Origin of the sequence: Ralstonia insidiosa (assembly GCF_008801405.1) — a bacterium.
Classification (GTDB): Bacteria; Pseudomonadota; Gammaproteobacteria; order Burkholderiales; family Burkholderiaceae; genus Ralstonia; species Ralstonia insidiosa.
This window is the reverse complement of sequence record NZ_VZPV01000001.1, coordinates 1,244,492-1,302,162: the sequence shown is the minus strand read 5'-3', so window position 1 is coordinate 1,302,162 and position 57,671 is coordinate 1,244,492. Positions and strand designations below refer to the sequence as shown.

Here is a 57,671-nt window from a genome sequence, read left to right as displayed (position 1 = left end):
TCAATGCAAACCGGCGAGGAACTCGTGCCGCCCGCGCCGCCAGCATCCCATAGATGACTGGTTTGATTGTGTAACCCATGACCGCGAAAGGACGAATGCGGCGGATCAGACCATACAGAGCCAAAAACGTGCGTAAATCGGCAACAGGATCCGTGCCGGTGCGATGCATCGGTACTTCGTGCACCTTAAGTCCTTGCGCCTCCATCTGGAGGCGCACTGGGGAATCCGGGGGTAGATCCGGCGCTGCGACGTGCACTTCCAAGTCCTTCGCCTGAAGCGCAGCAATCAATGGCGCACGGAAGCCGATCAGGGAATCCGCAAAGCTTGCGATCATCAAGAATTTCATGCAAGCCCCACAGGAGCCGAAGCGTTCTCTTCAAGCCATGCCTGGAACATCAGCACACACCACAAAGGATGCTGCCAGTTGCGGCGACCACTCAAATGCTCGGACCACTTCTGCCTAACCAGAACAGGATTCAGAAAGCCCTCTCGCTTGAGCCGGCCCTCATCCAGCAAATCTTCTGCCCACGCACGCAACGGCCCCCGTAGCCAACTGTCGATCGGCACGCCGAACCCCATCTTGGGTCGCTCTATCAGCGCCTTGGGCACATAGCGGTACAACACCTCCCGCAACGCCCATTTGGTCGTGTAACCATTCCCTTCACTATGCAATTTACTGATCAGCGGGAGCTGCCAGGCGAATTCGACAACTCGATGATCAAGGAACGGCACCCGCGTCTCAAGACTACACCCCATTGCCGCACGATCGACCTTTGTCAGGATATCGTTCGGAAGATAAGTCAGCATGTCGAGTGCCATCATTCGCTCGACATCAGATAAGCCATCTGTGATTGAATCCGGCAGGGTGAACAACGTCTGCTGTCCAACTGAACCAATGACGAGCGCCTCAGGATCTCGCCACTGCGAAACCATGCCCAGATACAGCTCCTCCGCCGACCCCGCGGCCATGACACCGGCGCCCTTGTGAATCTTCTCGCCGATATTTGCCCAACGCCTTGCGCCCGGCATCGAGGCCGCCAACGCATTCAAACGCTGGGGTGACAGATGCGTCAATAACCGCGCCATCAATGCACGAGCACCAACCGGAACCCGTGACAAACGCCCCCATAGGGCAGCGGTCAATTGGTAACGGTTGTAACCGCAAAACAGTTCATCCCCTGCGTCCCCAGACAGCGCCACCGTCACTGATTGCCGCGCCAACTCACTGACTAGGTAAGTAGGAATCTGCGAGGAGTCTGCAAACGGCTCGTCGTAAAGCGTTGGCAACTTCGGGATGACCGCCATCGCCTGCTCAGCCGTCACATACAACTCCGTGTGCTCCGTCCCGAGGTGGCTGGCCACCGCCTTGGCATGCTCGGCCTCGTTATAGATATCGTCGTGGAAACCTATCGAGAACGTCTTCACCGGGCGCATCGACTGTGCCTGCATCAACGCCACGATCGTGGACGAGTCGACGCCCCCGGACAAAAAGGCGCCAAGCGGCACGTCCGCCATCATCTGCTGGCGAATGGCACTCCGAAGCAGCTGGTCCAACGCATCTACCGCTTGCGTGAGACTGCCGGAGAACGGTTGATTAACGCCTTGCAGAGCTATCTCGGCACCCGACCAGTACGCCCGCTCCACCGGGTCGCGCGCATCGAGTGACACGGTGAGCAAATGGCCCGGCGATAGCTTCTGAATCCCCTCATAGATCGAGGCGGTGCCGGCAACATTGTTGTAGCGCATGAACAGGCACAGTGCGTCGCGATCGATTCGCCGCTCAAAGACCGGATGCGCTTGCAGTGCCTTCAACTCGGAACCAAACAGAAACGCGCGCGCCTCTCCACTACCTTGCCAGCCATAGTAAAGAGGCTTCTCCCCAAGGCGATCACGCCCTAGCGTCAGTGCTCGCGCTTGCCTGTCCCATAGAGCGAACGCGAACATGCCGACAGCCCGCGAGACGGTCGCATCGACCCCCCAGATATCGAAGCCCGCCAGCAACGTCTCCGTGTCCGAATGCCCTCGCCACTGGACCGCATGACCACTGCGCTGCAGTTCTGCCCGGATGTCCAAATGGTTGTATATCTCGCCATTGAAGACGATGACATAGCGACCTTCACCAGACATCATCGGTTGGTGGCCAGCTGCGGACAGATCCACAATGGCGAGCCGGCGATGGCCCAAGGCAAGCGGAATCCCTTCCTCGCACCACGCTCCGCTGTCATCAGGACCACGATGGCGAATCCTGTTGGCCATTGCCTCAACGAGGGCAGCGCGTTCGCCCGCGCCCTGTTGTCTTCCGCCCAGGAATCCCGTAATTCCGCACATATCAGCGAGCCCCCGCTTGCTTTAGCAGCGTGGCCAGCCGTGGCGCGACCCGCTGCACACAATATTCCTCCTCAACGCGTGAGCGACCAGCACGCCCCATGCACTCACGCGATGAAGCTTGGTGCAACAGTTGCCCCAGTGCGCGCTCCCACGCCTCGGGGGTATCGGCAAGAAAACCATTCTCGCCGTCCCGCACAATCTGCGAGTTCACGCCAACCGGGGACGCCACTACGGGCAAGCCACAAGCCATATATTGAATCAACTTATATCCGCACTTGCCACGTTCCCATGGCGAGTCAGTCAACGGCATGATGCCGATATCGCATTCGGTAATCGAAGCCACTTCGGAATTTTCACTCCAAGGCAAACATTCAATATCAACACCCGGCATCGATATCTCGGCGCCCACCACCCGCAATGTGAAGCGGACCTGCCGCCCCAGGGTCACGAGAGCTGTCTCGATTAAGCGCAAATACTGCACCGTCGAGGGGGAGCCGACCCAAACGATTCGCAGCAAGTCGGAACTCAGACTTGAGTTCCGTACGTAGTACCGATTCAAATCGATCACTGTCGGCACAATCTCGACCCAACGAGCACCGGCTTGTCGGGCCCGTTGCGCCAAATAGTCGTTACCAGCAATCACAAGCCGAGCTCCCCGCATGAGCGTATCGATTCGCCTGCCCAACATCGCCCTGACCACACGGGACGAATGAAGGTCGTAGTTATGAAACAAGGCATCGTCGTAGTCGAGCACGTATGGGACATGACCGAGTAGGATGCGCTCAATCCAAGCGGGAAACCACGGGAGTGCCTCCTTCTCGATCCACAATAGTCCCTTCCCGCGACCGCAAACCAAAGCACAAATCCGTTTCCAATATACGTCGATCAACGCACCATAACCGTATCGACCGTTCCGATACCTATTATTAAGCATCGCATCGGAAAAAAACTCCTGCGTCGAAACGCCAATATCCTCTCGCTCCAACCAAGGAATATATTGCACCATCCGCAGACGGGATGACGCACCCAATCTCCCATACCGCATCAAGACGAGAACTCTCAAAGCGCTCACCCGCCACCTCGACCAAATCTCATCGACCGAATGAATTGCCCAGCAAAATAAATAGAAACAAACAAATAAATTTGCGTGGCATTATATTTTGGGACAAAAAAACTAAACAAGGCAACCAAAACCATATTCGCCCAAATAAACAATCCCATGATTGACCGATCACGTAATGCACGCAAAGCCATCAAATCAATCGAAAAAACAAGCAGAGGGACGCCGACAATCACAAGCCATATCCCACCATCCGACAAGAGTGGCTCAAGAAACGTCCCGACATTGGTAAAAAATGGGACCTCCCTAAAATCCAATATCTGCGCGGGAACCGAGTCCAACAAACCAGCAGACTCCATCAACTTAGATAGAGGATAGAAAATTCTCACCAGGGAGTAGTCCGGAGTCACATCACCAAGCAAGGAGGAGAAGTAACCAAACCCACCAAGCACATATGCCAAGAAATTACCAAACAGACCGCCCTCAGAATCATATTTTCCAGTATACAGCGCTTGCACAAAAAAAATCAGAAGTGGCCCCGCAAAGACACTCACATAAAATCTCATTGGATTTTTCATGCGAGAGAACCTTATTATCCCAACAGAAAGCAAGCACACCAAGAAAAGTATCGTCGGCCGAGTTCTGTCAATAAACAAGAGATTCAAAAAGAACCCGATGCCGCCCACCAAAATCAGCAAAAAAATATTCGGGCGCAACCGAGCATCGCCAAGCACCAAATAGGCCACACAATAAAAGACGGAAATCCAACTAAAATACGACACCTGAAATCCGAGTGACACAACCTCTGTCGCGAGCGCCCGAATCTCCAACGGATTGGAAAAGAAAACCTCGAAAAATCCAGCCAATCCACCAAAATTACTTGAAAAATCAAGGATATAAAGATACAGCCCAAAAAATCCGATGACGGTAAAAACCCAGAAGAAAAACCTATCAAGGCCATCTGACTTTATACTCACCCCGAATTTTAAAATATTCACTGCAGCATAGTCACGAAAAAAAGCCGCAGATGAAACAAGAAAGCAAAGCACAACATAAAGGAAAACTGAAGTCGCTTCACTTGTAATATTGAGAGGCACCAAATCAAACGTCATCAACGACAGCAACCCCACCCACACAAGAGCGCCATACACCGACGGTATCAATAGCAAGTTCCACATCACGCGGCTCACCTACTCTTCATCGAGGCAAAAAGAAGAAATGCCGCATCGATCATGACGCGCAAAACCCATGCCCAGGCGGCGCCAATCAAGCCAAAATTCTTTATTGAATAAAAAATCAAGGCCAAAAACAGTGGGAACTCAACAATATTCAGCTTCGCTGTCCAGTCAGTCCTTCCCATCGAGTGCAACTGTGCAACACACATAGTACCCAGCGCGTATGGAACAAGGCCCAAACTCAATATACGAACAATATCTCTAGACTGCTCTGAAATTGAAGAACCCAGCCAAATATTGAGAACCATCCCTCCCAAGAACCAGATCCCAAGCGCAACAATGCCCATGGCGACAGCCGAACCCGTCAGCGCCCGGAAGAACATTTTCTTTGCCCGGACGGGATCACTCGCTCTTATCTGACTCAGAAAAGGAAAGATGACGGTTGTCACAGCCCCGACCAATATCAGGCTTTGCGCGACCATCTCATATGGAATAACGTAGGTCGCAACAACGGTGGCGGAAATCAGTGATGCGATATAGAAGCGATCAGCTGCGGCCACAATGGGATTCAATACACTACTTAAAGTGAACCACCCACCAAATTTAATAAGACGCTTTGCCACCGCTTTGGAGAATTTTGCCCGTCGACCATCAACAACCTGGTCCATGCACTGGTGAGCAAGATATCTGTAAACGAATAGGGCGATTCCTCGCGACACCACGAGACTCGTGACCAACCAATACATTTTCTGCGTAAACAGCGCGATCAAGAATGGAAAGCCGAAATTGGCCCCCCCTAACAAGATTCGCACAACACTAACCCCACGAAACTGAAGAAATGCTTCGTTGACACCTCGATACGCCGCACTGATAGCCTGCAATGGCAGAGCTACGGCAAGAAGAACAATAGATAATCTAATTTCTTGCGCAGAGACTTGATCTGCTTTAATGAAAGCGTCCACACCGAACAAGAGAGATCCAACGATGCACAACGCCGCGCCCCCTCCAGTGACCATTGTCACATTGACCGCGGTACTCAGGACAATCGCCATCTTGTCATGCTCTTCAGCGTCAGAGGTACCACGCAGCTCAGCAATCTGATGAGTTGCCGCCCGCCCCACGCCAAAATCAAGCGCGCTGGCATATCCAATCAACCCCCATGCCAGCGTCAGCAAGCCGAAGCGTTGACCGCCCAACGCTGACAGCAGATGCGGTACGGTAACCGCAGCAATCAGCAAAGGCACACCCAGCCCTACTAGATTCCAAGATATATGAGAAATGCGCATAAACAGAAACTACTGATTTGATGCCTTATCAAAACATCAAAAAATACACCCAAGTTCGCTTGATCCCATGTCCTCGAGTGAGTGCATCATCTCGGGATGAACAAACTTTCCACCAAGTGGAGGGGTGACTATTTTTGGCTTCCAACTGTACGCACGTACCAGTTGACAGCCTCTCCAACACCTTGATCAATTCGATGCGTAGGCGCATATCCCAGGAACTGTCGCGCTTTTGCTATGTCCGCCTGGCTATGCCGAACGTCACCACTCCGAAATTCGCGATGGACCGGCTCAATATCTTTTATTGCCCCATAGGGAACCAAACCATCGCGCAGCAAGGAGAACAACCCATTTAGTGTCGTCCTGTCACCCACGGCGACGTTGTACACCTGATTGACTCCCTCTGAATTGCTCAGGGTCGCGGCCAGCAAATTTGCTTGAACAGCATTAGCGACGTAACAAAAATCCCGGCTAGTTTCCCCATCGCCATTTATGTAAACAGTCTCGCCTTTTAAAAGGGCGGCAATCCATTTCGGGATAACGGCCGCATAGGCACCATTGGGATCCTGCCGCGGTCCGAAAACATTGAAATATCGCAGGCCAACAGTGCCCAAGCCATAGGTACGCCCAAACACGTCAGCGTAAAGTTCATTGACGTATTTCGTTACCGCATACGGACTGAGCGGCTTGCCAATGCGATCCTCAACCTTTGGTAGCCCCGGATGATCACCGTAGGTGCTGCTGCTAGCTGCGTAAACGAACCGCTTAACCTGTGCATCACGCGCTGCAACCAGCATGTTGAGGAAGCCCGAGATATTGGTCTCGTTCGTGGTGATGGGATCTGCCAGACTGCGGGGAACCGACCCCAGTGCAGCCTGGTGCAACACATACTCCACTGCAAGCGAACCTGCCGGACCTTCGCTATCGAACAGCATAGCCTTCCGGCAATCTTCGAGATTGCGAATGTCGCCTTCGACGAAACGGAAGTTCGTCCATTGCTCGGGGCTGACAAGCGAGCGGACTTCATCGAGATTGTGTTGATGTCCAGTCGCAAAATTGTCCAGCCCAACCACGCGCTGGTTCAGCCGCAGCAAAGTTTCCAACAAATTGCTACCGATAAATCCAGCCACACCTGTCACCAACCAGGTGTGCGGTTCGTTGCTCAATTGGACTTTCAGAGTCTCGTACGCGGTCATTTTCGAACAGTGCCAGTTGCCAGGGTTTTCTTTTGCTTATAGACGGGCGTCCGCAGCCCCGTTGGGCAGGATGCCCTTCACATCGAACAGCACCGCTTCCGGTACGCCGAGCGCCCTGATACCCAACTCGCCCATCGCAATGAACTCACGATGCCCCACCGCCAACACTATTGCGGCGTATTCTCCCGGAGGCGGCAGCTCTGCCAGGCACGTCAGACCATATTCATGCTGTGCATCGCCCAGATTGATCCATGGGTCGTAAACGTCCACTTGCGCGTTATATCGCTGCAAGGTGCTTACGATGTCCACAACTTTGGTGTTGCGGACGTCAGGGCAGTTCTCCTTAAACGTCAGACCCAACACCAGAATCCTGCTACCCAGCACCGGCAAGTTCTTGCGCAGCATTAGCTTGACGGTCTCGTCTGCGACATGACCCGCCATGTTGTCGTTAATGCGCCGACCAGCCAGGATGACCTCCGGGTGATAGCCGACCTCCTGCGCCTTGTGAGTGAGGTAGTAGGGATCAACACCGATGCAATGGCCGCCAACAAGACCAGGACGGAACGGTAGGAAGTTCCACTTCGTGCCCGCTGCCTCCAGAACTTCCAACGTATCGATCTCCAAGCGATGGAAGATCAAGCTCAACTCGTTCATCAGAGCGATATTGAGGTCACGTTGCGTGTTCTCGATGACTTTCGCAGCCTCGGCCACCTTGATGCTGCTCGCCTTGTGGGTACCGGCGGTGATGATCTGGCTGTAGAGCGCATCCACCGCATCCGCGACCTCATGCGTGCTGCCGCTGGTCACTTTCTTGATCGTCGGTAGACGGTGCTCCTTATCACCCGGATTGATACGTTCCGGGCTATAGCCACAGAAGAAGTCTGTGTTGAACTTCTTTCCACTCACACGTTCCAGCACCGGAACGCACACCTCTTCCGTTGCACCGGGATAAACCGTGGATTCATAAATCACGACCGCATTCTGGGGCATGACCTTCCCAACAGTTTCGCTGGCCTTGATCAACGGAGTTACATCCGGCCGGTTGGCCTTGTCCACCGGAGTGGGCACCGTTACGATGAAAATCTCGCAGGACCGCAAATCGTCCAAAGTACAGCTATAGCTGAGTTGGCTTGCTGTCTTCAGCTCTTCTGCACTGACTTCAAGGGTCTCGTCCTGACCTGACTGTAGCTCTGCGACACGCGTCGGGTCGATGTCAAACCCGACGACAGGGCGTTTCTTGCCGAATTCCACGGCCAAAGGCAGACCAACATAACCGAGACCAATAACGGCAATCTTTGCTTGATTCAGATTCATAAAAAAAGAGCTAAGAAATAGACGAACTCAGAGACCCAGGCGAGAAATCTTACGTTTCTCCGAGGCAGCGACATATTCAGTCGTAGACCTCTGCAACTGCCAGAGCCGCGCCCTGTTGATCCTTGATCGACAGTACCGGCGAGCATCCAATATCTGGCCATTGGATACCAATGCGTGGGTCATCCCATTTAATGCAGCGCTCGTGTTGAGGCGCATAGTAATCCGTCGTTTTATATAGAAAATCCGCGGACTCACTCAGAACAAGGAAACCATGTGCAAACCCCGGCGGAACCCACAACTGTTTGTGGTTTTCCGCTGTCAACTCAACACCAACCCATTTTGCGAACGTCGGTGAGCGTTTCCGAAGATCCACTGCAACATCAAAGACAGCACCACTAACGACGCGCACCAGCTTGCCTTGCGGCCGCGTAATCTGATAGTGCAGTCCTCGCAATACCCCCGTACTGCTCCGGCTATGGTTGTCTTGGACGAAACTGAGATTCAAACCAGCCGCACTGATGAAAGCGTTCTGATTGAAACTCTCGAGGAAGAAGCCACGGGCATCCCCAAACACCTTGGGTTCAAGAATCAAAACCTCAGGAATCTCCGTGTGCGTGATCTTCAGACTCATTTGATGGCTTCCGAAATGATGCGCTGTAGATACTGACCGTAGCCGTTCTTAGCCAGAGGTCGGGCCAGTGCCGCCACCTGGTCTGCGTCAATCCACTGGCTGCGATAGGCGATCTCTTCCGGGCATGCCACCATCAACCCCTGGCGATTTTGCAGCGTCGCGATGAAGCTAGCAGCCTCCAAAAGAGAATCGTGCGTACCGGTATCCAGCCACGCGTATCCTCGCCCCATGATTTCCACTTCAAGCTGCCCCTGGGCGAGATATCGCTTGTTGACATCCGTGATCTCAAGCTCACCACGGTGGGAAGGCTTGATATCTGCCGCGATATCGCAGACTTGGTTATCGTAGAAATAGAGGCCTGTCACAGCGTAATGCGAGCGCGGCTTTGCCGGTTTTTCCTCAAGAGATAGCGCACGAAAGCTCTCGTCAAATTCGACTACCCCGTAGCGCTCGGGGTCGTGAACGTGATACGCAAAAACTGTCGCCCCGTCCGTTTGCGCTGCGGAACGTGTCAGTTGACTGACGAGGTCATGTCCGTGAAAGATGTTATCGCCCAGAATCAATGTTGAAGGATCATTGCCAACAAAGTCACGGCCGATGATGAAAGCTTGCGCCAAGCCGTCGGGAGATGGTTGCACCGCGTACTGGAGATTGAGCCCCCACTTGCCGCCATCGCCAAGCATCTCGGCAAAACGTGGTGTGTCTTCAGGAGTGGAAATGACCAAAATATCGCGAATCCCCGCCAACATCAGCGTGGATAGCGGATAGTAGATCATCGGTTTGTCGTAAACCGGCAGCAACTGCTTGGATACCGATCGAGTAATCGGGTACAAACGCGTGCCGGACCCCCCGGCCAGAATGATACCTTTGCGCATAGATGAAGAGGTTCAGAGGATCTGGTCCAGCAGAAAATGGAGGCCTTGTCGCCAGTCGGGCAGGTGGATTCCGAAGGTCTCACGCAACTTGCTCGTATTAAGACGAGAATTGGCAGGCCTCGGAGCCGGTAGCGGGTACTCTGTCGCTGGAATCGCGACAGTCGTTTCCGGGGAAGCCTTCAACTTCATGCCTCGCTCCGCCGCGTAGCGGAGTACCTCAATGGCATAACCATGCCAAGTCGTCTCGCCATCTGCTGCCAAGTGGTAGACACCGCTAGGAAACTTGGTGCGATCTGCTGCCAGCCACGATCGTGCGATGATCTGCGCGGTCACATCCGCAATCAGCGCGGCGGTAGTGGGCGCGCCGAACTGATCAGCAATCACGCGCAAGCTTTCTCGTTCGCCCCCCAGCTTCAACATCGTCTTGGCAAAGTTCCCGCCATGTGCGCCGGCCACCCAGCAGGTGCGTAGGACCAATGCGTCAGCGCCCGACTCAGCAATCACCTGCTCGCCAGCAAGCTTGCTCTTGCCATAGACGGACCGTGGATTGACCGCGTCGGTTTCGACATAGGGTTCGTCCTTGGTGCCATCAAAGACGTAGTCCGTGCTGTAGTGCACCAGAAGGCTGCCAAGCTCGCACGCTTCTTCAGCGAGTGCACCGACAGCAGTGCCGTTCACGGCAAATGCAGTGTCCGCATCGCTCTCCGCCTTGTCCACCGCTGTATAGGCCGCGGAATTGACGATCACATCTGGACGATGCTCACGTACTAGCCTGCGTAACGCTTCAGGCCGTAACAGGTCGCATGTGGTGCGATCAAGCGCGATGACCTCACCCAACGGAGCAAGACTGCGGCGAAGTTCGAAACCGACTTGGCCATTGCTGCCCGTTACAAGGAGCCTAGGAACAGCGCGCGAACTATGCTGCATATTGCTTCGCCACCCAGTTCCGATACTCCCCGGACATGACATCGTCCACCCAGGTCTGGTTATCCAGATACCACTGGACCGTCTTGCGCAATCCCGTCTCAAATGTTTCCGCAGGCTTCCAGTCCAGTTCGCGCTCCAGCTTACGCGCATCGATCGCATATCGACGATCGTGACCAGGGCGATCCTTCACGAAAGTAATCTGGTCACGATACGAACCGGCTACCTTCGGCTTGAGCTGGTCCAGCAGGTCGCACAGCGTATGCACGACTTCAAGGTTGGTCTTCTCATTCCAACCGCCGATGTTGTAGGTATCGCCCAACCGGCCTCGCGCCAGCACCTCACGAATGGCGGCGCAATGATCACCGACGTACAGCCAGTCACGCACGTTCTGCCCGTCGCCATAGACCGGCAACGGCTTTCCTCCAAGAGCGTTCGCGATCATCAACGGAATCAGCTTTTCGGGAAAATGATACGGGCCGTAATTATTCGAGCAGTTGGTCGTCAGGGCTGGTAGCCCGTATGTGTGGTGGTACGCGCGCACAAGATGGTCGGACGCAGCCTTGGATGCCGAATAGGGACTATTCGGCGCATACGGGGTGGTTTCCGAGAACTGCGGATCGTTGGGGCCGAGAGAACCGAACACTTCATCGGTCGAAACGTGCAGGAATCGGAATGCCTCCTTGGCTTTTGCATCAAGCTCATTCCAGTAGCCGCGCGCCGCTTCCAGCAGGGTGAATGTGCCGACGATATTCGTCTGAACAAATTCGCCTGGGCCGTGAATTGACCGGTCCACATGGCTTTCCGCAGCAAAGTGCACCACTGCGCGCGGCTTGTACTTGGAGAACAAGTCATCCAGTGCTGCGCGATCGCAAATGTCTGTCTGGGAAAAAATGTGGCGCGGATCGCTCTCGACCGGCGCCAACGTCTTGCGGTTACCGGCATAAGTCAACTTATCAACGTTGACAACGCCATCTGCGTCAGAATTCGCTAACCAGTTCAGAACAAAGTTGCCGCCGATGAAGCCAGCACCGCCGGTCACGAGAATGTGGGACAAAACTCAATGCTCCTTGCCGCTGCCTGCCAGCATGCGCGTTGGTCAGCCCATGCGTCAGCTTTGGAGGGCCAATTCATGATTGTGAAGAGAAGTCGCGTATTCTATCCGACCCTAGGGAAAGCCCCGCCAAGCAAAGGGATCTTTTTTAGCACGCCGTAACCTGAACGATGGACACTGCATCCGTCAGGGACGTGCCCCCTTTCATCTCATATGACAGTCGCGTCACCCCCCCTTCACGCCATTGGCGACCTCCAAGGCTGCTGCGCCCCCCTCCAGTCCCTCCTGGCTGCCCTGCCTGCCAACGCCCCGCTACGCTTTGTCGGCGACCTCATCAACCGCGGCCCCGACTCTCTCAGCACGCTGCGCCAGGTCATCGCGCTTTGCGAGACTGGCCGCGCCCGCACCGTCCTCGGCAACCACGATATCCACCTGCTAGCGGTCGCCGCCGGCGTACGCAAGCCGGGCAAGCGCGACACCATCGCCGAAATTCTTGCCGCACCCGATAGCGATCAGCTCATCACCTGGCTGCGACACCAGCCGCTCGCCATCTTCGAGAATGGCTTCCTGATGGTGCACGCCGGCGTGCTGCCGCAATGGACAACCGGCGACGTGCTGGAACTGGCCGGCGCCGTCGAGCGCGAGTTGCGCAGCGCACACTGGAAGACCTTCCTGGCCGACGCGTTTGGCAACCATCCAGCCAAGTGGAGCAACGATCTCGTCGGCATGGACCGCCTTCGCCTGACGATCAACGCCCTCACCCGCCTGCGCTTCTGCACGCTCGACGGCTCGATGGAGTTCGAAACGACAGACGCCGACGGTGCGCCTGACGGCCACATGCCGTGGTTCGACGTGCCCGGCCGCCGTACACGCGGCACGCCGATCGTTTTCGGGCATTGGTCCACGCGTGGTTTGGTCATGCGCGATGACCTGATCGGCCTGGACACGGGATGCGTGTGGGGCGGGAAGCTGTCAGCGGCGAAACTTTCGCTGGCACCAGCCGGGCGCGATGTGGTGCAGGTCGCGTGCGAGCAGGCGCAAGACCCGCTCGCCCACAAGAAAAAATCTAATGCAGCCTAGCCTGCGCGTTCGATCAGTGCCGCGACAGCATCCTGGCTGTGCGCGGCCAGTGAACGGCGGTCCATCTCTGGGGCCACGGTGTCGCCCACCAGTACCTCAACCACCAGCGGTGGCCCGTTCAGGATGGCGTTGATCGTATCCATCATCGACAGATCGCCAATGTACGCGGGAATGGTCGTCAACTCGCCGGTGGCGGCAATGCGATAGCGCAATGCCACGGGGCGGATCGGCGCGGCGGCGGTCACCGGTGCCTGGAACAGGTTGGCGTGGAACGGCAGCAGTTGCAGCCCGTCCGACGTCGTCCCCTCAGGAAACACACAGATCGCATCCCCTCGGCGCAGTGCATCGGCAATCACGTGCATGATGCGGTGCGCGTCCCGCTTGCGCGCGCGCTCGACAAACAGCACGCCAGTCTGCGCACACAACCAACCGATCACGGGCCAGCTGCGAATCTCCGATTTCGCAACAAAACGCGGCGGGTACCAACTGTTGATTGCGTAGATGTCGATCCACGACACGTGGTTGGACACCAGCATCGAACCCGCCAGGTCCTTGCCCTCGACCAGCTCGCCATGCACGACAAGCGAGACGCGGAACAGCGCCAGCAGCTTGCGCGACCAGCGTTGAATCAGCGCCTGCTTGGTGTGCGGACGCACCCACCAGAACAGCAGAGCGCACGTGGTGAGGCCTTCGGCCAGATGCACAAGCAGCCGCAGCTTGCGCAGCAGGTGCTTGCGCTGCGGCGTGCTTACCTCGGCGGGTGCGCCTTCCGCGCGCTGATCAATGCCCGTCATAGGCCAGATGGCCCGCAACCAGCGTGGCACGCACGCGACCGGCCAGTTCATAACCCAGGTACGGCGAGTTCTTGCCCTGGCTGCGCAGGCTGCGCGGCTCGACCTTCCAGGTGGCGTCCGGATCGAACACGCACACGTCGGCCATCGCACCGACCTCCAACGAGCCCGCTTGTAGACCCAGCACACGCGCCGGTTCGCTGGTGATACGTGCCAGCGCCTTCGGCAACTCGACCTTGTGCTCAGCGGCCCAGCGCAGTGTCAGCGGCAGCAGGGTCTCGAGGCCGGTCGCGCCAGGCGTGGCCTCGGCAAACGGCAGCAGCTTCTCGTCGTCGTCCACGGGCGTGTGATCGGAGCAGATGGCGTCGATCGTGCCATCGGCCAGGGCGCGCACGATGCCGTCGCGGTCGCGGCCCGAGCGCAGCGGCGGCACAAAGCGCATCTGTGAATTGAAGTAGCCGATGTCGACATCGGTCAGCGAGATATGGTGGACGTTCACGTCGCACGTGACCGCCAGGCCCTCTGCCTTGGCGCTGCGTACCAGCTCAAGGCCAGCGGCGGACGACAGGCGGCACAGGTGCACGCGTGCGCCAGTGGCGCGCATCAACTCAAAGATGGTGTGCAGGCGCACGGTTTCGGCAATCACGGGCACGCCGGAGAGGCCCATGCGGGAAGCCAGCGGGCCGCTTGCCGCCACGCCGCCCTTGCCCAGGTATGGATCTTCGGGGCGCAGCCAGACGGTAAAGCCGAAGGTGCGCGCGTACTGCAGCGCGCGCATCAGCACCTGCGTATCGGCCATCGGCGCATCGGTCTGCGAGAAGCCAACGCAGCCCGATTCGGTCAGCTCGGCCATCTCGGTCAGCACCGCGCCCTTCAGGCCAACGGTAAGCGCGCCCAGCGGATACACATGCGCCTGGTTCAGGTTACGCGCGCGGAACTTGAGCATCTCGACCAGACCGGGCTCATCCAGCACGGGGTCGGTATCCGGCGGGCACACCAGCGAGGTCACACCACCGGCCATGGCCGCGGCCATTTCCGATTCGAGTGTCGCCTTGTATTCGAAACCCGGCTCGCGCAAGCGCGCAGACAGGTCGATAAAGCCCGGGCTGACGATCAGGCCCGTCGCGTCGACCGTCTTGTTGGCGTGGAAATCCGCCGGCGCGTGGCCGACACCGACCACCTTGCCCGCAGCGATGTACAGATCCTGTTGTGCGTCGATGCCGTTGGCCGGGTCGATCAGGCGGCCGCCCTTGATATGCAGTTTCATCGGTCTTCTTAGTCGTTGTTGCCGGCAACAATGCCCATCACGGCCATGCGCACGGCGATGCCGAACGTCACCTGGTTCAGGATCACCGATTGCACGCCATCGGCCACGGCGGAGTCGATCTCCACGCCGCGGTTCATCGGGCCCGGGTGCATGACGATGGCGTCGGGCTTGGCCAGCGCCAGGCGCTCCTGCGTCAAGCCGTACGCCTTGAAGTATTCCTGCGCGGAGGGCAGCAGCGCGCCGCTCATACGCTCGTTTTGCAGGCGCAGCATGATGACCACGTCCACACCCTTCAGGCCCTCTTCCATGTTGTGGAAGACGCGCACACCCATGTGCTCCAGGCCGCCCGGCAGCAGCGTGCGCGGGCCGATGGCACGCACTTCGGCGCAGCCCAGCGTCGTCAGCGCATGGATGTCGGAACGCGCCACGCGCGAGTGCAGGATGTCACCGACGATCGCCACCGTCAGGTTGGAGAAATCCTTTTTGTAGTGGCGGATGGTGAACATGTCGAGCAGCCCCTGCGTGGGGTGCGCATGGCGGCCATCGCCCGCGTTGATCACGTGCACGTGCGGTGCGACGTGCTCGGCGATCAGGTACGGCGCGCCCGAGCTGGCATGGCGCACAACAAACATGTCCGCCTGCATGGCCGACAGGTTGTTGATCGTATCGAGCAGCGACTCACCCTTGCTGGTGGACGACGCGTTGATGTTCAGGTTGATCACGTCCGCCGACAGCCGCTTGGCCGCGATCTCGAACGTGGTGCGCGTGCGCGTGGAGTTCTCGAAGAACAGGTTGAACACGCTCTTGCCGCGCAGCAGCGGCACCTTCTTCACCTCGCGGTCGGAATCCGATACGGAGACGAACTGCTGCGCGGTGTCCAGCACGTGCGTGAGGATGTCGCGCGACAGCCCCTCGATCGACAGCAGGTGCTTGAGCTCGCCGTTTTTCGTGAGCTGCGGGTTGGCGAAAGTCTTGGGCATGGAGAAACGAAAGGCGACGAGGTCAGATCAGGACAAAACAGAAGCAATGCGGCGCGTCGGCTCAGGCACCCTTGGGCTCGCGCGTGAAGGTGAAGCGCGCGGCTGCGCCCTCGCCCGATTCGCTCAGCACAAGCGATTCGTTGGCGGGCAGCGTGATGCGCTCACCGATGTAATCGGGGGCGACTGGCAATTGGCGCTCGCCGCGGTCGACCAGCACGGCCAGCTCCACCGCAGCCGGGCGGCCGTAGTCGAACAGCTCGTTGATGGCCGCGCGGATGGTGCGGCCGCTGGCCAGCACGTCGTCCACCAGCAGGATTCGGCGCTCGTTCACGTCGAACGGCAGCGTGGTCGGCTGAGCCTTGGCGTGCAGGCCCTTCTTGGCGTAATCGTCGCGGTGCATGGCGACGTTGACGACGCCGTATTCCGGCAGGCCCAGGTCATGCGCCAAGCGCTTGGCGATCCAAGCGCCGCCGCTGACGATTCCGGCCACCGACCAGGCATGGCCCTCGGCCATCCGTGTGCGCAGTTGTGCGACGAGGCTCTGGTACAGCGCCTCGGCATCGATCTGTTGCGATGTCATGCGTGTGATTCGTCGAAGAACTGTTGGAGGATGATGCACGCGGCTTCAGCGTCGAGTACATCGTCGGAGGCACCGGCATCCTGCGCGGCGATCGAGGAATAGCGCTCGTCCACCCAGGTGACCGGCAGGCCATAGCGGCCATGCAATTGATTGCCGAAGCGCTTGGCGAGCTTGATCATCGGTTGCTCGTCGCCATCGGGGTGGACAGGCATGCCGACCACGAAGCCAACTGGCTGCCACTCCTTGATCAAGCGCGTGATCTGCTCGAAGCGAAAATCGACCGAGCGGTTGGGTATGGTTTCCAGCGCCCGGGCCGAGCGTGAAATCGTATTGCCCAGCGCCACACCGATGCGTTTTTCGCCGTAATCGAATGCCAGCAAGGTGCCTTCAGCAGGCACGGAGGCGAGTACCGGACGCGCCGGCTCAGGCATGCCCTGCCTCGCCCGACAGCATGGCGGGGTTGATGCCGAGCAGATTCAACGCGGCGGCAAACCGCGCTTCGGCGGGCACACTGAAAATGATTTCGGGATCCGCCTGGACGGTCAGCCAGCCATTGCGGCTGAGTTCGTCTTCCAGCTGGCCGGCACTCCAGCCGGCATACCCGAGGGTCAGGATGAAGCGCTGCGGCCCGCCGCCCTGGGCGACGGCTTCCAGCACATCCTTCGAAGTGGTCATTTCCAGCCCGCCCGGCACCGCCAGTGACGACGAATACGCGCCCGTGGCGTCATGCAGCACAAAGCCGCGCTCGGTCTGCACCGGGCCGCCGTAATACACGGGCTGTTCTGCGAGGGGGTGGATTTCGAGCTTGAGATCGATCTTGTCGAACAGCGTCGCCAAGTCGATGTCGATGGGGCGGTTGATGACGAGGCCGAGCGCGCCGCGCTCGTTGTGCTCGCACATGTACACCACCGTGCCCGAAAACGTGGAGTCCGCCATGCCGGGCATAGCGATCAGGAACTGATTCGTGAGATTGATAGGTGCGTCCGGCAGGGCCATACGATTAGTTTACCAAAAGCCCCCGGCCGTCGCCCCTTTCATTTGGAGGAGCCTGCTTTGGGGGTAAGGATTTTGTGGTGGCTCACGCACTCGGGGTGCTCTGACGCTCCGGCGTGGTGTTGAGTGCCTCGATGTCGGCAGCGTCCAGCCAGCGCCATTCGCCCGGCGCGAGATCGTCGCCCAGCGACAGCCCGCCGATGGCGCTCCGGTGCAGCCCGGTCACATGGTTGCCGGCCGCAGCCACCATGCGTTTCACCTGGTGGTATTTGCCCTGCGTGAGCGCCATGCGCAGGTGATGCGTGTCCACACGCTCGGCCCAGGCGGCGGTGACGTTTTCATCCTCATCGTCCAGCAGCACGCCGGCACACAACTGGGCAACCTGCGCGTCGGTCACCGGCTCGGCGGTGGTGATTTCGTACACCTTGGGCACCTGGTGGCGCGGGCTAGTGAGCGTGTGGACGAACTGGCCGTCGTCGGTGAGCAGCAGCAGCCCCGTGGTGTCCTGGTCGAGACGGCCCACGCACTGCACGCCGCGCTCGCGCAGCGGCACCGGCAGCAGCGAGTACACGCTCGGATGGTGCTTCGGCTTTTGCGAGCACTCCACGCCGGCCGGCTTGTTGATCATCAGGTAGGCACGGGCGTGGTACGTCCAGCGCTCGCCGTCCACGTCGAGCACCAGGCCGGCGGTATCGACCAGCGCGTCGGGGTCTTCCATCTCGACGTCGTTGATGAACACCAGCCCCGCGAGCACGAGGTCCTTGCAATAGCGGCGCGTGCCGAAACCCTGGGATTGCAGAATGCGATACAGCGGAAGACGAGCAGAAGAATCAGCCATGACAACAACGTGAAGAGGGAATGCGGCGTGGTTTGCCGGATTTTGCCGGGTTTCACCGGGCATATTTACGATACGCTCGGCCAATCTTTAAAACAGCCGACCTCGCCCGATGCCACCCACCACCGGAAAACGCCAGACCTATGCCATCGGAACGCATTTTCAGCGCGGACTGGTATGGTTCCGACGCGATCTGCGGCACTTTGACCACGCGGCGCTGCATTATGCCCTGCGCCACTGCCGCGAGGTCTATTGCGTGTTCGTGTTCGACCGCGACATTCTGGACGCACTGCTCGCGCGCGGGCTCAGGGCAGACCGTCGCGTCGAGTTCATCCGCGCGTCCATCGAGGAGCTGCGCACCGCCCTGCGCGAAGCCGGCGGCGAGCTCATCGTCATGCACGATCACCCGCGCCACGCGATTCCCGATCTGGCGCGCAGGCTGAACGTCGAAGCCGTCTTCGCCAACCACGACGAAGAGCCAGCCGCGCAGGCCCGTGACGAGGCCGTGCGCAAAGCACTCGCCCAGCAGCCGTGCGCGTGGTTCGACTTCAAGGACCAAGTGATCTTCGAGCGCGACGAGGTGCTCAACGGGCAAGGCAAGCCGTACGGCGTCTTCACCCCGTACAAGAATGCCTGGCTGGCCGCGCTCACGCCGTTCGACCTGCGCGCGTATCCGACGGAACCCTACTTCGGCGCGCTGGCCAAGCCGCCGCATGCACTCGCGCCGGCTACGCCTTCGCTCGAAGCCATGGGCTTCGCGCGTTCGGACCTTGCGGAGATCGCCTTGCCCACCGGCATGTCGGGCGGCGCTACGCTGCTCGATGATTTCGAAAACCGCATGGACGACTACCACGCACGCCGCGACTTCCCTGCCGTGCGCGGGCCCAGCTATCTGTCAACGCATCTGCGCTTCGGCACGGTGTCGATCCGCACGCTGGCAGCGCGCGCACATGCCGCCATGTTGCGCGGCAGCCGTGGCGCGGCGACGTGGCTGTCCGAGCTGATCTGGCGCGACTTCTATTTCATGATCCTGCACCACCGCCCAGACCTGGCGGACGGCGCCTCTTTCCACCCGGAGTTCGATCGCATCCGCTGGGTGGACGGCGAGACCGGCGACACACGCTTCGACGCCTGGAAGGCCGCACGCACCGGCTATCCGCTGGTGGATGCCGCCATGCTGCAGATCTTCCAGAGCGGCTACATGCACAACCGCCTGCGCATGGTGGCGGCCAGCTTCCTCATCAAAGACCTGGGCATCGACTGGCGTCGCGGTGAACAGTACTTTGCCGACGTGCTCAACGACTTCGACTTCGCTGCCAACAACGGTGGCTGGCAGTGGGCCGCTTCCAGCGGGTGCGACGCGCAACCGTGGTTCCGCATCTTCAACCCGGTCACGCAGTCGGAGAAGTTCGACCCGCAGGGCCGCTTCATCCGCAAGTACCTGCCACAGCTTGCGGGGCTGCCCGACAAATACATCCACGCACCGTGGACGGCGCCGGCCGATGTGTTGAAGAAAGCGGGCGTGGTGCTTGGCGAGACGTACCCACACCCCATCGTCGACCATGCTGGCGCGCGCGCGGCTACGCTGGACCGCTACGCCGTCACAAAGGCCAATCGCACTTCAGGCGCCGAAGCCGCCGCGCTGAGCAAAAACGACGCTGAGTAACGCACCAAAGACAACGGGCCGGTATGCACCGGCCCGTCATCCTGTCTGCCTCAAGTGGCGTCAGCCTGCGTTGCCCGCTGGCGCGCGCGCGCCGATCAGGTTGCGCAGGTGCTGCAGCAGCTCCTCTTCGTTGTACGGCTTGCCCAGGTAGACGTTCACACCGATCTCCGCAGCATAGCGGCGGTGTTTGTCCGCCGTGCGCGAGGTGATCATGATGATCGGCGTGGCGCCGATGCGTTCGTCCGCACGCACGTTGCGTGTGAGGTCGAAGCCGTCCATGTGCGGCATCTCGATGTCGACGAGCATCGCGTCCGGCGTGACTTCCTGCAGTTGACGCAGTGCGTCCACACCGTCGCGCGCGAGCACGGCCTGGTAACCCGAACGCGTCAGCAGACGCTGAGTGACCTTGCGCACCGTGAGCGAATCGTCGACCACCATGACGATCGGCTGGGTAGCCAAGCCCGGCACCGCGTCGGTGTTGCCGTTGCGCGAGAGCTCTGCCACGGCGCCCGTGGTTTCCTGATCGGCCTGCGGCAAACCCAGCGCGGCCACTTCGCGCTCAAAGCGCTGCGTAAGCACCACCGGGTTGTAGATCAGCACGATCTCACCGTCACCCAGCGTGGTCGCACCGGCAATACCTTCCAGACGTGCGAGGTGCGGGCCGATGTGCTTGACCACCACTTCGCGGTTGCCGATCACTTCATCAACGTGCACGGCTGCGCGGTCCGCACCGCTGCGCACCACCACGGCGGGCGAGTACTTGCGCGCGCCCGTCACGGGTTGCGCTTCTTCAAGCAACGCGCCGAAGTAATGGAACGGCACCGGGCCGGTCGGCAGTTGCAGCGCCGCAGCGTTGTAGGCCTCGGCCAGCGCCTGCGAACGCAGCTGCTGCACGTGGTCGATCATGCCCGACGGGATCGCATACACACGCTCGCCCACACGCACCAGCAGCACCTGCGTAATGGCGGTGGTCAGCGGCAGGTGGATGGTGAAGCGCGTGCCGACTTCCGGCGTGGTCTGCAGCGAGATGCGGCCGCCCAGGGCCACGGTCTCGGCACGCACCACGTCCATGCCCACGCCACGGCCGGCCAACTCCGACACCTGATCGGCGGTGGAGAAGCCCGGCGTGAAGATCATCTCGGTGAGGCGCGCATCGCTGGCCTCTTCATCCGGCCCCAGAAGCTGACGCTCCAGTGCACGGGCGCGGATGCGGTCGAGATTCAGGCCGGCGCCGTCGTCCACGAAGTGCAGCACGACTTCGTTGCCTTCCTGCTGCACTTCCAGCGTCAGTTCACCCGCAGGCGATTTGCCCTTAGCGCGGCGTTCGTCGGCAGATTCAATGCCGTGCGCGACAGCGTTACGGATCATGTGCTCCAGCGGGCCGCCCATGCGGTCCAGCACGCTGCGGTCCAGTTCTACCGTACCGCCCTTGATGAACAGGCGAACTTCCTTACCGGTTTCCGATGCGGCCTGGCGCGCCACGCGATACAGACGATCAGCCACGGTATCGAACTGCACCATGCGCGCGCGCATCAGGCTGCGCTGCAGGCCACGCGTAAGGCGCGCCTGCGTTTCCAGATCGAGTGAAGCCTGATCGAAACCGCGGAACAAGTTCTGCTGCACGGTTGCCACGTCGTTGACGGACTCGGCCATCATCCGCGTGAGTTCCTGCAGGCGCGTAAAGCGGTCGAACTCCAGCGGGTCGAACGCTTCGGCGTGCGCTTGCGCATCGGCAATGCGCGACTCCATCTGCGTTTCGGCCTGGATTTCGATCTCGCGCACCTGCGAGCGCAGACGCGCCACGTTGTCGTTCAGTTCCGACAGGTAGGTCTTTAGCGCATCGACTTCCGATTCCAGACGCGCACGCGCGGCACCCACCTCACCGGCGTCATTGATGAGCGAGTCGAGCGCACGCGCCTGCACACGCACCATCGCGCGCTGGCGTTCGGCCACTTCCAGGGCCTCGGCCTCTGCGCTGCGCGTGCCGGTCAGGTCAACGTTGGTGGTGGCGGCCACGGCCGGCAGCATCGACGCGCCGCGGACTGCCTGAGTTTCATCCTGCGTCTGCAATGCCTCTGCTGCTTCGGCCAAGCCTGCATCCAGCGACAGCACCTTGCCCGAGCCCAGCGCATCGACGTGCGCCTGGATGCGGTCGAACCACATGTAGAGCTTGCGGAACAGCGCGTCGTCCACGCGGTTCTGGCGCAGGCCGCTCTCGATGGCGCTTTCCATTTCGTGCGCAGCCTGGCCCAGCGTCATGGCACCGGCCATGCGCGCGCTGCCCTTGACCGTGTGCAGGTTACGCAGCAGCAGGCCGGAGGCGGCGCGGTCTTGCGGCGTGGCTTCCCACGCGCGCAGGTGCTGGCCGAGTTCGGGCAGCGCGACGTGCGCCTCTTCCAGGAAGATTTCCAGCAGCGCCGGATCCAGCGCGTCAGCCGGCGCCTGGCGAACCAGTTCACCAACAGCCGGCTCGGCCACAGGCGCCTGATAGGCTGGCGCGAGTTGCACCAAATCCTGAGCCTGCTGGAGTTGCGTCAGGACCGGGGCATCCGCCAAGCCAGCGGTTTCGTTCTCAGCCTGTGCGATTTCGACAAAGGCTTGCGGAGCCGGCTCCAGCGGCAGACGCGGACGCACCAGCACCCGCTCGCACAGCTCCTCCAGACCGCGACGCAGCGGCTCGTCGGCGTCCGGCCAGACACTGGCGGCAAACTGATGCAGCATGCCGCGCATGCGTTCGACCGCCTGGTCGAGCAGACGGAAGTCGCCCGGGTGCATCGCCACCGGACGGCTGTTCAGGTTCAGCAGCACATGCTCCAGCGCATCAGCCAACTGGCGCACGGGCTCCAGTTCGACCACGGCAGAGCTACCTTGCAGCGTGTGTGCGGCGCGCAGTGCCAACTCGCTCGGCGGCGTGCGGCCTTCGTGACGCCATTCCGAGAAATCCACGCCCAGGCGGCGGATCAGATCGTCAGCTTCCTGCAGGTAGACGTTGTACAGCGCCACGCTCACGCGCACCGGGCCGACAACCTTCATGCCATCGTCGTGCGGCGCCTCTTCCGCATCACCCGTCTGTGCAAACGGGAAGGGGATCACCTTGGCGTCACCATCGGCAGCGTGCGCCGGGGTTTCGACCTCGGTTTGCGGCGTGTCGGGCTCGACGTGCGGCGTTTCGGACTCAACGTTCGCGGCTTCGAACTCGGCATGCGGAGCTTCAAGCTCAACGCTCGGCGTTTGAGGCTCAAGCGCCTTCGGCGCGTCTTCCCAGACCAGCGAGGATGCGTCATTGGCTGGCTCGGCCGCTTCCAGCTCGGAGAGCTCCGGCTCAACCACAGCGGCCGGTGCAAGCGGTTCCGGTTCCGGCACCGCCTCCAGCCAGACGAACGGGCCACCATGACGCACACGCTCGGCAGCGGCGACCAGCGGTTCGATCGGGTGATCGGCCTGCGGCGATTGCGCAATGGCGGCCGCCCACGTCGACAGTTCGGATTCCGCGCGGGTGAGCAGCGCAGCCAGATCGTGCGAGGGCACGCGGCTCTCGGCCAGCCACACGTTCATCACCTGCTCGATGGCCCAGGCGGCCTCGCCGTAGCGGGTGAGGCCAACCATGCGGCCCGAGCCCTTGAGCGTGTGGAATGCGCGTCGCAGTTGCGTCAGCAGGTCGAGGTCGGAGCCAGCGGCCACGCCACCGGTGCCGGCCTCGGCCGCGGCATGCAGCGCGTGCAGATCGGTGCGCACACCGGCCAGCACTTCTTCGGCTTCAGACAGGAAGATGTCGAGCAGTTCGGCATCGATGGATTGCGTATCGCGCGCGGCAGGGGCAGGCGCAGGGGCGGACTCAGCCGGCGCAGCAACCGGCGCCGCCAGCGCAGCCTGCAAGCGCTCCAGGGATCCGGCGCTGCCAACCTGCCATGCATCGAATTGCGCGAGCGCCTCCTCCAGACGGCGGCGGCGTGCCGGATCATCGTCAATAGTGGCGGCGTCGCGTGCTTCCTGCAGCGCGGTGCGCAACTCGGCAGCCAGCGGGTCGGTCGGGTCGACCGGGTGTTTGGCGAGCAGGCGGTCGAGCAGCGATTGCAGCGGCGACGCAACGTCGGCCGCAGCCGCGTGCTCAGCGGCGTATGCATCGGTCTGCGTCTCGCGGCGGGCCAGCATGCCGGATTCCGCATCAAAGGCAAATTCGTGCCAGGCCGTTTCGCGCTCGGTTGGCGTGAGCGTGCCTGCGATGACGATCTCGTCGATCTGCGTGCTGGTCAACTCGGTACCGGCCGACAGCGCATCGAGAAAGCCCTGCAGGCCGCTGGCGTTGGCAGCCAGTGCACCCAGATAGCGTTCGCGATCGGCGCCTGCGCCCTCGCCTGCCGCTTCCAGCGCGGCGATGGTCGATTGGGCGGCTTCGGTGGCGTGCACGGCCTCGTGGGCACCAATGGCAGCAAAGGCTCCCTGCATCTCGCCGAACAGGCGGCTGGCTTCCTGCAGGCCACCGCTTTGCTCGCCCTCTCGCTCGAAGGCGTCAAGGTGCGTTTCGGCCGAGGCCAGTTGCGTCTGCAGCGCGCGCACCTGCTCTGCGCGCGTGCGGCGATATGCGGTTTCTTCAGCCAGCAGGTGCAGCCATGCCGGTGCGGGCACCGTGTCACCTGCCTGCGTGGCGCGAGCGTGTTCGGCCAACTCATTGCAGCGGGCGGCAAACCACGCGCTGCGCAAATCGCCGGATTCGCCATGCAGCGCCCACGGGCGGGCCAGCATGCGCGAGAGGAATTGCAGCGTGGGCGCGACACCCTGGCCATGCGCTTGCGCCAGATGCTGCGATAGATCCAGCAGTGCGGGCTGGCCCAGTGCGTCGGTATGCAGCGCGAGCGTCTGCAGCGCGGCATCGGTTTCTTCGGCGTCAGGCGCAGGTTGCTGGCTCAGTGTTTCCAGCGTGCGGCCCACGCGTTGCAGCGTGTCGGTCGCATCCGCCGGCAGCAGCGCGTAGTACTGGCGCGTGTGCAGCGCACCGGCCGGCGCGTGCGTGGGCGGAATCGCAAAGGCTTGCACGCAGGCAACGATATCCGGGCCTAGCGTGTCATCACCCACCGGCGTGGCGGGCGCGTTGTTGTAGGCCATGCCGGCCAGCAGGTACAGCGCGTCGGTCAGCAGGCCTTGCGGCAGGTGGATGTTGTTGTGCGAGTACTGACGCAGTAGCAGGTTGACGCGCGCGGCCAGGCGCTTGGCGGTCATGTCGGCCGGCACCAGCCCGGCACGGAGCGCGCCGAACGTCAGCGCCAGCACGAGCCACAGATCGCGCTGCAGATCATCACCGGCGCGGCGCGGTTCGCGTTCAAGCGCGCGAATGCCGTGCAGCAGTTCTTCCAGCGGCGCGTAAGCGGCGGCAGCGGCAGCCGGATCGGCCTGGGCGCTGTCTGCGTTGGATGCCGGCGCGCCGGATGGTGCCCGTAAGGCCGTCAGCAATGCGAGTTCGAACTTGCGGCGCAGGCGTGCCAGCCCCGGCAGATCACGCGAGGGCAGCAGCAATGCCGGCAGGTGGCGCAACTCGTCAGCCCACAGGTCGGCCGGGTGGATGCGTTCTTCGCCCAGACGGGCGAGCACGGCTTGATACGGTTGGAACAGGCGCAGCGGCTCTTCGGCCATGCCGGCCATCAGGTCGGCCACGTATTCCTGCAGCGCCTGCACCGCGCGCGAGAACACATCCAGCGTGTGCGCATCGGCCTGCACAGTGCCGGTATCCACCGCTTCGAGCAGGCGCTTGGCGGCCTGGCAATACACGTCGATGCCGCGCAGGCCGACGATCAGCAGCGCGCCAGCGGCCTGGTGCAGGTACTGGCCGGCCAGGCGCAGCGAAGTGGTATCACGCGCGCCGATGACTTCCGGGTTGGCGATAACTTCGGCCGCATATTCGCCGAACTCGCGCACGGCATCGTCCAGCGCGGCGCGCATGTTGGGCGCAACCCAGGCCAGCGCGGAGAGATCGCGCGCCGGCGCAACAGACTTCGGACCGAATTTCGGACCCCCGGCTGAGGCTCCGGCCGCCTCAAGCGAGGCGCGCTCGGATGCTTCGGGCTGGGCGGAAGATTGATGACGCATGTGTGCTTCCAAAAAGCGTGTGGCGGTTGCCGCGGTTGCCCCGGGTTGACCCCTTCGGCGTTCCCGCCCGAAATCCAGTGACGACGGTGTCAGGCCCGATGTCAGGCGAATTACGCGATACGGAACCGAGCCACCGAGTCACGCAGCTCTTCTGCAAGCTGCGTGAGCTGGCGCACCGACTGCGCGGTCTGGCGCGTACCGGTCGACGTCTGTTCCGTGATGTGCAGAATCTGTTCGATGTTCTGCGCCACGTCGGAAGCCAGCGTCGCTTCGTGCGATGTCGTCTGCGAAATGCTTTCAATCAGTTCGGCAAGCTGGCGCGACACGCGGCCGATCTCCACCAGTGCGGCACCGGCGTTATCGGACAGCTTCGCCCCTTCCACCACACCCGCCGTGCTGCGCTCCATCGCGTGCACCGCGTCTTGCGTATCGGTCTGAATCGTGCGGATCAGCGCACCAATCTGCTTGGCTGCCTCGGCAGAGCGTTCTGCCAGGCGCTGCACTTCTTCTGCCACCACCGAGAAGCCGCGGCCGGCTTCACCAGCGGAGGCTGCCTGGATGGCTGCGTTCAGTGCCAGCACGTTGGTCTGCTCGGTAATGTCCGAGATCAGCTCCACGATTTCACCAATCTCCTGTGACGATTCGCCCAGGCGCTTGATCCGCTTCGAGGTTTCTTGAATCTGGTCACGGATATCGTTCATGCCCGTGATGGCGTTCTGCACAGCCTGCTGACCTTGCTCGGCAGCGGCCAGCGAGGCGCGTGCCACGTTGGCCGATTCAGCCGCACCGCGCGAGACTTGCGTAATGCGGTCGGCCATCTCCACCACCGACTGGCCGGTCTGGCGAATCTGGCGGGACTGTTCTTCCGATGCGGTCACCAGGCTTTCCGACGTGGTCTGCACTGCCGACGATGCCTGCGTCACCTGCTCGGCCGTCTTCTGCACCCGGCCGACCAGCTCGCGCAGTTCTTCCACGGTGTAGTTCACCGAGTCGGCAATGGCGCCGGTAATGTCTTCCGACACGGTGGCCTGCTTGGTCAAGTCACCGTCTGCAATGTCCTGCAGTTCGTTCATCAGACGCAGAATTGCAGCCTGGGTGGAATCGTTGTTGCGCTTTTCCACCATCCGGCGTTCTTCCGCTTCACGCTGACGGGCTTCTGCTTCCATCGTACGCACACGCGAATCGCGCAGGTACAGGGCGGCCAGGCCGGCCAGGCAGACCAGGGTCAGGATGGCCGACAGCACCACCGCGCCCAGCGTGAACGGACGGTTACGCACGCTGCTCGAATACGCCGACTGCAGGTCTTCCAGCTCGGCACGCAGCTTTTCGTTGTCGTTGAAGATCTGCTGCTGGGCGCGCTTGGCAGCGATCAGACCCGGCAGGTTTTCCAGAATGATCTGCGTGGTCTTCTGCACGTTGTCGAAGCGGGTCGACAGCTCTTGCAGGTAGCCCTTGGTCTCAGGGTCGGTCGCGGCCGACAGGCGCAGCGCTTCGGAGCCGTTGAGCAGGCCGTTCAGGGTTTCGCGGAAGGTGTTGGTGTCCTTACCGAGCAGGAACGCCGTTTCCGGGTTCACGCCTTCGCCGGCCAGGAACTCGTTCATGTTCTTACCCAGACGCTGCGTCAACATCACCAGCTGCGACGAGGCGGCCACTTCACGGGCCGGCGCGTTGGTTTGCAGCTTCATCGACGAGATCTGCTCGGCTTCTTCCAGCAATTCGGGGTTGGACGCGTTGAACACGTTCAGCGTCTTCCCCACCGCCACCAGGGTCTTCTCTTGCGACAGCACGGCCTGCGCGCTCTTGTCGCTGCGCTTCCATTCGTCGATTGCCTTGTCGAGCAGGACTTCAGAGTCGCTGCCGGTCGTGGCACGCACGCCGCGATCAGAGTTGCCGTTCTTCAGGGCTTCGAGGTTTTCCTGCAGGCGCGCGCGGCTCTCCTTGAGCTGCGCGAAGGCGTTGACGTTACCGAGCAATGCCACCGGAACCGCCTTGGCCAGACGCTGCGAGTGCATCAGCGTGTCACCGGCAATTTCAATCTGCACCGAGCCGTTGTTGGCTTGGCGGTTATCCAGGTACACCGACGTCAGCAGGGCCAGCAGGCCGACCACCAGGCCGATGGTGAACACCCGCTGCTGCGCGGCAAACGGCACGCGCTCCATCCAGCCGACCACGGCATCCATGGGCGTGCGGCCCAGCTGCGTGGGCGTGCCAGCGTCATCCTCGTGGGGCGCATTGTCCAACTGCGCCAACTGCGCGGAGTTGGCCGATGCGCCCTCTCCTGCAACCTCCGGCGCCCCAGCTCGGCGACCTGCGTTGAACCACTTGAACCCCATAGGACCCTCTTGTTTTGTCGATGCGGCCGTCCGGTTTTCCCGAGATCAGCAGCATGGATTTCCCGTCCGCGGCCTCGCCTTGTCTTGACCGGCGTGGTCCGCACCTTCTGCAGTGCATATCGGCACAAAATGGCGCGTCCTGTTGGCGCACCACGCACCGCATCTTGCCCCTTTGCGCGCACCCGCTCCCGTTGCGGATGTGCCCAATCTTTTCTTATTCGTTGCCCAGCCCATCCTGCAGCCGGGTCTTGCTACGGTTGCAGCACGCCTTACGCGCGGCTGCGGCCCACCTGCAGGAAAGCCGGATCGGCCAACAGGCGGCGCACATCCATTTCGCGCCAGAGCGTGCCCTGCGCGTCGCGCCAAGCGCGGCCTTGCCACAGGCGGCTCTCGTCCTGCTCGGCCTCGACCGGCTGCAGATCACTCAGGCTGCGCAGCCCCGCCACGCGCGGCACGATGATCGCGCAAGCACGCTGCGGATCCTTCGACAGCACCACAATCTTGGCGCCAGCACTGCCTGCCGTCGGCGCTTCGCCGCAAAACAGGCTGAAATCGATCACGCCCAGCAAGTTGCCCCGCGCATTCACGAGGCCCAGGTACCACGGCTGCGTGAGCGGCACGCGTGCGGGCGGCTGGTAGTCCAGCACCTCGCCCGTGTCCGACAGCGACAGCAGCCAGTGCTGGTCGCCAATCTGCACGCCCAGAAAGCCTTCCGTCGATGACTTGGCGCGCGCCTCTTGCAGGCGCCGTGCCAGCATCGCCTGGTATTCATGCAGGCGCTGGCGGGAGGTCAGGTTGGTGCGCGGTTCGTTCACGTCTGGCTCATGTCCGTGGTGTTCCGGGTCGGCGGCGGGCTTGGCTTACTGCGGCAGCTTGCCGATCTTGTCCAGCAGCTCTTCAGCCTTGACCGGCTTGACGATGTAGTCCGATGCGCCCTGGCGCATGCCCCACACGCGGTCGGTCTCCAGCCCCTTGGTCGTGCACATGATCACGGGGATATCCTGGAAACGTTCGTCCTTCTTGATTGCACGGGTCGCCTGGTAGCCATTCTGGCCGGGCATCACCACATCCATCAGGATCAGGTCGAAGGCTTCGGCTTCGAGCTTGGTCATGGCTTGGTCGCTATCGGCCGCAACCGTTACCTTGAAACCACCCTTGCCGAGGATCTCCGACAGGTGCAGCGCTTCGGTCGGGGAATCATCAACCACCAACACTTTCTTGATTGCCATACAAACAGTCCTTCGTATTAGAGAGGTGCCTTCATTGCGTGGCGCCACGAGATTCGCTCGCCGCCGGCAGATGGGTCTGGATCGCCTCCAGCAGCGCTTCCTTGGAGAAAGGCTTGGCGAGATGGTCCACCGCACCGACCGATCGGCCGCGCGCGCGGTCAAAGATACCGTCGCGCGAAGACAGCATGATCACAGGCGTGGCATGAAACTTCGGGCTTTTCTTGATGAGTGCGCAGGTCTGATAGCCGTCCACGTTCGGCATCAGGATGTCGCAGAACACGAGATCGGGCTTCAGGTCGCCAACTTTAGCCAAGGCGTCGAAACCGTCTTCGGCCAGCACGACCTGGCAGCCTGCCTGGGTCAGGAAAATCTGCGCAGTACGGCGGATGGTGCTGGAATCATCAATGACCAGCACTTTGCAGCCCGTGAGGGGTGCCGAGGAGTTCGCCAGCGGTGAAGTCGCCAGCGGTTGGGATTCGGTCAGTTGTTCCACCCGCGCGGATTGCATCATGTTCTCGCCATACGCAACTACGGCGACCACGGGTCGCCACGCCATTCTGACCGGATGGATCGCGGCAAATCGACGCGCAGCGTGCCCCCAAAAGTGCTGCAAGGGCCCACGCTGGCGACGACTTCAAAACTACGCCCCCCGGCCCGCTTATGAAGTGTAAAGCTCAGAATTTGACGAAGTGTGACAAGTCACCCATCTGCCGTCAATGATGCCGTCAATGGCGCCAGCCCTTAGCCGAGCGCCTGTGGCATGGAAGCGACGAGCCCGAAGTTTTTGATTCGATCGAACCGTCACTTCCTGATATTTGGCTGTCGGCAAGAGGGCAACCGCTCACTTGCCAACGAGAGACAGGTCAGATCCGGCTCAGATCTGCACCATTTCGAAGTCTTCCTTGCGTGCGCCGCACTCGGGGCACGTCCAGTTGATGGGCACGTCTTCCCACTTCGTGCCGGGCGCGATGCCGTCATCCGGCGCGCCTTGTTCTTCGTCGTAGATCCAGCCGCAAATCAGGCACATCCACGTCTTGAGTTCGGTATTGGTATCGCTCATAGGGTAAAGCTTCGGTGGGTTCCGTCTATTAAAATGGCAGGCCAGATGGTACCGAATCACGCCCGTGCGCGCCAGAACAGGCGCCGGGCATGCAGCGTGTTTGACTGTATCCAACCTGGATCTGCGTCAAACCACCGCATAATCGCCGCAAACCTGTCTTTAAACCGTGCCGCAGCATCGTTCTGCGCGGCGCCTCTCTCCTCCAACTGCATCCATGTCGACACCCTCATTGGCCACTCCTTGCAGCGCTGCCCTGTTTGAACGTGCCCAGAAGACCATCCCCGGCGGGGTGAACTCGCCGGTGCGCGCCTTCCGCTCGGTGGGCGGCACGCCGCGCTTCATTGCCAAGGCAGCCGGCCCGTACCTGTGGGATGCCGACGGCACCCGCTATATCGACTACGTCGGCTCGTGGGGCCCGATGATCGTCGGCCACGCGCATCCGGACGTCGTGCGTGCCGTGCAGGAAGTGGCGGCCGACAGCTTCTCGTTCGGTGCCCCGACCGAGGCTGAAGTCGTCATGGCCGAAGAGATCTGCAAGCTCGTGCCGTCGATCGAGCAGGTGCGGCTGGTGTCGTCCGGCACCGAGGCGACCATGAGCGCCCTGCGCCTGGCCCGCGGCTTTACCGGCCGCGACCTGATCGTCAAGTTCGAGGGCTGCTACCACGGCCACGCCGATAGCCTGCTGGTCAAGGCCGGCTCGGGCCTGCTGACCTTTGCCGACACGACGCAGAACGCGCCATCCTCCGCCGGCGTGCCGGAAGACGTGGTCAAGCACACGATGGTGCTGCCCTACAACGACGTTGCCGCGCTGCGCGAAGCGTTTGCTCGCCATGGCAACGAGATCGCCGCGGTGATCGTCGAGCCGGTGGCCGGCAACATGAACCTGGTGCGTGGCAGCACAGAGTTCCACCAGGCCATGCGCTCGCTGTGTACTGAGAACGGCGCCGTGCTGATCTTCGACGAGGTAATGACGGGCTTCCGCGTGGCGCTGGGTTGTGCGCAGTCGCTGTACGGCATCACGCCGGACCTGACCTGCCTGGGCAAAGTCATCGGTGGCGGCATGCCGGCCGCAGCCTTTGGCGGCCGCCGCGACATCATGGGCTTCCTCGCGCCGCTGGGCAGCGTGTATCAGGCAGGGACGTTGTCGGGTAACCCACTGGCGGTTGCTGCCGGGCTCACCACGCTGCGCCTGATTGCTGCGGATGGCTTCCATGATCGACTGGCTGCGCAGACGCGCAAGCTGGTCGATGGGCTGGCTGACATTGCCCGCGAAGCTGGCGTGCCGTTTGCGGCTGACAGCGTTGGCGGCATGTTCGGCATCTACTTCCGAGAAGGTGTGCCGACCAGCTTTGCTGAAGTGACCAAGAGTGATGTGGGGCGCTTCAATGCGTTCTTCCATGCCATGTTGGCTGAAGGTGTGTATCTCGCACCGTCTGCGTTTGAGGCTGGCTTTGTTTCGGCCACGCATGACGATGCGATTCTGGATGCGACTTTTGCTGCGGCTCGCAAGGCGTTCAAGGCGGTTTGATTTTTGGGTCTTGGGGATGCGCCCTGATGGTGCATCCCTGGTTTCATCCCCTGCCGGGGATGGACCCGATTCAAAAGCTCAAACCCGCCCAACCGCCTCCACCAACGCCTGCCCCAGTGCCTCAGAAGCTGCCGCCATCGGCGCCCGCAGCACATTCTTCACCTGCCCTTCAGCAGCCAGCCAAGCCTTCAACGGCCCAGGATTCGTCGCTGCAAACAACAACCGAATCACCGGCGCCAGCGCATGATGCAACCGCCGCGCATCATTCAGCCGCTGCTCCCGCACCGCGCGCACCATCTCCACAAACAGCTCTGTGCGGACATGCGCGGCCGCGATGATGGCCCCCACACCACCCGCACACAGCGTGCCGAATACCTGCGCATCCTCCCCTGCCAACACCTGCAACCGCCCATCGGCAATCACGCGCTGCGTCTTGTCGGCATCGCCGCCGCAATCCTTGATGCCATGGATGTTGGGATGCGCGGCCAGCGCAAGCAGCGTTTCGGCATCGATGCTCGCGCCCGTGCGATACGGAATGTCATACAGCAGCACCGGCACGGGCGAGGCATCAGCCAGGGCTGTGAAGTATTCGAGAATCCCGTCCTGCGACGGGCGGATGTAGGACGGCGCCGGCATCAGGAACGCGGCGGGCTGGTGCTCGGCCAGCCGCAGCATGCGCTCACGCACGGGCGCCAGGGCGCTGCCTGAGACTCCCATCACCACGGGCAACCCGTCAGCCGCAGCGCGTACCGTATCGAGCACGTCAGCCTGTTCCTGATCGGTGAGCGCAGCAGCCTCGCCAGTGCTGCCACAGGCCACAAAGCCGGCGACACCCTGCGTGCGATATCGCGCCACTAATGTATACAGCGCACCATAGTCGACGGATCGCGTCGCATCATTGGCAAACGGCGTGACGATGGGCACCCAGATGCCTGCATACGACGGCCGCGCGCCGGTGGAAAGAGGGGTGGATGGGTTTTCAAGCACGACAACACTCCTGGACGAATCAACGACCGATCAAGAACCATCAGGAGAGCATCGGGAATGCAGGGCCCGCGAGATGCGGGTAGAGGTCAACCGTGTCCAACGTGGCGGTCAGCCGCTGTTCCGTCGCCCATCTGACGGAACAGCACTCCGGTCAGACGAGCGGCTGTTTGGAGGCTTTTTTGGCATGCGCGCGCGTCGACGCGACCGACAGGCAATGTGCCGGTGCGATGCAGATCGACGAAGCAGGGGAAATTGCGCGCATGGAAATTGTCAAAAAAGTCCCCATACCGTACTGATGTGTGACTGAAGCGTCAAGCGTATAAGCTAGAGTTCGCCAGAACACCATGAGACGATGTCGGTCTCATGCCACATTGTTTGTCTGACTGTCTGATCACGAGGTATTCATGACCCCTGCCCTGTCCATTCGCTCGACGCGTTTTTCGGTGCTGCGCTGGCTGGCGCTGTCGCTGGCCGTGCTGGCCGCGCCGTTCCTGTCCGCCTGCGGCTACAACGATTTCCAGGCCAAGGACGAAGCCACCAAGGCCGCCTGGGCCGAGGTCGTCAACCAATACCAACGCCGTGCTGACCTGATCCCGAACCTGGTCAATACGGTCAAAGGCTATGCCACGCACGAGAAAGACACGCTCGAAGCCGTGACCAAGGCCCGCGCCGCCGCTACCAGCTTCCAGATCACGCCTGAGGTGCTTAACGACCCGGCGGCGTTCCAGAAATTCCAGGAGTTGCAGGGGCAGCTTTCCAGCGCACTGTCGCGCCTGATGGCGGTGTCGGAAAACTACCCGCAGCTCAAGGCCGATCAGTCGTTCCGCGATCTGCAATCGCAACTGGAAGGCACCGAGAACCGCATTACCGTGGCGCGCCAGCGTTACATCAAGTCGGTGCAGGACTACAACGTGCTGGCCCGCAGCTTCCCGACCAACCTGACGGCCAAGGTGATGGGCTACCAGGTCAAGCCGAACTTCACGGTCGAAAACGAAAAGGGCATCTCCACCGCTCCGGCGGTGAAGTTCTGACGAGTTGACGATCATGTCGATGCGCGCGCGTGCTTTCTTTGCCTTCCTGCTGACAGCGGCCCTTTGGCTGGCCGCCGCGTTGCCTGCGCGCGCGCAGAGCGACATGGTGGCCGTACCGCCACTGGCGGCGCGCGTGACCGACCTGACGGGCACGCTCTCTGCCCAACAGCGCAGCGCGCTCGAGCAGGTGCTGGCCGACTACGAGCAGCAGCGCGGCAGCCAGATCTTCGTGCTGATGGTGCCGTCCACGGCGCCCGAACCCATCGAGGCCTACGGCATTCGCGTGGCGGATGCCTGGAAGGCTGGCCGCAAGGGCGTGGACGATGGCGCCATCATCCTCATCGCCAAGGACAACCCGGCATCGCTGCGCAAGATGCGCATCGAGGTCGGGCGTGGGCTGGAAGGCGCGCTAACGGACGCACAATCGAAACGCGTCTTGCAGGATGTGATGGCGCCGCACTTCCGTCAGGGTGATTTTTACGGCGGCTTGTCAGCGGGCATCTCGGCCATCCAGACCATCGTTGCGCAAGAGAGCCTGCCGCCGGCCGAGCGCGCCAAGCACCAGCAAGCCAGCGGCGGCATCGGCGATTGGCTGCCGGTGCTGTTTCCGCTGGCGATCATCGTGTTCTTCGTGCTGAGCGCGGCCATGCGCTCGGGCGGGCGCGTGACGGGCAGCCTGCCCGGCGGCCGGCCCGGCGGCCGGCCCGGCACGCGCGTGGTGATGGGCAACCGTGGCTGGGGCCCGGGCACCATCGGCGGACTTGGCGGTGGCATCGGTGGCGGCTTGGGCGGTGGCTGGGGACGCGGCGGCGGTGGTTTCGGTGGCGGCGATTCCGGCGGCGGCTTTGGTGGCGGCGGCGGTGGCGATTTCGGTGGCGGCGGTGCCTCCGGCAACTGGTAAAAGCGGGTGAGCGCAATTACGACCATGGCATCTCAAACCCGACACCATCGCGGCGCACGCCGTGCCCTTACCCACCTGCTGACCACCTCGTCGCACGCCAAGCGTGCCTTTCCGCCGGCCGAGCTGCAAAAGCTTGAGGCCGCTGTGCGCGAAGGCGAACAACGCCATCGCGGTGAAGTACGCGTCGTCATTGAAAGCTCACTGCCAGTGCGCGACGCATGGGCGGGCGTCACGCCGCGCCACCGCGCGCGCACGCTGTTCGGCCTGCTGGAGGTATGGAACACGCGCGAACACGTGGGCGTGCTGCTCTACATCAACCTGGCCGACCACGCGGTCGAGATCCTGGCCGATCACGGTATCGCCGCCAAGGTCGATGCGCATGCCTGGCGCGCGGCCTGCGAGACCATCACGCGTGGTTTTGCGCAACGCGTGACGATGGCGCCGGTGCTAGAAGCGCTGGCGCAGATCAACGACCTTCTCGCCTCCCATGCTCCTGCCGACGGCACCCCGCGCGCCAATGAGCTGAGCGACCGTCCGCTGGTGCTGTAGCCGTTCTCATTTGCAGCGGCAGCGATGCCCATTCGGGTGTCGCATTGCCCACGTTCTTCGGGCCATGTTTCAAGACTGAAACGGTTTTGATACCCCTGAGAACGCCGGCCTTGTCGGCCAGCCACCTAATCCTTCCGTACGACGCGCCTGCCACGCGGCCATCGGGCATCGAGATCAGGTGGCCGTTCCGCTGTAGGCCGCCTGTCCGATAAAGCACTCCTCTCTTCCTGCAAGACGGGCAGCAAGTCACGTTGCGCTCACACCGCGCCAGACGACTGCGGCGGGCTGCACCTTCTCCCGGCAAGGCCCCCCATGTTTCAGCAATGCACGAACGGCCATCGCTGGCACGGCAGCGGGGTTTCCCCTGCCTTTTTTGCATTGCACAACACGCATACGCCACTTTTACGTTTGCTATTTGCGCAAAGAAGATGTGCAGCATCGTTTGCTGTGTCGTGTGCGGCACAAAGTGTCCGTAACGCGTGGGATACAAGCGCGGGCCGATTGCCTGGGCTGGAGGCTGGCATGCCTGCCCAGCCTAGGAAAATCAAGGACTTAGCGGCAATGGCACGGTCATCGCTCATATGTCCGCGCCAACATCGCTGAGCACTGTTCCGGAATGTCTGGACCATCCTCTGGCAATCGCCCCTCCACAGGAGAGCTGACGTGCAGACCAAGACAGCAGGGAGCAAACGCAAGAGCCTCGGAGCCGCCAGCATTGAATACGCGTTGTTGCTGACGTTCGTCGCCCTGGCAATGGCCGGGTTTCGTCTGAGCGTCAAAACGTCGACCGGCACGATCTGGAACAACACGGCGACGGGGTTGTCATCTGTGGCCAGCTCAAGTCAATCCGGAGGTGACGGCGGCGATGACGGAAACGGAAACGGAAACGGAAACGGAAACGGAAACGGAAACGGAAACGGAAACGGCAACGGCAACGGCCATGGTCATGGCCACGGCGGCTGACCTATGCGGTATGCGGCACGTCCAGCCCTAGTGGGCTGAGGGGGCCAACGTAGCAAAAGAATTCGGCGCCAAGTGCGGCGTCTTGGGGAAGTTCAAAACAGGGCGAGTGGCATCGAACACAGCCCACCGCGGTGTACCGGCACTGTTGCCGGACAACCGCAAGCAGTGGTTTAGCAGTACGCCCGGGGTGTGAACCGGTCCCTGAAGGTCATACGGATCGATTCACCACACCCATGGCGCAGCCGTCGCATCTGCGGCGATGCGTCCGGCGAAGCGGCGTTGGTGGCTGGCCCACTCGCGCTGCTCCCGGGCAACGGTGAAGTCGGGGGAGCCATCTATCACGTTGCGATCCGGAACGTGCCGATCTTGGTCGGCATGCTGACGGCACTCGCTCGCGAAATCCCGGAACCCCTGATTCGGCCCTAGCCGGCTTGCCGGCTAAAACGCGCCCGATCTTCAGCGGAGCGCATTTCCTTGAACCATGACGCAAAGGAGTTGGACATGAAAGCCATGATCAAGCGTTTCGTGCGCGAAGAAGACGGCGCAGCCGGCGTGGAATACGCACTGCTGCTGGCATTTGTGGCACTGGTGATGGTGGCCTCGGGCGGTACCGTCAAGACTGCCGTCGGCGCTATCTGGAGCACCATCGCGACCCAGCTGTCGACGGCCGCCGCCTGAGCAGCTTTTCTGTGCCCAGGTCAGGTCCGGCACATCCGGACCTGATCCGGCCGAATCCATCCTGGCCCGCGACGCCACCGGCATCGCGCGGACAGAGAAGCAAGACACGGCACCCGCGAGGACATTGACATGACCACCTCAGCCAACCTAGCCAATCTCTGCCTCACCCTGCTTGTGGTGACGGCGGCGGCGTACGACGTGAGGACGCGCCGCGTGCCGAACTGGCTGGTTGGTGTGGGCTTGGTGGCGGCGCTCGTCGCGCAAGGCATGACGATGGGCGCGGGGGCCGGCAGCTTGGCTTGGCTTGGCGGCGCGGCTGTCGGCATGGGGCTGTGCTTCGGGCTCTACGCGCTCGGTGGCATGGGTGCGGGCGACGTGAAGTTGATGGGCGCAATCGGCGCGTTCATGGGGCCGTTCGGCGCCTTTCACGTGGCCCTGGTGAGCTTTCTTGCGGGCGGTGTTCTGGCGCTCGTCATGGTGATGCTGCGCAAGGAGGCGCGCCGCTCGGCGGCGGGCGTCTCGGCGTTGCTGCTATCGCTGCCGATGTTGCATGCATCCGGTAGCAAAGCCGTGCACACAGAGGCGCAAGCGCCCAAGCACGGCGGAACGATCCAGTTGCCCTATGCGGTGGCGTTTGCAGCGGGCACGTTGTTGGTGAAGTGGGGAGCGATGTAGTTGAGGGGAGCAACACTGGTGCGTGCCCAAGCGCTGCGCAAACACAAGCAGCAGACGGCCACCGCTCAAGCCTGATCGGTCAACAACGTCCCAGGCACGCATCAGCATCACGATGACATTCAGAGCCGCGTAACAGCGGCCCGGGCGAGGGGAAGAGCCATGCGTCAATGCAGTCGCACCATTGGGCAAGCCAGGACCTGCGCGGCACCGCCTCGCCATACATGCGGCCCACGCGCGTCTTGGCATGCGCCCCCCGTATCCACACGCCACGCGGCCGACCGGCGACTTGGCCGGCCCTGTCTGCCCATCGCCTGCCTGCGGTCCAAATGGCGCTGGGATTGAGGATTGACTGAAGGGGTTGGGAAATGAAAAACCTGCGCATCCTTTCCATGCTGTTCATTGCCACGATTGCCGCGCTGGCAGCGGTGGTATTCGCGTCGCGCTGGCTCACGCAGCAGAGCAGCAATGGCATCACCAAGGTAGCCGTGGCTACCGCAGACATTGACCTGGGCCAACGCCTGTCACCCGATTTCGTCAAGCTGGTCGATTGGCCAACGTCAAGCCTGCCACCCGGCGCAATCAGCGACTCGCACGCGCTCGACGGCCGTGTGGTGCGTGCCAGCCTCACGCGCGGCGAGCCCGTGCTCGAATCCAAGCTCACCCCGGTGGGAACAGCGGGCGGATTGTCCGCAGTCATTGGCGAAGGCAAGCGCGCTATCACCGTGCGCGTGAACGACGTGGTGGGCGTGGCCGGCTTTGCGCTGCCCGGTAGCTACGTTGACATCATCGTCAACACGCTGCAGGACGCCAAGGATGTCAGGCCGGGCACCGACCGCAATGACCAGTCGATTTCGAAGATCGTACTGGAGAAGATTCTTGTGCTGGCGGTTGCACAGGAAGTCAACCGCGACGACACCAAACCCAAAGTCGTCAACGCCGTCACGCTGGAAGTCACGCCTGAGCAAGCCGAGAAGATCGACCTGGCTCGCAGCGTGGGCAACCTCTCTCTGGTGCTGCGCAATCAGGTTGATCCACGCCCCGTGGATACGGCAGGCGCCACGAAGAGCACGCTGCTCAAAGAACCCGTCATGACAGCGGCAGTGGCCGTGCCGGTGGTCAAGACGGTACAGGTGGTGCGTCGCGTTGCGGAACACCGCGCAGCCGGGAACTGCGTGGGTGTGATCAGCGGCGTGCAGCACAGTCAGGAGTGCTTCTAGACAAGCGCAAACCACGCCGGGCAGCACAGTAAAACGCGAGTAACGGAAGAAAGGCTCCACGTAGAGAGCCAGACACGGCAACCGCCCTTGTCATGCAGAACAACCAATCTGGGGGATCGACATGGACCAACTCGTTGATCGCGGCGCCAAGCGCTGCATGGGACCGTACCTGAAAGCTACCGCGCTGGCGGTGGCCACGCTGGGCGCACTGTGTGCAGGTGCCGCACACGCTCAGGTTGGCGTCGAGAGCGCCATCCTGACCAACAACGCTGCGGCACCCAACAAGCCGATGAAGGTGTCGGCAAATGGTCCGATCCAAGTCACCATCGGCAGTGCTGCCACAGCAGAAGCCAACCGCGACACATCGGCAAAGGGCCCGAGCTGTGCCGGCGCCATGCGCTCACACAGCGAGGTGACGGTACCGGTGGGCAAGTCGACGATGGTGCAATTGCCCGAACCCGTGCGCAGCCGCACCGTTGGCAACCCGAACGTCGTACAAGCGATGCTCGTCTCTCCGCAGACGCTGTATGTGCTGGGGTTGGAAGTGGGTTCCACCAACATGATTGTGCAGGGCCGCAGCGGCTCATGCAGCGTCGTTGATGTGGCCGTGGGCGCGGACCCGGGCGGACTGCAAACCACCCTGCGGCAACTGATGCCCGAGGCCAAGAACGTGAGGGTGTCGGCAGCGGCCGACAGCCTGGTGCTTGGCGGCTCGGTGAGCGATTCGGTGCAGGCGCAAAAGGTGGTGGACATTGCCAACGCCTTCGTCACACGCACCACGCGCGGCCCCAATCAGGGAGATCAGCAAGCGGGCGCAGGCCAGGCAAGCACCGCGCAAAACACGGTTGGCGGCCCGGGGGGGCCACTGCGCAGCCCGCGCATCATCAACATGATGGCAGTCGAGGCGCCGCAGCAGGTGATGCTGGAAGTGAAGGTGGCGGAGGTCTCCAAAACGCTGATTGACCAGATGGGCGCCGCCTTCAACGCGAATAGCGCATTCGGTAGCTGGTCGTTCGGGGCGATTGCCAACTTCCTCTCGGGCTCGAACGACATCATCAACTTCAGCAAGAACAACAACCTGCCACTCAAGTTTTCACTCGACGCACAACGCGGTGATGGCTTGGTGAAGGTGCTTGCCGAGCCGAGCCTGATGGCCATCAGCGGCCAGGAAGCCAGCTTTCTGGCGGGTGGCAAGGTCTTCATCCCGGTAGCGCAAGGCGCTGCCGCAAATGGCGTGGGAACCATCGTGCTGCAGGAAGAGACCTTTGGTGTGGGCCTACGCTTCACCCCCACCGTGATGGAGAACGGCCGCATCAATCTGAAGGTGTCGCCAGAAGTGTCGGAGTTGTCGCCTACCGGTGTGGCTGTTACCGCGCCCAACAGCAACAACACGTCAATCCTGCCGCTCATCACGACGCGCCGTGCATCGACCACGCTGCAAGTGCATGACGGCCAGAGCTTTGCGATTGGCGGGCTCATCAAGAACAACATCACTGGCAGCCTCAAGGCGTTGCCGGGCATTGGTGAACTGCCAGTGATCGGCGCACTTGCGCGTAGCACCAGCTTCCAGCAGGACCAGACCGAGCTTCTGTTCGTCGTCACGCCGCACCTGGTCAAGCCACTGCCAGAACAGTATCCGCTGCCAACCGATAGCTTTGGTCCGGTCAACCGTGGTGAGCTGTACATGAACGGCAACATGGAGGGCCACGCGCCCACGCCAGCTCCGGCACCTGCCAACACCCCGGCTCCCGCTGCGCCGACCGCCCCCACGGCACCGGCAGCCAGCACTACACCGCTCAACACCTGGCGCTTTGCGGCGACGGGTGAGCAACCCTCCGGCAACTGAATTCGGCACCCGGAATCGTCAAGGAGAGAACCATGAACACCACCTCGATGCTGGCGCGTGCGGGACTCTGCAGCGGACTCGCCATCGCTCTCGCCGGCTGCATGACTTCAACGCCGGTCTACGACAAGCACTTCGGTGAAGCCGTACGCACGGTGCAAGCCATGCAGACGCTGAATCTGGATGCGGCGAAGAACACTGACACGGTGGCTGGCGTGGACGGGCGTGCCGCAACCGCCGCCATGGACCGCTACAGCGGCCAATTCCGCAACCCACAGGCCGACACCAGCGCATTCACCGTGGGCGTCGGTACGGGCAACAGCCTGGATGCTCAGGCTCGGTAACCTGAACCGCGCACCACCAGACGCCCATACAGGAGCCAGGCCATGGCCAAGATCGCTCTCGTCTCTGCCGATGAATCGCACCTGCAATACCTGGCAGGGCTGATCACGCAGGCTGCCAATCACGTTGTGCAACGCACGTGTACTGCACCATCGCGCGCGCTGACTCAACCCGGCCTCGGGCAAGGGGTTGACCTGCTGATCCTGGACGCCGCCACTTTCAGCGCAGACGACCTTCAGCAAGTGCGCCGCCTGACCAACGAACACCCGGACACGCTCTGCATGCTGCTGACCGAGGCACCGTCCGCCGATCTACTGATGCGGGCGATGCGCGCCGGTGTGCAGTGCGTACTGCCCTGGCCGCCGGACGCACAGGAGTTTCGCGACGAGCTGCAGCGCTGCACCAGCCATGCCCTCTCCAGCGCACGCAACGACGGCCAGGTGGTGTCGTTCCTGTCGTGCCGGGGCGGCAGCGGCACCACGTTCACCGCGGCCAACTTCGCGCACATCCTGAGTGCCCGCCACGGCAAGCACGTGTTGCTGGTCGATCTCTGCCAACAGTACGGCGACGCCGCTTTCCTGGTGACAGACCAATCGCCGCCGGCCACGTTAGCCAATGTCTGCAACCAGATCGACCGGCTCGATGCCGCCTTGTTTGATGCGTGTCTTACGCATGTATCGCAGGGCTTCGATGTGTTGGCCGGTGCCGGAGATCCGATCAAGGGCGGCGAAATCAAGGCCGTCCATCTTGAGCGCATCCTGACGTTGGCTGCATCGATGTACGACGTGGTCGTCTTCGACGTGGGGCAGGACATCAACCCGGCGTCCATCGTTGTGCTGGATCACAGCAACCTGATCTATGCGGTGCTGCAGCTCAACCTCTCGTACCTGCGCGCGGGGCGTCGGCTGATGGAGATCTGCCACTCACTGGGCTACCGCGCCGAGCGCCTGCGGCTGGTACTGAACCAGCTCGACAAACGCTTGCCGATCAGCCAACACACGATGGAAGCCGCCTTTGGCATGTCGGTGGCCCACATGCTGCCTTACGACCCGGGCCCCGTGCGTGATGCGGTAACCCAAGGCTTGCCCGTGCTTCAAGTGGCTGAAAACAGCCCGATTGCCCGCGCCCTGACCGACATGGCACGCCATCTCTTTCCTGACACGCAACACCGGCGCGACGGGTTGCTGCGCAAGCTGTTCGGCCAGAGCAGCCAGGTGCCTGCCCCCGCTCGGGCCTAACCTCAAGATCACGCGGAGCCCATCATGTCCCTGCGAGAACAACTCTTTCAGCAAGCCGGTGAAGCCCTGCCGCAACGTGTCGCGCAGGCCAACGGCTCGGGCGCTCCGCTCAGCCCGGCCTATCAACAGGTGGCAATGGACGTTCACCAGATCATCATTGACCGCGTGGAGCTGGGCCGCTTGCAGCAGCTCACACCTGACCAGATCAAGCGCGAGCTGGCGCTGCTGGTTGAGCGCATCGTTGACGAAGGTAAGCATCAGCTCAACGAGGTGGAGCGCCGCCGTCTGGTGAACGACGTACAGGACGAGATGCTTGGTTATGGCCCGCTGGAAAGCTTGCTGGCCGACCCCACCGTCTCCGACATCCTCGTCAACACGCACAAGCATGTGTATGTGGAGCGTCGCGGCAAGCTGGAGTTGACCAGCGTGACCTTCCACGACGATGCACACCTGATGCGCGTGATCGAAAAAATGGTATCGCGGGTTGGCCGCCGCATTGATGAATCCAGCCCGATGGTGGATGCGCGCCTGCCCGATGGCTCGCGCATCAACGCCATCATTCCGCCCTCTGCCATTGATGGGCCGCTGTTATCGATCCGGCGTTTCTCGGTGAACCCCCTCACCATTGACGACCTGGTGGGTTTCAACACGCTCACACCCGCCATGGCGCAGCTGCTGGATGCCATGGTCAAAGCCAAACTCAACATCCTGATCTCGGGTGGCACGGGCAGCGGCAAGACCACGCTGTTGAACATCCTGTCGGGCTACATTCCGGCCGACGAGCGCATCGTCACCATTGAAGACGCGGCCGAGCTGCAACTGCGCCAGAACCACGTGCTGCGCCTGGAAACACGCCCCGCCAACATCGAGGGCCGCGGCGAGATCACGCAGCGCTCGCTGGTCAAGAATGCCCTGCGCATGCGCCCCGACCGCATCATCCTGGGCGAAGTACGCGGCGCTGAAGCGCTCGACATGCTGCACGCGATGAACACCGGCCACGAAGGGTCGCTCGCCACCATTCACGCCAACACACCGCGCGATGCGCTGACCCGACTGGAAAACATGATCAGCATGGCTGGCCTGCAACTGCCGCCGCGCACGATGCGCCAGCAGATCACCTCGGCGCTGACGGTGGTGCTGCAGGTCTCCCGCCTGACCGATGGTTTTCGCAAGCTCATGAGCGTGCAGGAAATCACCGGCATGGAAGGCGAGGTGGTGAACATGCAGGAGATTTTCACCTTCCGCCGAAAGGGCGTGGACCGCGACGGCCATATCCGCGGCCACTTCTGCGCCACGGGCGTACGCCCCAAGTTTTCGGAACGTCTGCACATGTTCGGCATCGCCCTGCCCGAGACACTGTACGACCCGTCCGTGCTGCATGAAATTTGAGGAGTACCGACATGGAACCCATGGTGATCGGCTTTGCGGTGTCGGTGTTCGTTGCCATGCTGCTAGGTATCTCCGCCGTCTACCTGTGGTGGGATAGCCGCCACAGCCAGGCCGCGCGGCGCCTGAGCCAACGCTTGAAGTTGGCCTTGATCAGCAGCGTCAGTCACGGAGGCAGCGACAGCATCCTCAAGCAGCGCGTGCTCAGCGAATCGCCCGACATGGCCGCTCTGCTCGGCCGGCTACCACGCATCCAGACGCTGGACCTGATGTTGCTGCAGTCGGGGCTGGACTGGTCAGTGGGGCGACTCCTGACCTGGACGCTGATCGTGCCTGCAGTCATCGCCATCCTGTGCTCGCTGTTCAATCCTCCGGCGCTGACGCTGCTCGTGTTCGTGCTGGCGGGCGCAGCCCTGCCCGTGCTCTATGTGAGGCATCGTCGTACGCGGCGCCTGCTCAAGCTTGAAGCCCAACTGCCTGAAGCCACCGACCTCATTGGCCGTGCGCTGCGCGCGGGCCACTCCCTGCCGGCCGCGCTGGAGATGGCCGGTGATGAACTGCCGGCGCCCATCGGCGCGGAGCTGGCCATCGTCTTCAACCAGATCAACTTTGGCGTTTCCATGAACGACGCGTTTGCCGGGTTGACCGATCGCGTGCCGGTCGATGACCTGCGTTACCTCGTCATCGCCATCCTGATCCAGCGCGAGTCAGGCGGGAACTTGGCGGAGATCCTGGACAACGTGGGCACGCTCATCCGCAAGCGCCTGCAGCTGTTGGACAAGGTGCGCGTGCTGTCAGCCGAAGGACGGCTTGGCGGCTGGATCCTGGTCTTGCTGCCGCCGGTAATGGGCGTGGTCATCTACCTGCTCAGCCCCGATCTGATCTCGACGCTGTGGACCACGGATTCAGGCCTGCGCTTGCTGTGGTTCGCCATCACCATGACGTGCCTCGGCATGCTGTGGATTCGGCAGATCATCCGCATCCATATCTGAACGGAATGTCACCCGGAGGCGGGAAACCCATCCCGAACGAACATGCAGATTGCGCACACTGTATTGCTGGCCGGCACATTCCTTGTCGTGTTCGGCGCCGTGCTGGTGGCACTGTTCATCTTGCGTCCGAGCATCCTGCAACAACGCCTTGGGCAGATCGACCGTGAGGCTCCCAGCTTCCTACCGCAGCAGGCACCCTCTGACTGGGTGCACAGGATCGGGCAACTGGCCAAGCCGCTGGCCCGCGCTTCGTTGCCCAAGGAAGGCTGGGAGGACTCGACACTACGCGCCCGCTTCGTGCATGCCGGGTGGCGCTCGCCGGATGCGATCCCCATCTACTTTGGCGTCAAGACCGCGTTGGCCGCAGGCATTCCGCTTGCGCTATCGGTATTACTCTTCGATCGCTTTGACGCCAGCCACCAGACCGCCTACCTCGCCACGTTGCTCGGTGGCGCGCTGTTTGGCTTCTACCTGCCCAACGTCGTCCTGGCGCTCAAGATCAAACGGCGCAAGCGCGACATCTTCGAGGCATTTCCTGACAGCCTGGACCTCATCATGGTGTGCGTGGAAGCGGGCCTGGGCCTGGATGCCGCCGTGCTGCGCGTCGTGGAAGACATGCGCAGCGCCCGCCCGGCCATGGCCGAAGAGTACGAGCTGCTGACGCTGGAGCTGCGTGCCGGTCTGGCACGCGAAAAGGCGCTCCGCAATTTCGCAGCGCGTACCGGCGTGGATGACGTAGAGATGCTGGTCGCCATGCTCATCCAGGCGGATCGCTTTGGTACCAGTGTGGCCGAGTCCCTGCGTGTGCACTCCGACATGCTGCGCACCAAGCGCCAGATGCTGGCCGAAGAGCGTGCCGCCAAGATCGGCACCAAGGTTCTCTTCCCGCTGATCTTCTGCCTCTTTCCCGCGCTGTACGTCGTACTGCTCGGGCCGGCAGGCATTCAGATCGTGGCGGGCCTGCGCTCGGTGATCAACAACTAGGATCGGATGGAGCCAGCAATGAACGAGCACACGCTCCGCACAGGCAACCACGCCAATCCACCGGAGGCTGCGGCAACACGCTATTGGGTCAATGCGCATACCGTGCGCATCGGCAGCACAATCATGCTGTTTCTCATCCTCGTGATCTTCGCAGCGGGTGCTTGGGTTAGTGATGGTTTTACCGATAAGCGCATTACAGGTGTGGGGTCGGATTTCTCCGTGTTCTGGAGCGCCTCGTACATCGCGCTGCACGACAGCGCCCTGCAGGCGTACAACCTAGATCGGATGATGGCAGTCATCCATCAATTCGGCACATTGGCCTCAGGTAGCGATCGGCTCCTGCCCTGGCTGTATCCGCCGACCTTCCTGCTGGTCGTACTGCCGCTGGCGCTGCTGCCGTTCTGGGCAAGCTATCTGCTGTTCATGCTGGCCACCGGTGTGTTCTACGTCAAGGCGACGCTGGGCCTGCTGGGTGATCGCGTTCTACCCCACCACCGTGCGTGGGTAACGGTGGTGGGCTCCCCCGCCGTGTTCGTGAGCGTGCTGATGGGGCAGAACTCCATGCTGACCGCGGGGCTGGCCGCAACGGCCGTCACATGCCTGGACAAGCGCCCGGTAATGGCGGGCGTCGCCGTTGGCCTGCTGGCGATCAAGCCGCAGTTGGCGATCCTCTTTCCGGTGGTGCTGCTCGTGGCACGTGCGTGGAAAACGCTGGCCAGCGCTGCCGTCACCGCACTCGCGTTTGCCGGCATCAGCATTGCCGTCTGTGGCTGGAAAACCGTCCCCGCTTTTGTGGAAAGCGTGCGTTGGGCACAGGCCAACATGATCGACGATGGCGGCACGGCCTGGTACGTCATGCCGACCTTCCTCGCCGCCGCGCGCGCAGCCGGCGTCGGCGTCTCTGCTGCACACGCCGTGCAGATGAGCGCGGCGGTGCTGGCCGTTTGCGCCCTGATCTATGTGTGGCGGCGCACCGCCGATAGCGGCCTGCGCATCGCCATGCTGGCAACCGCCACGATGCTGACATCGCCGTACCTGCGCGTGTACGAGCTGACGTGGTTGCTCATCGCGGTGGCAGGACTGGTCAGTCATGGCATCCGCTTCGGGCTATCGAGCAGCGAACGGCTGGTGCTGGTGCTGGCGTGGCTGCTGCCGCTGTATGAATTCGTCAACCCGCTGGTCAAGCTGCCGCAGGTCGGCCCGCTCGTGTTTGTTGCCGTGGCGGTGATTGTTGTGCGACGTGCGGTGCAGTTTGGACAATGCAGCGCGCCCGCTACCAACCCATTGCCGGCAAACCTGCACGCAAGCACCACACAGCCTGTGCCATCTCGCCGATAAGTCACAACAGACCACCAAGCGTCTGCACCGGAAAGCGCAACAAAGGGGGAAGTCATGCAGCCGAATTACCAAGGTCATCACGACACACCGCTGCTCTCGCTGGTGGTGCCGTTCTACAACGAGAGCCTGGCCATCGATGCGTTCTTCGCCCGCGTGGTGCCGATCCTCGAATCCATTGCCGACATGCACTTCGAGATCGTGTGCGTGAACGACGGCAGCGCTGACGACACACTCGCCCGGCTCATCAACGTCTCGCACCTCGATGCGCGCGTGCGCGTGATCGATCTCACGCGCAACTTCGGCAAGGAAGCCGCGCTTACTGCCGGGCTGGATGAAGCGATGGGTGATGCAGTCATCCCCATCGATGCTGACCTGCAAGACCCGCCCGAACTGATCCCCACCCTCGTCGCCCACTGGCGCAAGGGCGCGGAAGTCGTGCTGGCCCAACGCAGCAGCCGCGCGTGCGACCCGTGGCTCAAGCGCGTGACGGCGAAAGCCTACTACCGTATTCACAACCGGCTCTCGGACCTGAAGCTGCCCGAGAACGTGGGCGATTTCCGCCTGATGGATCGCGTGGTCGTCAACGCGATCAAGCAGCTGCCCGAGCGGCATCGCTTCATGAAGGGCCTGTTTGCGTGGGTGGGCTACACCACGGTGGTGGTGCAATACGAACGCGAGCCGCGCAGTGCGGGCCAATCCAAGTTCTCGGGCTGGCGCCTGTGGAACTTTGCACTGGAAGGCATCACCAGCTTCAGCACATTGCCGCTGCGTAGCTGGACGTACCTGGGCGCGATGATCGCGTCGCTCGCCTTCTTCTATGGCACGTACATCGTTGCGCGTACGTTGGTCTTTGGTGTGGATGTGCCCGGCTATGCGTCGGTACTGTCGCTGCTGCTCTTCTTCGGCGGCCTGCAGTTGATTGGCCTGGGTGTGGTGGGCGAGTACATCGGCCGCATCTACGACGAGGCCAAGGGGCGCCCGATCTATCTCGTCAAGCGGCGCTATCAGGTGCGCCGCCCGCGCGAGCGTGTGTTGGGCAACCGCGATGTGATCTCCCTGGCCAGCGTGAAGTTGCGCATGGCACAGGGTGATCGGACTCGCAACCACGCTGCACGTCGATAGCGTGTACGTTGTATGCTGCGGAGCCGAACAATGCATCGCCAGACAATTCGAGCAGAATCCCATGCGCTCGAACCTCCGCTCTGGACGATGGGAGACACAGCAAGATGGGGGAGCGCGGGGCTCATTGTGCTGGTGGATGCCGTATGGTTAGGCGCCACTGGACGCAGCATTGCCCCGGGTGACCTACAGCAACGCGTTACGCTGATTGTCTGGCTAGGCTGTGCCGCAGCAGCGCTCGTACTGATGCTCCATGGCCCGATCGCAAAGCGCGGCCCGGCATATCGAACATTGGCCCAACGCTTGCGCGCCGGCCAGCTTGCCATCCTGACCCAGGCGCTGGCATGGCTAGTCGTGTTTACCGGGAGCGTGAGTGTCCTTTCCTACCTGCTGGTCTCGATCGGGCCTCCCCTGATCGATGCCAAGCTCGCTGCGGCGGACGCGGCCCTTGGCCTTGACTGGCCATCCCTGTATCAATGGGTGAAGGCGCATCCGCAGATCGACAGCATGTTGCGATGGGCCTACATGAGTGGGCAGAGCCAGTTGCTATTGATTGCTGTGCTGATTGGCGTTGCTGGCCCCATACGCTTGCTGCGCGAGCTGTTGTCCAATCTCCTCGTTGCATCCGCGCTGCTCTCGCTTGTTGCCGCATGCTTTCCGGCGGCAGGTGCATTTCATCACTATGCAGCTAGCAGCGCGATCAACCACGCCGACCTGGCATCCTTCTCGCACTTCTTCCCACTACGTGACGGTTCGCTCAAGGTCTTTGCGCTGAGCGGCATGCAAGGACTGGTTTCCATGCCGTCATTTCATACCACGGCCGCCTTGTTCTATATCCAGGCCACGCACTGGTCCCGGTGGGTGCTGGTGGTCTCAGTGCCACTCAACATCCTCATGATTTGCTCAACCCCAACCGTGGGCGGGCACTACTTCGTCGATCTCCTTGGCGGAGTAGCCCTGTGGGTACTGACCACGCTCATGCTACGTTGGATGAGTGGCGCAAGACGACGCGGCACACGTCCACACCGATTGCCGCGCAGCACGGCCTCGCAACCGGTATGACGCTGCAACAACTTGGCCAGGCTCTAGCGGAACGTCCAGAACCGGTGCAACGCAAATGTAAGCGGCGGCACCGTCGCCAAAATCGCAACCAGCCCAGCCCAGTAGCTCAGACCAGCCATCTGCGCTCCCCACGAAATAGCCAGCGTCAACGCCAAGCCCAATAGCGAGACCAAATAGAAGCGCAGAAAATTGGCGCGCCCCGGTTTTGCCGAGAAACTCCAAAGCGCGTTGAGCAAGTACGAACAGACATTCGCGCAGATAAACGCGACACCGTTAGCCTGCACTTGGGTTGCACTGAACCCATTGATGAGCGTGGTGGCGATCGCCACATGCACGCCAGTGGCAAAGCCACCCGACACGCCAAACCGAAACACCCGAACCACCATCATGCGGTTGGACATAAGGCGTTCGAGCGGCCCGGGGGTCACGCTTGCGGCAGCTTGTGTGATGCCGGATTCGATCTGCCGCATGATTGCCTCCCTGGCGCCGTTGGCCATCCCTCAAAGACCATCTTGGGCGCCGGAATGGCCCGAAGAAATCGGTCAAATGGATGACGAGCAGGGAGAAGTCGTCGGTGGCTTGCTTCAGTCAGCGTCGGCGCCGCTGGCGCCGTGCGTACGATCAAAACGGCGCAGCGTGTCGATCCGTTCACGCGTGAGCGGATGCGATGAGAAAAACGCAGAGGCATCGTCATCACTGGCTGTGTCGGACTTCTTCACACCGCCAGCCTTGCGCGTGCCGCCGTGCGTGTCTTCCAGCGCCTGCAGCACGTCCGCAAACGCGCCGACAGACAGGCCGTTGTCCTGGAGCAGCAGCGCAGCATAGTGGTCTGCATCGCGCTCGTAGTCACGCGAATAGCGCAGCGTGAGCATCGCCGCCGGCACGCCCGACAGAATGGTCGACACGTCACCAAAGAGCAGCGCTGCCGTCGCCCCAATGGCAGACGATTGAATCAGCTGGCGCAGCCCGTGGCGGTATTCGACGTGCCCCGCCTCGTGCGCCAGCACACCCGTGAGGCCATCGCCCTCGCCCACCAGCTTGACCAGTGCATCGGTCACGATGATGTCGCCGCCTGGCAGCGCAAAGGCGTTGGCACCCAGCGAGCCCGCGTCCCGAAAGACGATGTTGTAGGTGTGCGTGGCCTTGGGTGCACGCAGGGCCGCAAAGCGTGCACGAATGCGCGCCTGCTGCGCCTCCGGCAGCTTGCTGGGCTTGAGCCAACGCTCGTCCAGCGCGCGCAGCGTACCGCGCCCGAGCTGCAACTCCACGCGTTGCGGCACCATGTTTGCCACCACTTTGGCGCCCCACGGCAAGCCGTAGCGATACCCGATCACCAGCACCAGTACCGTCACGATCAGCGCGCCCAAGGCGAGCTTCCAACTGTTCTGTGCGCGCACCACCAGACCCTCCTGGTGGCCGGTACGCTGCAGCAACGTGTTGAGCGCCGCCTGCTCTGCTGGGTCAGCAATCTCGCAGAAGGCACCGTCTTCAAACGTGATCAGGCGCGGCGCATGCTTGACGCGCTCCGACACACGCAGCGTCGGCAGTGCGGCCCGGCGCAACAGCGTGCCGTCGGTGTCGAACAGCGCCGCCTCGCCCGCCTCGACGGCAAGACGCACGGGCTGCGCGCGCGAAGTTCGACCGTCGAAGTAGGTGGCGAGAATCATGAACGTGACCTTCCGGCGTGCTTACAGCGCAATGTCGATGTCGTACCAATCCACCGCGGCGTCGCCCAGGGCGCCCACCTTGGTGGTCTCGCCCGCCACGAACGTGTCGAGCGAGCCGGATGCAAACAGCGTCATCGAGTCGATCTTGTAGCGCAGCGTACGCACGCGAGCAAACGGTGTGAACAGGCCGATGGTGATGGCGATCAGCACCGCGTTCGACACGTAGATCCAGAACAGCTTGCCGGCCGCCACCTGGCTTTGGAAGCGATGCGGGCCCAGCGTGGTGTGGTTCCACACCACGTTCTGCAAACGCGACATGAAGTACGGTGCCAGGAACAGCATCGCCACGTACATCAGCACCACCGCAATGGCGATGGCGATGGCGCGGCCGGCGCTGCTTTCCGCCTTGCCGATCGACACGCCCAGCACTGCGATCACCGCAACCGCTACCACGAGGGCCAGCACCGCCAGCCCGAACGTGCGCAGATACACGCCATAGAAGTTGCCCGGCGTGCCCGAGAAATCGAACGGCGTGGTGCCGAAGCGCGTGTTGCGATGCTGATAGCGCTTGAAGCGCTGGTGCGCCAGCGGCGCCAGCAGGTACGCGGTGAAGACACTCAGGATCGGCCAGACCAGAAACACCATGTAGCCTTCTGCATCCTTACCCGTGAAGGCAAAGCGCAGACCGCGATAGCTGGAGTTGGCCATGCGGAAGCGCAACGAGCGCACCAGCAACCACGGAAACGCCCCGGCCAGCAGTGCCAGGAACACCAGCGACAGCGCCGGCGACGAATGGCTCAGCAGATTGAACGCCAGCGCCAGCACGAAGATGATCGCGCGGCCCTTGAGAATGGCGGTCGGACTGCCGTGATAGTCGAAGCTCGATCCGGCCAACTGCGTGTTGCGGTAGAAGTACTGCATCGTGCGCACCTTCGCCCAGGCCGAGTAGATACCCAGCGTGACGATGGTCAGCAGCAGGTTGACGATCCAGATACGGAAGTATTCCGAGCCGCTGCCGATAAAGCGCATCCGCAAGGGTTGCGGGGCAGCTGGAGCGGGGGCGCCGCCCAGGACAGGCTCGCGTGCGATGTCGTTCATCTGTTTTCCCTTCCCTGTGTTGTTGTCGTGCCCGCTCAGAAACAGAGGCTCGCGGGTGGGCCGATTGTATCGAAGCCCGCCGCAATGCAACGTTAACGGTGCGTTAACAAACCAGAAAGGGAGGTTCGCCCCATTCGCCAGGGTCAGCCGAACAGCGAGCGTGATCGTGATGCGAATCCCGCCGACGCGCTGCAACGCGCCGACGGGATTGCCGGAAGACAAATCAAGCCACGCCTACGTAGCGTTGGGCGGGACCAGGCGCGGCTTCGTGAGTGAGTATGAAATGGCACTGAATGCCGCGTTCAGGTTGTTGACTGCCCCTCCCGCTGCATTCGGGCAGGTGTCTGAGAAGAAGTACGACGGCCCCGTGGCGATCTGCTGCATGGTGCTGCACGGCGTCAGATCGCTATTGCCATCGCTGCAGCTTGACGAAGTCGAGCCTCCGCCAATGTAGGCAACCGTGTAGATCAGTGTTCCCGTCTTCTGCACAGTACTGGCCGCGCTGACGGCCGCTTTGCATTCCTGCCCGTAGGTGCTCTTGTACGTGTTACCAAGCTGGCCCTGGGATGACGACGCATCGCCATCGCTGAGCAGGACGATCACGTTTTGCCCAGGTGGGTTCTGTCCTTGCGACATGTTCAACAATGCCGCCTGCGCCGAAGCAATGGCTTGAGCGTAGAACGTACCCAGCCCACCAATGGCCTGGATGCCGCCACAACTGCCGCCGCCGAGCGCCTGAACGATGCTGGATCCCGTATTTGCGGCACCGTTCTTAAGAAACCCGGAAGCCAAACCCGATACTTGGTATGTGGCACCGCTCGTCACCACACCGGTAGCAACCGCTGAATAGCTGCTTGCGATCGATTGCTGTGAAGCGCCGCATGAAAAATCCGTTTCCTTGCTGCTGCCGGCCACGGGCGGAAACACCATCAAGCCGACGTTGTCACCAGCATTCGTCAGATTGGTAAGCAATGTCATCGCGGCCTGCTGCGCGCATTGAAGGCGTGACAGTGATTGCTTCTTCGGCCCTGGGCAATTCGAATCGGTGGTGTTCATCGAGCCTGTGGTGTCGAGGATGATCATGACGTTGTACTTGGCAGGGCCACCGGCCCCGCCCGCAGCCGCCTTCGAACTGGCGGCAACCTGGATGGACTTGAACCCGAACACGCTTGCAAACGTCAGCGGCACCGTCGCTTGCTGAGCAACCTGGATAGCGTTGTACTTCGACACGGCTCCCGATGCCGGCAGCTGCGCATTGGTCAACTGCAAACCGGTGATGGTGGCCGCCGAAACCGTCACGCCTGGCGGCATCGAATTGTTCCCTTGACCGGCTGTGTACGCCTTGGCGTTGGCTTGCGCTGTGGCAAACGAGTTGGTCCACAAGTCAACGGCACCCGCCAGGGCAGCCGCATCTGTGGCTGTCTGCAAGCGCTTTTGGCAGTAGAAGAGATACCCGGCATCGACCGCGAGACCGACGACGCCGAGCAGCAGAATGATGGAGAACGCCGCCATGACGCCGACTGCGCCACGTTGCCGCTTCATTGCGCCCGTCCTTTCAGAGAGTCGATTCATGGCACATGGCTCCTCACAAAAGTGGCGCGCTCACTGAACGCGCTCTACGGCGGTGGCGCTAAGCGACTGCGGCAGTAAATTGGACACGCCAGGAAAAGCCCCCGCGAGCAGCGGTTTGTAAGGGCTGTAGGTGACGGTGACCGTCGCACTGGTCACCGCCCCGTTTTTCACAGCGTTGTTCAGGTCAAGCGCGCAGGTTGCGTCCGTGCTGCAAGATGTGTTGCCCACGGAGGTGGCGTAACTCAGGTTGGATGACTTGAGACTCGATGCCGACGCCTTGATCTGCGTGTTGGTATCGGAATACGGTGTGGTGGTACCCCTCTGACCGGCAAAGAAGCGGGCCCCCGACGCGGCGACATTGGTCACCATGACGGAGTTAATAATCAACCAACCGAACTCGGCCACACCCAGTGCCAGCAGGAGAAGAAACGGCGATAGCAACGCAAACTCCACTGTCGCGGTACCTCGGTGCTTCCGGTCGATTCTCAGCACACTGCGCATCATCGCCCCCGTACTCAATTGTGCTCAGCGTTGAGGCACAACAGCCGCCCCAGCCTGCTTGCTGATTGCGTCGACTGGCGCCATGCAGCTACTGCACCAGTTCGGACATGCTGGTTTGCAATGCGGTCGGCAAAAGAGAGGCACGTACTACCAGCGCCCCACCCGCCATCGGAACAAACGGATAGCTGATAGAAACGCTGGCCTGCGTCCCGGCAGTCGGCGCCTGGCTCCCCGTCCCTAGGGCGGCGGAGCAGAGCGCATCGCTTTGGCACGATGTTCCGCCAACCGTCATGCTGATCGTCATGTTGCTTGCCAGCGCCGTGGCTGACGCAATCGGCGCAGCAGCAGCCAGAATCGCGTTCTTGGTGTTGGTATAGGGCGCGCTATAGCCGCGCTGCGAGGCGAGAACATGCGCTCCCGTAGAGGCAGCTGTGGTCAGTACGACATAGCTATAGAGCAACCAGCCGAACTGAACCGTCCCAAGCACAAGCGCCAAGAAGATGAGCACGACGAGTGCAAACTCCACAGCCGCCGCCCCGGCTTGATGGATGGTCTTCATACCGCCCCCACTTGCTCTTGATTCTTCTTTTCGGGTCGATGGATAGCACCATCGCCACGTATTTGTGCCGGCACAGTTGCGCTCTATCACCGCTCGCCAAGATGTGAACGGAACGAACAAACGCTGCCGCCTGAGGATGTTTTAGCACACACCCCATTAGCGGATATCGGCCAAACGAGTGAGGAAAGCGCCATGCATATGGAGCGTTGTTTCAAGCCCGAAACATGGTGAAATCGAGAACGCACGTGCCTGGCCAATCAGCGGCTGCTTTCACGCCTTACCGAGCTTCACAGGAATGCGGCACAGTTTCTAATGCAAACAAAAAACCCCGCAGGCTCGCACCCACGGGGTTTTTTGTTTGGAACAGCCGCCGGAAGAACCAGCGGCCGGGCCAGGTTGCCAGACGGGCAAATTACATCATGCCGTCCATGCCGCCCATGCCACCCATGCCGCCCGGCATTGCCGGAGCTGCATCGTCCTTCGGCAGTTCTGCAACGGCGCAATCCGTCGTCAGCATCAGCGAAGCGACCGAAGCGGCGTTCTGCAGCGCGGTGCGGGTCACCTTGGTCGGGTCCAGCACGCCCATTTCCACCAGGTCACCGTACTCGCCGGTGGCGGCGTTGTAGCCGTAGTTGCCGCTTCCTTCGATCACCTTCGACACCACAACCGAAGCCTCGTCGCCAGCGTTGGTGACGATCTGGCGCAGCGGCTCTTCCATGGCGCGCAGCACGATCTTGATGCCGGCGTCTTGGTCAGCGTTGGCACCCTTCAGGCCGGAGATCAGTGCACGGGCACGCAGCAGTGCAACACCGCCGCCAGCCACGATGCCTTCTTCCACAGCAGCGCGCGTTGCGTGCAGTGCATCTTCCACGCGGGCCTTCTTTTCCTTCATTTCGACTTCGGTGGCAGCGCCAACCTTGATCACGGCAACACCGCCGGCCAGCTTGGCCACGCGCTCTTGCAGCTTTTCACGGTCGTAGTCCGAGGTCGCTTCTTCGATCTGGGCACGCACTTGCTTCACGCGCGCTTCGATGTTGTGGGCATCGCCTGCGCCATCGATGATCGTGGTGTTTTCCTTGCCGATTTCAACGCGCTTGGCTTGGCCCAGGTCGTTCAGGGTTGCCTTTTCCAGCGTCAGGCCGACTTCTTCAGCGATGACTTGGCCGCCCGTCAGGATGGCGATGTCTTCCAGCATGGCCTTGCGGCGGTCGCCGAAGCCCGGCGCCTTCACAGCAGCCGTCTTCAGGATGCCGCGGATGTTGTTCACCACCAGCGTTGCCAGGGCTTCGCCTTCGACGTCTTCAGCGATGATCAGCAGCGGACGGCCAGCCTTGGCCACTTGCTCCAGCACCGGCAGCAGGTCGCGGATGTTGCTGATCTTCTTGTCGAACAGCAGCACGAACGGGTTGTCCAGCTGGACAACTTGCTTTTCCGGGTTGTTGATGAAGTACGGCGACAGGTAGCCGCGGTCGAACTGCATGCCTTCCACGACGTCCAGCTCATCGGCCAGCGACTTGCCGTCTTCCACGGTGATCACGCCTTCCTTGCCGACCTTGTCCATGGCTTCAGCAATGCGCTGGCCGATGGATTCGTCGCTGTTGGCCGAGATGGCGCCAACTTGAGCGATTTCCTTGCTGGTGGTCGTCGGCTTGCTGATCTTCTTCAGCTCTTCAACAGCGGCCGTCACAGCCTTGTCGATGCCGCGCTTCAGGTCCATCGGGTTCATGCCGGCGGCAACGTACTTCATGCCTTCGCGCACGATCGACTGGGCCAGCACCGTTGCGGTGGTGGTGCCGTCACCGGCGTTGTCGCTGGTCTTGGAAGCCACTTCCTTGACCATTTGCGCGCCCATGTTCTGCAGCTTGTCCTTCAGCTCGATTTCCTTGGCGACCGACACACCGTCCTTGGTCACGGTCGGGCCACCGAAGCTGCGCTCCAGCACCACGTTGCGGCCCTTCGGGCCCAGGGTCACCTTCACTGCGTTGGCGAGAATGTTCACGCCTTCGACCATCTTGGCACGTGCGGCGTCGCCGAACACTACGTCTTTAGCTGCCATCTTGAGAATCTCCGAGATCTTTGGATGTTGCCCGCGCAAGCTCAATAGGCTGCGCCGGCAATGAGGATTGGGTTACAGGTAAGCGTTGCGAACGTTATGAACGAGCGCGTGCTTACTTTTGCACCACGGCCATGATGTCTTCTTCGCGCATGACCAGGACTTCCTGACCATCCACCTTGACGCTCTGGCCGGCGTACTTGCCGAACAGCACGCGGTCGCCGACCTTCACGTCCAGCGCGATCGCATTGCCCTTGTCGTCTTTCTTGCCCGGGCCAACGGCCAGGACTTCACCTTGATCCGGCTTTTCAGCAGCGGCGTCAGGGATGACGATGCCCGAAGCGGTCTTGGTTTCGTTGTCCAGGCGCTTCACGATCACGCGGTCGTGCAAAGGACGCAGGTTCATACACAACTCCTCAATGCAAAGTGAGTGTTTATTCACAAAACACGCCGCAAGACGCGGCGCATCGGGAAAGCATCGGGGGTCGGAGGCGTTGTTAGCACTCCTGCCCGGCGAGTGCTAATTATAGGGACGGGGTATTACGATTTCAAGAATGGAAATGTCGACCTGTCGAGTTGTCGAGATTCACTCAACTCTGAACTTTGTTCACTCAACGCTGAACGCCATCGCGTTCGCATACAGTCCTTCCGTG

53 protein-coding genes (1 of these 53 cut by a window edge) are annotated in these 57,671 nt (G+C 61.8%); 20 read left to right on the top strand and 33 right to left on the bottom strand.

Annotated features, from left to right (window positions below; all coding sequences use genetic code 11):
* The 11 genes from F7R11_RS06260 to rfbB form a co-directional block, all read right to left on the bottom strand.
* Positions 1-346: the start of a glycosyltransferase family 4 protein gene (locus F7R11_RS06260; protein WP_064801996.1), read on the bottom strand. It extends 773 nt beyond the left edge of the window; the window shows 346 of its 1,119 coding nt (coding positions 1-346); the start codon lies at positions 344-346; its stop codon lies off the left edge, out of view.
* Positions 343-2,328: an asparagine synthase (glutamine-hydrolyzing) gene (gene asnB, locus F7R11_RS06255; protein WP_064801994.1), complete on the bottom strand. Its 1,986-nt coding sequence runs from the start codon at positions 2,326-2,328 to the stop codon at positions 343-345. The genes F7R11_RS06260 and asnB overlap by 4 nt, the downstream gene beginning before the upstream one ends.
* A gap of 1 nt (position 2,329) precedes the next feature.
* On the bottom strand, positions 2,330-3,334 hold the full coding sequence (locus F7R11_RS06250) for a glycosyltransferase family 4 protein (RefSeq protein WP_231973159.1): 1,005 nt from the start codon (positions 3,332-3,334) through the stop codon (positions 2,330-2,332).
* 62 nt (positions 3,335-3,396) lie between these two features.
* Positions 3,397-4,578: a hypothetical protein gene (locus F7R11_RS06245; protein WP_064801991.1), complete on the bottom strand. Its 1,182-nt coding sequence runs from the start codon at positions 4,576-4,578 to the stop codon at positions 3,397-3,399.
* A complete protein-coding gene (locus F7R11_RS06240) occupies positions 4,575-5,849 on the bottom strand; it encodes a flippase (protein ID WP_064801989.1) in 1,275 nt (424 codons plus the stop codon). Before F7R11_RS06240 ends, F7R11_RS06245 begins: the two co-directional genes overlap by 4 nt.
* A 128-nt stretch (positions 5,850-5,977) precedes the next feature.
* The gene (locus tag F7R11_RS06235; RefSeq protein ID WP_064801986.1) at positions 5,978-7,042 is read right to left on the bottom strand and encodes an NAD-dependent epimerase/dehydratase family protein; all 1,065 of its coding nucleotides are present in this window, start codon (positions 7,040-7,042) and stop codon (positions 5,978-5,980) included.
* 36 nt (positions 7,043-7,078) lie between these two features.
* Entirely contained in the window at positions 7,079-8,356 is a 1,278-nt protein-coding gene (gene tviB / locus F7R11_RS06230) for a Vi polysaccharide biosynthesis UDP-N-acetylglucosamine C-6 dehydrogenase TviB (protein ID WP_064801984.1), read from the bottom strand.
* 76 nt (positions 8,357-8,432) lie between these two features.
* A complete protein-coding gene (rfbC, locus tag F7R11_RS06225) occupies positions 8,433-8,987 on the bottom strand; it encodes a dTDP-4-dehydrorhamnose 3,5-epimerase (protein WP_064801981.1) in 555 nt (184 codons plus the stop codon).
* The gene (gene rfbA / locus F7R11_RS06220) at positions 8,984-9,862 is read right to left on the bottom strand and encodes a glucose-1-phosphate thymidylyltransferase RfbA (RefSeq protein WP_064801979.1); all 879 of its coding nucleotides are present in this window, start codon (positions 9,860-9,862) and stop codon (positions 8,984-8,986) included. The genes rfbC and rfbA overlap by 4 nt, the downstream gene beginning before the upstream one ends.
* A 12-nt stretch (positions 9,863-9,874) precedes the next feature.
* The gene (rfbD, locus tag F7R11_RS06215) at positions 9,875-10,789 is read right to left on the bottom strand and encodes a dTDP-4-dehydrorhamnose reductase (protein WP_064801977.1); all 915 of its coding nucleotides are present in this window, start codon (positions 10,787-10,789) and stop codon (positions 9,875-9,877) included.
* Entirely contained in the window at positions 10,779-11,843 is a 1,065-nt protein-coding gene (gene rfbB / locus F7R11_RS06210; RefSeq protein ID WP_064801975.1) for a dTDP-glucose 4,6-dehydratase, read from the bottom strand. The genes rfbD and rfbB overlap by 11 nt, the downstream gene beginning before the upstream one ends.
* Before the next feature lie 210 nt (positions 11,844-12,053).
* Between rfbB and F7R11_RS06205 the strand changes: the two genes are divergently transcribed.
* Entirely contained in the window at positions 12,054-12,920 is an 867-nt protein-coding gene (locus F7R11_RS06205) for a symmetrical bis(5'-nucleosyl)-tetraphosphatase (RefSeq protein ID WP_064801973.1), read from the top strand.
* Here the strand turns inward: F7R11_RS06205 and F7R11_RS06200 are convergent.
* From F7R11_RS06200 to F7R11_RS06170, 7 genes are all read right to left on the bottom strand, one after another.
* Positions 12,917-13,714, bottom strand: a complete 798-nt coding sequence (locus tag F7R11_RS06200; RefSeq protein WP_064801971.1) for a lysophospholipid acyltransferase family protein — start codon at positions 13,712-13,714, stop codon at positions 12,917-12,919. The genes F7R11_RS06205 and F7R11_RS06200 overlap by 4 nt on opposite strands.
* Positions 13,701-14,978 carry a dihydroorotase gene (locus F7R11_RS06195; protein WP_064801970.1) on the bottom strand — a complete coding sequence of 426 codons (1,278 nt, stop codon included), beginning with the start codon at positions 14,976-14,978 and terminating at the stop codon, positions 13,701-13,703. The genes F7R11_RS06200 and F7R11_RS06195 overlap by 14 nt, the downstream gene beginning before the upstream one ends.
* Positions 14,979-14,986: 8 nt before the next feature.
* Entirely contained in the window at positions 14,987-15,958 is a 972-nt protein-coding gene (locus F7R11_RS06190; RefSeq protein WP_027678022.1) for an aspartate carbamoyltransferase catalytic subunit, read from the bottom strand.
* 61 nt (positions 15,959-16,019) lie between these two features.
* Positions 16,020-16,538, bottom strand: a complete 519-nt coding sequence (gene pyrR, locus F7R11_RS06185) for a bifunctional pyr operon transcriptional regulator/uracil phosphoribosyltransferase PyrR (RefSeq protein ID WP_021196753.1) — start codon at positions 16,536-16,538, stop codon at positions 16,020-16,022.
* The gene (gene ruvX / locus F7R11_RS06180; protein ID WP_064801968.1) at positions 16,535-16,969 is read right to left on the bottom strand and encodes a Holliday junction resolvase RuvX; all 435 of its coding nucleotides are present in this window, start codon (positions 16,967-16,969) and stop codon (positions 16,535-16,537) included. Before ruvX ends, pyrR begins: the two co-directional genes overlap by 4 nt.
* The gene (locus F7R11_RS06175; RefSeq protein WP_021196751.1) at positions 16,962-17,534 is read right to left on the bottom strand and encodes a YqgE/AlgH family protein; all 573 of its coding nucleotides are present in this window, start codon (positions 17,532-17,534) and stop codon (positions 16,962-16,964) included. Before F7R11_RS06175 ends, ruvX begins: the two co-directional genes overlap by 8 nt.
* An 82-nt stretch (positions 17,535-17,616) precedes the next feature.
* Positions 17,617-18,369: a 16S rRNA pseudouridine(516) synthase gene (locus F7R11_RS06170; RefSeq protein WP_064801966.1), complete on the bottom strand. Its 753-nt coding sequence runs from the start codon at positions 18,367-18,369 to the stop codon at positions 17,617-17,619.
* Positions 18,370-18,478: 109 nt separating this feature from the next.
* Between F7R11_RS06170 and F7R11_RS06165 the strand changes: the two genes are divergently transcribed.
* A complete protein-coding gene (locus F7R11_RS06165; RefSeq protein WP_064801964.1) occupies positions 18,479-20,032 on the top strand; it encodes a cryptochrome/photolyase family protein in 1,554 nt (517 codons plus the stop codon).
* 60 nt (positions 20,033-20,092) lie between these two features.
* Here F7R11_RS06165 and F7R11_RS06160 read toward each other — a convergent pair whose 3' ends face one another.
* The 6 genes from F7R11_RS06160 to F7R11_RS06135 form a co-directional block, all read right to left on the bottom strand.
* On the bottom strand, positions 20,093-26,113 hold the full coding sequence (locus F7R11_RS06160) for a hybrid sensor histidine kinase/response regulator (RefSeq protein WP_064801961.1): 6,021 nt from the start codon (positions 26,111-26,113) through the stop codon (positions 20,093-20,095).
* A gap of 110 nt (positions 26,114-26,223) precedes the next feature.
* Positions 26,224-28,446, bottom strand: coding sequence for a methyl-accepting chemotaxis protein (locus tag F7R11_RS06155; RefSeq protein WP_064801959.1), 2,223 nt, complete (start codon positions 28,444-28,446; stop codon positions 26,224-26,226).
* Positions 28,447-28,715: 269 nt separating this feature from the next.
* Entirely contained in the window at positions 28,716-29,261 is a 546-nt protein-coding gene (locus F7R11_RS06150; protein WP_021196746.1) for a chemotaxis protein CheW, read from the bottom strand.
* Between the two features lie 45 nt (positions 29,262-29,306).
* Positions 29,307-29,675, bottom strand: coding sequence for a response regulator (locus F7R11_RS06145; protein ID WP_021196745.1), 369 nt, complete (start codon positions 29,673-29,675; stop codon positions 29,307-29,309).
* A gap of 31 nt (positions 29,676-29,706) precedes the next feature.
* Positions 29,707-30,231, bottom strand: coding sequence for a response regulator (locus F7R11_RS06140; RefSeq protein WP_031329926.1), 525 nt, complete (start codon positions 30,229-30,231; stop codon positions 29,707-29,709).
* A 318-nt stretch (positions 30,232-30,549) separates the two neighbouring features.
* On the bottom strand, positions 30,550-30,735 hold the full coding sequence (locus F7R11_RS06135) for a rubredoxin (RefSeq protein WP_021196743.1): 186 nt from the start codon (positions 30,733-30,735) through the stop codon (positions 30,550-30,552).
* Positions 30,736-30,949: 214 nt separating this feature from the next.
* On the opposite strand from F7R11_RS06135, the gene hemL reads away from it, so the two are divergent.
* Positions 30,950-32,263, top strand: coding sequence for a glutamate-1-semialdehyde 2,1-aminomutase (gene hemL / locus F7R11_RS06130; RefSeq protein WP_064801957.1), 1,314 nt, complete (start codon positions 30,950-30,952; stop codon positions 32,261-32,263).
* 78 nt (positions 32,264-32,341) lie between these two features.
* Here the strand turns inward: hemL and dapA are convergent, their stop codons facing one another.
* Positions 32,342-33,250 (bottom strand): 4-hydroxy-tetrahydrodipicolinate synthase, encoded by a 909-nt coding sequence (gene dapA, locus F7R11_RS06125; protein WP_064801955.1) that lies wholly within the window; start codon positions 33,248-33,250, stop codon positions 32,342-32,344.
* Positions 33,251-33,342: 92 nt separating this feature from the next.
* On the opposite strand from dapA, the gene F7R11_RS06120 reads away from it, so the two are divergent.
* The 17 genes from F7R11_RS06120 (at position 33,343) to F7R11_RS06045 (ending at position 49,568) form a co-directional block, all read left to right on the top strand.
* Positions 33,343-33,546, top strand: coding sequence for a hypothetical protein (locus F7R11_RS06120; RefSeq protein ID WP_082932779.1), 204 nt, complete (start codon positions 33,343-33,345; stop codon positions 33,544-33,546).
* Between the two features lie 108 nt (positions 33,547-33,654).
* Positions 33,655-34,281: a LemA family protein gene (locus F7R11_RS06115; RefSeq protein ID WP_064801953.1), complete on the top strand. Its 627-nt coding sequence runs from the start codon at positions 33,655-33,657 to the stop codon at positions 34,279-34,281.
* 13 nt (positions 34,282-34,294) lie between these two features.
* A complete protein-coding gene (locus F7R11_RS06110; protein WP_104577543.1) occupies positions 34,295-35,182 on the top strand; it encodes a TPM domain-containing protein in 888 nt (295 codons plus the stop codon).
* A gap of 24 nt (positions 35,183-35,206) precedes the next feature.
* Positions 35,207-35,731, top strand: coding sequence for a TPM domain-containing protein (locus F7R11_RS06105; protein WP_064801951.1), 525 nt, complete (start codon positions 35,207-35,209; stop codon positions 35,729-35,731).
* A gap of 663 nt (positions 35,732-36,394) precedes the next feature.
* Positions 36,395-36,694: a Flp family type IVb pilin gene (locus F7R11_RS27475; RefSeq protein WP_170288729.1), complete on the top strand. Its 300-nt coding sequence runs from the start codon at positions 36,395-36,397 to the stop codon at positions 36,692-36,694.
* A 501-nt stretch (positions 36,695-37,195) separates the two neighbouring features.
* Positions 37,196-37,372, top strand: a complete 177-nt coding sequence (locus tag F7R11_RS06100; protein ID WP_021196734.1) for a Flp family type IVb pilin — start codon at positions 37,196-37,198, stop codon at positions 37,370-37,372.
* Positions 37,373-37,501: 129 nt separating this feature from the next.
* The gene (locus F7R11_RS06095) at positions 37,502-38,047 is read left to right on the top strand and encodes an A24 family peptidase (RefSeq protein WP_021196733.1); all 546 of its coding nucleotides are present in this window, start codon (positions 37,502-37,504) and stop codon (positions 38,045-38,047) included.
* Positions 38,048-38,412: 365 nt separating this feature from the next.
* Positions 38,413-39,264 (top strand): Flp pilus assembly protein CpaB, encoded by an 852-nt coding sequence (gene cpaB / locus F7R11_RS06090; protein WP_021196732.1) that lies wholly within the window; start codon positions 38,413-38,415, stop codon positions 39,262-39,264.
* 121 nt (positions 39,265-39,385) lie between these two features.
* Complete coding sequence (locus F7R11_RS06085) at positions 39,386-41,110, top strand: type II and III secretion system protein family protein (protein WP_064801950.1); 1,725 nt, start codon at positions 39,386-39,388, stop codon at positions 41,108-41,110.
* Between the two features lie 32 nt (positions 41,111-41,142).
* Positions 41,143-41,451: a hypothetical protein gene (locus F7R11_RS06080; protein WP_064801948.1), complete on the top strand. Its 309-nt coding sequence runs from the start codon at positions 41,143-41,145 to the stop codon at positions 41,449-41,451.
* A gap of 42 nt (positions 41,452-41,493) precedes the next feature.
* Positions 41,494-42,687, top strand: coding sequence for a CpaE/TadZ family protein (locus F7R11_RS06075; protein ID WP_064801946.1), 1,194 nt, complete (start codon positions 41,494-41,496; stop codon positions 42,685-42,687).
* Between the two features lie 24 nt (positions 42,688-42,711).
* Positions 42,712-44,076: a TadA family conjugal transfer-associated ATPase gene (locus tag F7R11_RS06070; protein WP_021196728.1), complete on the top strand. Its 1,365-nt coding sequence runs from the start codon at positions 42,712-42,714 to the stop codon at positions 44,074-44,076.
* Between the two features lie 11 nt (positions 44,077-44,087).
* A complete protein-coding gene (locus F7R11_RS06065; protein WP_064801943.1) occupies positions 44,088-45,065 on the top strand; it encodes a type II secretion system F family protein in 978 nt (325 codons plus the stop codon).
* 42 nt (positions 45,066-45,107) lie between these two features.
* Positions 45,108-46,049, top strand: coding sequence for a type II secretion system F family protein (locus F7R11_RS06060; RefSeq protein ID WP_064801941.1), 942 nt, complete (start codon positions 45,108-45,110; stop codon positions 46,047-46,049).
* A gap of 18 nt (positions 46,050-46,067) precedes the next feature.
* Positions 46,068-47,387: a glycosyltransferase family 87 protein gene (locus F7R11_RS06055; RefSeq protein WP_064801939.1), complete on the top strand. Its 1,320-nt coding sequence runs from the start codon at positions 46,068-46,070 to the stop codon at positions 47,385-47,387.
* Positions 47,388-47,441: 54 nt separating this feature from the next.
* A complete protein-coding gene (locus F7R11_RS06050) occupies positions 47,442-48,509 on the top strand; it encodes a glycosyltransferase family 2 protein (protein WP_064801937.1) in 1,068 nt (355 codons plus the stop codon).
* 30 nt (positions 48,510-48,539) lie between these two features.
* A complete protein-coding gene (locus tag F7R11_RS06045; protein ID WP_064801935.1) occupies positions 48,540-49,568 on the top strand; it encodes a phosphatase PAP2 family protein in 1,029 nt (342 codons plus the stop codon).
* Positions 49,569-49,591: 23 nt separating this feature from the next.
* On the opposite strand, the gene F7R11_RS06040 is transcribed toward F7R11_RS06045, so the two are convergent.
* From F7R11_RS06040 to groES, 8 genes are all read right to left on the bottom strand, one after another.
* Positions 49,592-50,038 carry a GtrA family protein gene (locus F7R11_RS06040; protein ID WP_064806183.1) on the bottom strand — a complete coding sequence of 149 codons (447 nt, stop codon included), beginning with the start codon at positions 50,036-50,038 and terminating at the stop codon, positions 49,592-49,594.
* Between the two features lie 114 nt (positions 50,039-50,152).
* Positions 50,153-51,235, bottom strand: coding sequence for a M48 family metallopeptidase (locus F7R11_RS06035; RefSeq protein ID WP_064801933.1), 1,083 nt, complete (start codon positions 51,233-51,235; stop codon positions 50,153-50,155).
* A gap of 21 nt (positions 51,236-51,256) precedes the next feature.
* Entirely contained in the window at positions 51,257-52,333 is a 1,077-nt protein-coding gene (locus tag F7R11_RS06030; protein ID WP_064801930.1) for a YjgN family protein, read from the bottom strand.
* 234 nt (positions 52,334-52,567) lie between these two features.
* Positions 52,568-53,875 carry a vWA domain-containing protein gene (locus tag F7R11_RS06025; RefSeq protein ID WP_064801928.1) on the bottom strand — a complete coding sequence of 436 codons (1,308 nt, stop codon included), beginning with the start codon at positions 53,873-53,875 and terminating at the stop codon, positions 52,568-52,570.
* Positions 53,876-53,935: 60 nt separating this feature from the next.
* The gene (locus tag F7R11_RS06020; protein WP_167317167.1) at positions 53,936-54,397 is read right to left on the bottom strand and encodes a TadE/TadG family type IV pilus assembly protein; all 462 of its coding nucleotides are present in this window, start codon (positions 54,395-54,397) and stop codon (positions 53,936-53,938) included.
* Positions 54,398-54,494: 97 nt separating this feature from the next.
* Positions 54,495-54,965 carry a TadE/TadG family type IV pilus assembly protein gene (locus F7R11_RS06015; RefSeq protein ID WP_021196718.1) on the bottom strand — a complete coding sequence of 157 codons (471 nt, stop codon included), beginning with the start codon at positions 54,963-54,965 and terminating at the stop codon, positions 54,495-54,497.
* Positions 54,966-55,377: 412 nt separating this feature from the next.
* The gene (gene groL, locus F7R11_RS06010) at positions 55,378-57,021 is read right to left on the bottom strand and encodes a chaperonin GroEL (protein ID WP_021196717.1); all 1,644 of its coding nucleotides are present in this window, start codon (positions 57,019-57,021) and stop codon (positions 55,378-55,380) included.
* 112 nt (positions 57,022-57,133) lie between these two features.
* Positions 57,134-57,424 (bottom strand): co-chaperone GroES, encoded by a 291-nt coding sequence (gene groES, locus F7R11_RS06005; protein WP_021196716.1) that lies wholly within the window; start codon positions 57,422-57,424, stop codon positions 57,134-57,136.
* Positions 57,425-57,671 lie beyond the last annotated feature (247 nt).

What these genes read in the sequence shown, in the direction of transcription:
- F7R11_RS06095 (WP_021196733.1), top strand. Translation starts at nt 37,502, where the DNA reads ATGACCACCTCAGCCAACCTAGCCAATCTCTGCCTCACCCTGCTTGTG.
- groES (WP_021196716.1), bottom strand. Translation starts at nt 57,424, where the DNA reads ATGAACCTGCGTCCTTTGCACGACCGCGTGATCGTGAAGCGCCTGGAC.
- rfbD (WP_064801977.1), bottom strand. Translation starts at nt 10,789, where the DNA reads ATGCAGCATAGTTCGCGCGCTGTTCCTAGGCTCCTTGTAACGGGCAGC.
- tviB (WP_064801984.1), bottom strand. Translation starts at nt 8,356, where the DNA reads ATGAATCTGAATCAAGCAAAGATTGCCGTTATTGGTCTCGGTTATGTT.
- F7R11_RS06140 (WP_031329926.1), bottom strand. Translation starts at nt 30,231, where the DNA reads ATGGCGTGGCGACCCGTGGTCGCCGTAGTTGCGTATGGCGAGAACATG.
- rfbA (WP_064801979.1), bottom strand. Translation starts at nt 9,862, where the DNA reads ATGCGCAAAGGTATCATTCTGGCCGGGGGGTCCGGCACGCGTTTGTAC.
- F7R11_RS06060 (WP_064801941.1), top strand. Translation starts at nt 45,108, where the DNA reads ATGCAGATTGCGCACACTGTATTGCTGGCCGGCACATTCCTTGTCGTG.
- F7R11_RS06100 (WP_021196734.1), top strand. Translation starts at nt 37,196, where the DNA reads ATGAAAGCCATGATCAAGCGTTTCGTGCGCGAAGAAGACGGCGCAGCC.
- F7R11_RS06145 (WP_021196745.1), bottom strand. Translation starts at nt 29,675, where the DNA reads ATGGCAATCAAGAAAGTGTTGGTGGTTGATGATTCCCCGACCGAAGCG.
- cpaB (WP_021196732.1), top strand. Translation starts at nt 38,413, where the DNA reads ATGAAAAACCTGCGCATCCTTTCCATGCTGTTCATTGCCACGATTGCC.
- pyrR (WP_021196753.1), bottom strand. Translation starts at nt 16,538, where the DNA reads ATGACATCGCAACAGATCGATGCCGAGGCGCTGTACCAGAGCCTCGTC.
- F7R11_RS06165 (WP_064801964.1), top strand. Translation starts at nt 18,479, where the DNA reads ATGCCACCCACCACCGGAAAACGCCAGACCTATGCCATCGGAACGCAT.
- hemL (WP_064801957.1), top strand. Translation starts at nt 30,950, where the DNA reads ATGTCGACACCCTCATTGGCCACTCCTTGCAGCGCTGCCCTGTTTGAA.
- F7R11_RS06235 (WP_064801986.1), bottom strand. Translation starts at nt 7,042, where the DNA reads ATGACCGCGTACGAGACTCTGAAAGTCCAATTGAGCAACGAACCGCAC.
- F7R11_RS06155 (WP_064801959.1), bottom strand. Translation starts at nt 28,446, where the DNA reads ATGGGGTTCAAGTGGTTCAACGCAGGTCGCCGAGCTGGGGCGCCGGAG.
- rfbC (WP_064801981.1), bottom strand. Translation starts at nt 8,987, where the DNA reads ATGAGTCTGAAGATCACGCACACGGAGATTCCTGAGGTTTTGATTCTT.
- F7R11_RS06045 (WP_064801935.1), top strand. Translation starts at nt 48,540, where the DNA reads ATGCATCGCCAGACAATTCGAGCAGAATCCCATGCGCTCGAACCTCCG.
- ruvX (WP_064801968.1), bottom strand. Translation starts at nt 16,969, where the DNA reads ATGCCTGAGCCGGCGCGTCCGGTACTCGCCTCCGTGCCTGCTGAAGGC.
- F7R11_RS06160 (WP_064801961.1), bottom strand. Translation starts at nt 26,113, where the DNA reads ATGCGTCATCAATCTTCCGCCCAGCCCGAAGCATCCGAGCGCGCCTCG.
- F7R11_RS06015 (WP_021196718.1), bottom strand. Translation starts at nt 54,965, where the DNA reads ATGAAGACCATCCATCAAGCCGGGGCGGCGGCTGTGGAGTTTGCACTC.
- asnB (WP_064801994.1), bottom strand. Translation starts at nt 2,328, where the DNA reads ATGTGCGGAATTACGGGATTCCTGGGCGGAAGACAACAGGGCGCGGGC.
- F7R11_RS06240 (WP_064801989.1), bottom strand. Translation starts at nt 5,849, where the DNA reads ATGCGCATTTCTCATATATCTTGGAATCTAGTAGGGCTGGGTGTGCCT.
- F7R11_RS06040 (WP_064806183.1), bottom strand. Translation starts at nt 50,038, where the DNA reads ATGCGGCAGATCGAATCCGGCATCACACAAGCTGCCGCAAGCGTGACC.
- F7R11_RS06065 (WP_064801943.1), top strand. Translation starts at nt 44,088, where the DNA reads ATGGAACCCATGGTGATCGGCTTTGCGGTGTCGGTGTTCGTTGCCATG.
- F7R11_RS06070 (WP_021196728.1), top strand. Translation starts at nt 42,712, where the DNA reads ATGTCCCTGCGAGAACAACTCTTTCAGCAAGCCGGTGAAGCCCTGCCG.
- F7R11_RS06175 (WP_021196751.1), bottom strand. Translation starts at nt 17,534, where the DNA reads ATGGCCCTGCCGGACGCACCTATCAATCTCACGAATCAGTTCCTGATC.
- F7R11_RS06195 (WP_064801970.1), bottom strand. Translation starts at nt 14,978, where the DNA reads ATGAAACTGCATATCAAGGGCGGCCGCCTGATCGACCCGGCCAACGGC.
- F7R11_RS06025 (WP_064801928.1), bottom strand. Translation starts at nt 53,875, where the DNA reads ATGAAGCGGCAACGTGGCGCAGTCGGCGTCATGGCGGCGTTCTCCATC.
- F7R11_RS06200 (WP_064801971.1), bottom strand. Translation starts at nt 13,714, where the DNA reads ATGACGGGCATTGATCAGCGCGCGGAAGGCGCACCCGCCGAGGTAAGC.
- F7R11_RS06135 (WP_021196743.1), bottom strand. Translation starts at nt 30,735, where the DNA reads ATGAGCGATACCAATACCGAACTCAAGACGTGGATGTGCCTGATTTGC.
- F7R11_RS06075 (WP_064801946.1), top strand. Translation starts at nt 41,494, where the DNA reads ATGGCCAAGATCGCTCTCGTCTCTGCCGATGAATCGCACCTGCAATAC.
- F7R11_RS06050 (WP_064801937.1), top strand. Translation starts at nt 47,442, where the DNA reads ATGCAGCCGAATTACCAAGGTCATCACGACACACCGCTGCTCTCGCTG.
- F7R11_RS06170 (WP_064801966.1), bottom strand. Translation starts at nt 18,369, where the DNA reads ATGGCTGATTCTTCTGCTCGTCTTCCGCTGTATCGCATTCTGCAATCC.
- F7R11_RS06030 (WP_064801930.1), bottom strand. Translation starts at nt 52,333, where the DNA reads ATGAACGACATCGCACGCGAGCCTGTCCTGGGCGGCGCCCCCGCTCCA.
- F7R11_RS06055 (WP_064801939.1), top strand. Translation starts at nt 46,068, where the DNA reads ATGAACGAGCACACGCTCCGCACAGGCAACCACGCCAATCCACCGGAG.
- F7R11_RS06115 (WP_064801953.1), top strand. Translation starts at nt 33,655, where the DNA reads ATGACCCCTGCCCTGTCCATTCGCTCGACGCGTTTTTCGGTGCTGCGC.
- F7R11_RS06105 (WP_064801951.1), top strand. Translation starts at nt 35,207, where the DNA reads ATGGCATCTCAAACCCGACACCATCGCGGCGCACGCCGTGCCCTTACC.
- groL (WP_021196717.1), bottom strand. Translation starts at nt 57,021, where the DNA reads ATGGCAGCTAAAGACGTAGTGTTCGGCGACGCCGCACGTGCCAAGATG.
- F7R11_RS06190 (WP_027678022.1), bottom strand. Translation starts at nt 15,958, where the DNA reads ATGCCCAAGACTTTCGCCAACCCGCAGCTCACGAAAAACGGCGAGCTC.
- F7R11_RS06085 (WP_064801950.1), top strand. Translation starts at nt 39,386, where the DNA reads ATGGACCAACTCGTTGATCGCGGCGCCAAGCGCTGCATGGGACCGTAC.
- F7R11_RS06080 (WP_064801948.1), top strand. Translation starts at nt 41,143, where the DNA reads ATGAACACCACCTCGATGCTGGCGCGTGCGGGACTCTGCAGCGGACTC.
- F7R11_RS06110 (WP_104577543.1), top strand. Translation starts at nt 34,295, where the DNA reads ATGTCGATGCGCGCGCGTGCTTTCTTTGCCTTCCTGCTGACAGCGGCC.
- F7R11_RS06035 (WP_064801933.1), bottom strand. Translation starts at nt 51,235, where the DNA reads ATGATTCTCGCCACCTACTTCGACGGTCGAACTTCGCGCGCGCAGCCC.
- F7R11_RS06250 (WP_231973159.1), bottom strand. Translation starts at nt 3,334, where the DNA reads ATGGTGCAATATATTCCTTGGTTGGAGCGAGAGGATATTGGCGTTTCG.
- F7R11_RS06205 (WP_064801973.1), top strand. Translation starts at nt 12,054, where the DNA reads ATGACAGTCGCGTCACCCCCCCTTCACGCCATTGGCGACCTCCAAGGC.